Source organism: Azoarcus indigens (assembly GCF_004361735.1).
Lineage (GTDB): Bacteria > Pseudomonadota > Gammaproteobacteria > Burkholderiales > Rhodocyclaceae > Azoarcus > Azoarcus indigens.
In genome coordinates this window covers 53,894-109,065 of record NZ_SNVV01000012.1, presented here as the reverse complement: position 1 = coordinate 109,065, position 55,172 = coordinate 53,894, and the positions used below count along the sequence as shown (strand labels likewise).

The following is a 55,172-nucleotide window of genomic DNA, read 5'->3' as shown; positions in this document are numbered from 1 at the left end:
GGCCCTCACTTACCTTGCCGAACACGCAATAGCCCCAGCCTTGCAGGTCGGGCGAACGGAAGTTGAGGAAGTCGTTGTCGGCTACGTTGATGAAGAACTGGGCGGAGGCGGAGTGCGGTGCCTGGGTGCGGGCCATGGCGATGGTGCCGCGGTCATTCTTCAGGCCGTTGTCGGCTTCGTTCTTGATCGGATCGCGGGTCGGCTTCTGCTTCATGCCGGGCTCGAAGCCACCGCCCTGGATCATGAAGCCGTCGATGACGCGGTGGAACACGGTGTTGTCGTAATGGCCGGCTTCCACGTAGGCGAGGAAGTTCTCGACGGTGACCGGGGCCTTCTCGGCGTCCAGTTCCAGGGTGATGACGCCGTGGTTGGTGTGAAGTTTGACTGCCATGATGGGGCTCCTAATGCGTGAGTTGTTCGGAAAAGGGCGGCGTCCGCCGCTTTTCAGGGTTTGCTTGCCGCTGCAGGGGGCAGGGCGTCGAGGACGCGGGCGCCGCGGATGACGACCGGGGTGGCCGGTACGTTTTGATGCATGCCGAGGTTGCGGGTGGGCACCCGGGTGATGCCGGTGACGACATCCATGCCGCGTACCACCTTGCCAAACACGGCGTAACCCCAGCCGTCGGAGGACGGGTAGTCCAGGAAGCGGTTGGCTGCAACGTTGATGAAGAATTGCGCAGCGGCGGAGTGCGGCGCGGGCGTTCTGGCCATGGCGATGGTGCCGACCTCGTTCTTGAGACCGTTGCGGGCTTCGTTCTCGATCGGCGGCCGGGTGGATTTCTCCCGCATGCTGGCGTCGAAGCCGCCGCCCTGGACCATGAAGCCGGGGATTACGCGGTGGAAGATGGTGCCGGCGTAGTGACCGTCGCGCACATACTGGAGGAAGTTTTCCACCGTCTTTGGCGCCTTGTCCGGGTAGAGCTCAAGGACGATGTTGCCCTGGTCGGTCTCGAGCTCCACGTAGGGATTGGCTGCATGGGCAGCGTCGAATACGGAGAGGAGGGCGATGAGGGAGAGGATGCGGGCAAAAAGGCGTTTCATTGTCGCTCCGGTTCGGTGAGGAGGGCGGGCGCTCAGGCGGCGCCTTCGAAGACAATCTTCCAGCGGGCGCCTTCGCGTTTCCAGTACTGCCGCTTGCGCATCTTGTCGGTGTGCTTGTCGGTGCGGAATTCCTGCTCGAAGGTCACGACGACCATCTCGTCCTTACCCGGGTTGCGGAACATGCTGAGCTTGTCCACCGTGATCTTCGCCGGCCCCCGGTTTGCGGCGACCCGGCGCTTCTGTGCCATCCAGCTGGCGTGATCCAGCTTGTCGCCGCGGAAGTCCTCCGAGTAATGAGAGAGATAGCGCTCGACGTCGTTCCCTTCCCAGTCGCTGCGCCAGGTTTCTATCGCCTGGTTGAGACTGCTGCGTTGCGCCTGCCAGTCGTCCAGCGACAGCCATTCGATTTCGTTGCTGATGATGACGGGGGTGAGGCCGGGCTCGATGTAGTTGGCCAGGGTGGAGAGATCCTGGTTGGCCAGCACCACGCAGCCTTCCGAGGCCTTGGGCGGCCGGGCGTAGGTGTCGCTGGGCGTGCCGTGCAGCCAGATGCCGTGGCCGGTGCGGCCCAGGCGTTTGTCCCAGTCATTCGGGTAATTGATCGGGAAGGCGCCGCTGCCGTAGAAATCCGGTAGCCGCGCGGGCGAGATGAAGGAGGTGACGTGGTAGACGCCCAGCGGCGTGCGGTTGTCGCCTTCCTTGACCTTCTCCGCGCCAGCCTTGCCGTGGCTGGCGTAGAAGTCGGCGACAAAGCGCGGCTTGCCGTTGTCGTTGCGATAGACGTAGAGCCGGGCGCGCTTGGTGTCGACCACGACCGCATAGCGCTGGTCGCGCTCCATCTGCAGCAGATAGCGCGGGACGTAATCCTGGCGCGGGCGCTCCTGGTAGGCACGCAGGCGGGCGGCAGCTTCCTCGCGCAGGCCTTCGAGCTGCGGGTCGGCGCCGTCGGCATTGCCGAAGGCGGAGAGCGGCCGGGCGCGGGCGAGCAGTAGGTCACCCTTGATCAGATGCGCCAGGCGGAAGTTGGGATAGGCCTGGAGCAGGGCTTCCGTGCGGTCGAAGGCGGCGTCCAGGCGGTTGGTCTCGATCTCATCGAAGATGACCTGGAGCGCGGCTTCAGGACCGGCGTCCGAGATCCTGCGGTCAGACGGGGCGGCGTGGCTGGCTGGCACCAGCAGGCTTGCCATCAGCAAGGCGGCGAGCAGGGAAGGGCGCAGGGTGCAGGCTCTCATGGTCAGTTCCCAACGCTTTCGCGCAGGATGCGCCACTGTTCGCCCCGGCGGACGAACTCCAATGTCTTGTTGGTGGAGCCGTTGAAGCCGCTGGAGCGGTAATGCTGGCGGAAGCGCAGCGTGGCGCGGTCACCGTTCAGGCTGATGCGCGCATTCTCGATTTCCACCGAGATCGCCCCCGGGCGGGCGATACGCTGCTCGCGCTCGCGTTCCCATTCCTGGCGCGGCCGGTTGTTCGGCACTTGGAAGTCGCGGTCGTAGTGGCTCAGATAGCCCTTCACGTCCTGGGTGGACCAGGCTTTGGCCCAAGCTTCCGCGGCTTTCAATACGGCGGCCTCCTGCTGCTTGGTCGGGTTTGCCGCCGGCGTGGCGGGTGGCTCCGCCGGCTTGGGCGGTGCCGGGCGTTCAGGCGCTGGCTGCGACGGCTGGGGGGCGGCAGGGCGGGGCGTTTCGACGGTAGGTGTTTTCGGCGGAGCGGGAGGCACTGAAGGCGCCGGAGCCGGTTTCGGTTCCACCTTGACCTCCGGTGCAGGCTTCTCCGCCGCCACCTTCTCGGGCGGCTTCTCGGCCACTACGGGCGCGGGCGGAGCGGCGGCCAGTTGCTGCAGCGGTGCGGAAGCAGCCGGCGTCATCTCCGCCAGCAGCGCAAGCCGGGTGGATTGGTCCGCGCTCTTGGTGCTGTCCATCTGCAGCGCCTTGCCATAAGCCTGAGTGGCGAGCTGGGCATAGAGGTCTCCCAGATTCTGGTGCGCAGTGGCGTAGCTGGGATGCGTGCGCAATGCCCGTTCCAGTGTCGTCCGCGCCTTGTCGTACTCCTTTTGCTGCGCATAGAGCACGGCGAGGTTGTTGTACGGCTCGGGCAGGGCGGGAAAGTCCTGGGTCAGCTGCTGGAAGACGGCGATGGCCTCCTCACGCTTGCCCAGTTCGGCCAGCGCGACACCCTTCAGGAAGCGCGGCTGGGGATCGCGAGGGCTGGCGGCGATCAGCTTGTCCGCCCGGGAAAGGGCTTCGGCGGGCTTGCCTGCACGAATGAGGGATTGCATCTCCTTGACGCCGTCGGCTGCCTGGACAGGCGCCATACCGACGAGCAAGGCCACGCTCAACGCGCCCGAGGCGAGGGAGGGGCGGATTCTCATTGTGCTATACTGCTTTGATATTCAGAGAATATGCGGAGAACGGAACGGGGCATTTTATCAATACCCCTACACTCCCACAATCAAGAGCCTTCCTCGCGGGGGCTGGAGCAGGGCGGGTCCGGTCGGGCCCGCTTTTTTTCGCGGGTTTCATCCGCCTTGTTGTCCTTATCTGTTTGGTCCGACGGCATGCTTTCGATCTACAACACCCTCTCTCGCAGCAAGGAAGTTTTCCAACCCATCGAGCCCGGCAAGGTGCGGATGTACGTCTGCGGGATGACTGTGTACGACTACTGCCATCTGGGCCATGCCCGGGTGATGGTCGCTTTCGACATGGTGGCGCGCTGGCTGCGCGCCAGCAACTACGCGGTGACCTATGTGCGCAACATCACCGACATCGACGACAAGATCATCCGCCGTGCGGGTGAAAAGGGCGAGAGTCTGCGCGCGTTGACGGACCGTTTCATTGCCGCGATGCATGAAGATGCCGACGCCCTCGGCGTGCTGCGGCCGGATCACGAGCCCCGGGCCACCGACTACATCGCCAGCATGACCACGCTGATCGAGCGTCTGCAGCAGAAGGGCCTGGCCTATGTGGCGGCGAACCAGGACGTCTGCTACGCGGTGCGCAAGTTCCCCGGCTACGGCAAGCTTTCCGGCAAGTCGCTTGATGAACTGCGCGCCGGAGAGCGGGTGGATGTGGCGGGCGACAAGCACGATCCGCTGGACTTCGTGCTGTGGAAGCATGCCAAGGCGGAGGAGCCGGTGGACGCCAAGTGGGCCTCGCCCTGGGGCGAGGGGCGGCCGGGCTGGCATATTGAGTGCTCGGCGATGAGCTCCGATCTGCTGGGCGAGCATTTCGACATCCACGGCGGCGGGCAGGATCTGCAGTTCCCCCACCATGAGAACGAGATCGCCCAATCCGAAGGCGCGCATGATCACGCCTTCGTCAATTACTGGATGCACAACGGTTTCGTGCGGGTGGACGACGAGAAAATGTCGAAGTCGCTCGGCAACTTCTTCACCATCCGCGACGTGTTGAAGAAGTACGACGCCGAGGTGGTCCGCTTTTTCATCCTGCGCGCCCATTACCGCAGCCCGCTGAACTACTCCGACGCTCACCTGGAGGATGCTCGCAGCGCGCTGACACGTCTCTATACTGCCTTGAAGAATGCGCAGGCGGCTGATGTGGCGGTGGACTGGGAGGAGGCCCACGCCCAGCGTTTCCGCGCCGCGATGGACGACGACTTCAATACCGCCGAGGCGGTCGCGGTGTTGTTCGATCTCGCCAACGAGGTGAATCGCGGTGGCTCCCCGGTGCTGGCCGGGCAATTGCGTGCGCTGGGCGCCGTGCTGGGATTGCTGGAGCGCGAGCCGCTCGCCTTCCTGCAAGCGGAGGTCGGGGAGGCGGATGGCATGGATGCTGCAGCCATCGAGAAGGCGATTGCCGAGCGGGTGGCGGCCAAGAAGGCGAAGGACTATGCCGCCGCGGACCGCATCCGCGCCGAACTCCTGGCTGCAGGCGTGATATTGGAGGATTCGGCCGCCGGGACGACCTGGCGGAGGGCCTGAGCGCCGCTGTTGGCGACGGCGCTCCAGGGGCTTTCGCGCCTACGGGCATTGATGGGGCAGGGCAGTCAATCTGCGCCCGGCATGGCAGGCAGAGATGAAAAAAGGGGAGGCAGTTCGCCTCCCCTTTTTCGCGCCCTGCAGCTGTCCGGCGTTCAGGTGGCGAAGAAGTCGCGCACCTTGTCCATCCAGGACTTCGCCTTGGGGTTGTGACGTTCGGCGTCGCCGCTGGAAACGTCCTCGAATTCCCGCAGCAGTTCCTTCTGGCGGTCGGTGAGGTTTACCGGGGTTTCCACCACCACATGGCACATCAGGTCGCCAGGCGCCTGGCTGCGCACATTGCGGATGCCCTTGCCGCGCAGGCGGAAGACCTTGCCGCTCTGGGTCTCGGCCGGGATCTTCAGGCGAGCCATGCCGTCCAGCGTGGGAATCTCGATCTCGCCGCCCAGGGCCGCGGTGGTGAAGCTGATCGGCATCTCGCAATGCAGGTCGTCGCGGTCGCGCTGGAAAACCGCATGCTGGCGGATGTGGATCTCGACGTAGAGGTCGCCCGGAGGGCCGCCGTTCACGCCGGGTTCGCCGTGGCCGGCGTGGCGCAGGCGCATGCCTTCGTCGATGCCGGCGGGAATCTTCACTTCCAGCGTCTTCTGCTTCTTCACCCGGCCGGCGCCGTTACAGTCGCGGCAGGGGTCGGGAATGATACGGCCGCTGCCGTGGCACTTCGGGCAGGTCTGCTGGATGGAGAAGAAGCCCTGCTGGATGCGCACCTGGCCGGCCCCGCCGCACGTGGGGCAGCTCTTGGCCTGGGTGCCCGGCTTGGCGCCGCTGCCATGGCAGGTCTCGCATTCCTCCACGGTGGGGATGCGGATGGTCTTCTCCGCGCCCCGCGCCGCTTCCTCCAGGGTGATCTCGAGGTTGTAGCGCAGGTCGGCGCCGCGATACACATTGGAGCGGCCACGTCCGCCGCTGCCTCCGCCGCCGAAGATGTCGCCGAAGATGTCGGAAAAAGCGTCGGCGAAACCGTCGAAGCCCTGCTGGCCGCCGCCCATGGAGGGATCGACGCCGGCATGGCCGTAGCGGTCGTAGGCGGCTTTCTTCTGGGGGTCGGAAAGCATCTCGTAGGCCTCCTTGGCCTCCTTGAATTTTTCCTCGGCTTCCTTGTTGTCCGGATTGCGGTCCGGGTGGAACTTCATGGCCAGCTTGCGGTAGGCCTTCTTGATCTCGTCGTCGCCGGCATCGCGATTGACGCCGAGGACTTCGTAGTAATCCCTTTTCGACATGGTTTCTCGCTCAGGCTACGTCATGCAAAGGCCGAGCGAGCACCGGAGAGGCTCCGGCGCAAGCTCGGCCAGGGGTACTGCCCGGCGGGGCCTTATTTCTTGTCCTTCACCTCGGTGAACTCCGCGTCCACCACGTCGGCGTCGTCAGCCTTGCTGCTGGCACCACCAGCCGCCGCGCCCGGCTGGGCGCCACCTTCCGCCTGAGCCTGGGCATACATCTGCTCGCCCAGCTTCTGGCTGGCCATGGCCAGCGCCTGGCTCTTGGCTTCGATGGTGTCCTTGTCGTTGCTCTTCAGCGCTTCTTCGGCCTCGGCCAGGGCGGTCTCGATCTTGGCCTTCTCGTCGGCCGCAACCTTGTCACCGTGTTCGGCCAGCGCCTTCTTCACCGAGTGCACCAGCGCGTCGCACTGGTTTCGGGTATCCACCAGCTCGTGCGCCTTCTTGTCTTCCTCGGCATGCGCGGCGGCGTCCTGCACCATGCGCTGGATCTCGTCCTCGGACAAGCCGGAGTTGGCCTTGATCGTGATCTTGTTCTCCTTGCCGGTGGCCTTGTCCTTGGCCGAGACGTGCAGGATGCCGTTGGCGTCGATGTCGAAGATGACTTCGATCTGCGGCGTGCCACGCGGCGCCGGCGGGATACCTTCTAGGTTGAACTGGCCCAGGCTCTTGTTGCCGGAGGCCATCTCGCGCTCGCCCTGCAGCACATGGATGGTCACCGCGCTCTGGTTGTCGTCGGCGGTGGAGAACACCTGGCTGGCCTTGGTCGGCACGGTGGTGTTCTTCTGGATCAGCTTGGTCATGACGCCGCCCAGGGTTTCGATGCCCAGCGACAGCGGGGTCACGTCCAGCAGCAGCACGTCCTTCACCTCGCCCTGCAGCACGCCGCCCTGGATGGAGGCGCCTACGGCCACGGCTTCGTCCGGGTTCACGTCGCGGCGCGGATCCTTGCCGAAGAACTCCTTCACCTTCTCCATCACCTTGGGCATGCGGGTCTGGCCGCCGACCAGAATGACGTCGTCGATGTCCGAGACCTTCACGCCGGCGTCCTTCAGCGCGACGCGGCAGGGCTCGATGGAGCGTTCGATCAGGTCTTCCACCAGGGATTCGAACTTGGCGCGGGTGATCTTCAGCGCCAGGTGCTTCGGGCCGGTGGCGTCAGCGGTGATGTAGGGCAGGTTGATCTCGGTCTGGGCGCTGGAGGACAGCTCGATCTTGGCCTTTTCGGCCGCTTCCTTCAGGCGCTGCAGCGCGAGCACGTCCTTCTTCAGGTCCACCCCCTGTTCCTTCTGGAACTCGGTGACGATGTAATCGATGATGCGCTGGTCGAAGTCCTCGCCGCCGAGGAAGGTGTCGCCGTTGGTGGCCAGCACTTCGAACTGGTGCTCGCCGTCGAGGTCGGCGATCTCGATGATGGAGATGTCGAAGGTGCCGCCGCCCAGGTCATACACCGCGATCTTGGAGTCGCCCGGCTTCTTGTCCATGCCGAAGGCGAGCGCGGCTGCGGTCGGCTCGTTGATGATGCGCTTCACTTCCAGGCCGGCAATGCGGCCGGCGTCCTTGGTGGCCTGGCGCTGGCTGTCGTTGAAGTAGGCGGGCACGGTGATGACCGCCTCGGTCACTTCCTCGCCGAGGTAGTCTTCGGCGGTCTTCTTCATCTTGCGCAGCACTTCGGCCGAAACCTGCGGCGGGGCGATCTTCTTGCCGCGCACTTCCACCCAGGCATCGCCGTTGTCGGCCTTGACGATGCTGTAGGGCATCAGGTCGATGTCCTTCTGCACCTCTTTCTCTTCGAAGCGGCGGCCGATCAGGCGCTTGACCGCGAACAGGGTGTTCTTGGCGTTGGTGACCGCTTGGCGCTTGGCCGGCGCGCCGGTCAGGATCTCGCCGTCTTCGGCGTAGGCGACGACGGACGGCGTGGTGCGTGCGCCTTCGGAGTTCTCGATGACCTTGGGTTTGCCGCCTTCCATCACGGAAACGCAGCTGTTGGTGGTGCCGAGGTCGATGCCGATGATCTTGCCCATGATTGTTTTCCTTTCAGATTTCCGGATTCATTGAGGATCGGCCTGTGCCGTCCGACTTGATTCGAATATGGGGTGCCGACGGGCGCTTTCAAGCCGCCGTCGTTCAGCCCTTTGCCTTGGAAACGACCACCAGGGCCGGGCGGATCACGCGCTCATGCAGCAGATAACCCTTCTGCAGCACGTTGATGACGGTGTTGGGCTCGCCCTCGGCCTCGATCGCGCTGATGGCCTGGTGCTTGTTGGGGTCGAACTTCTGGCCCAGCGGGTTTTCCTCGCTGAGGCCAGCGCCTTCGAAGGCGGAAACCAGCTGCTTGAGGGTGAGTTCGACACCTTCGCGCATCTTCTCGACGGTCTGGTTCTCCACCGCCAGCGCGGCTTCCAGGCTGTCCTTCACCGGCACCATGGCGCCAGCGAACTTCTCGGCGGCGAATTTGGAGGCCTTGGCGATGTCTTCCTGGGCCCGGCGGCGGATGTTCTCGCCTTCGGCCTTGGCGCGCAGCCAGGCATCGTAATGCTCGGCCGCCTTCAGCTCCGCCTGGCGCAGACTTTCTTCCAGGCTGGGCATGACTTCCGCCTGATTCGTTTCCTCGCTGGCAGGAGCCTCGACGGGCGCCGCCTGTTGCTCGAGTTCCGCTGTCGCCTTGGGGGTCTGATTCGGATCCTGCATGTCTGCTCCCTAATTTACGTCTTCAACGGGCGGGTACGTGGGGGCGCGAAAAGTGTTTTCAAGAGCTTGATGGGAACTTTTTTCGTCGTGCTAGATTTGCGGCTCTTCCTTCCTGCAGCAGACTCCGCCTCTTCTACCGCGATGCCATCTTCATCCCCCCGCGCGCTGGTTCCCGATGTCCTGGGGCCGCCAGCCGGATTACTTGTTTGGCCTTTGCGCACTCTGGCCGAAGCCGAGGCGCTGGTGGCGGCCGTGCAGTCCGCCCTCGAGGGGAGTGCCCTGTCCCTGCGGCCGCCGCCGCCGGTGCCGACGACATGCTGCGGTCGTGGCTGTAATGGCTGCGTGTGGGAGGGCTATTACCGCGCCCTGCAGTTCTGGCGCGAGGACGCGGTGGCGCTGCTGTCGGGCTGAGGAGGTCGTTGAACGGTCCCGAGGCCTGGCTCTGGCGGGCCGGCCGGTCGGCAGGTGACGCCGCGTGTTAAGATCGCACGCTTTTGGTTCACGCGGGTTCCACCGCCTTCGAGCATGACACAGTTCGCCAAGGAAACGCTGCCGATCAGCCTCGAGGAAGAGATGCGTCACTCCTACCTGGATTACGCGATGAGCGTGATCGTGGGGCGGGCGCTTCCCGATGCCCGGGATGGCCTCAAGCCAGTACATCGACGCGTTCTCTACGCGATGCACGAGCTGTCCAACGACTGGAACCGGGCCTACAAGAAGTCGGCCCGTATCGTCGGCGACGTCATCGGTAAATATCACCCGCACGGCGATTCCGCGGTCTACGACACCATAGTCCGTATGGCGCAGGATTTCTCCCTGCGCTACATGCTGGTCGATGGTCAGGGCAATTTCGGCTCGGTTGATGGCGACAACGCCGCGGCGATGCGTTACACCGAAATCCGCATGGCCCGCATCGGCCATGAGCTGCTGGCGGACATCGACAAGGAAACCGTCGATTTCGGCCCGAACTACGACGGTTCCGAGAAAGAGCCGCTGATCCTGCCGGCCCGCATCCCCAACCTGCTGATCAACGGCTCGTCCGGCATCGCGGTGGGCATGGCGACCAACATTCCGCCGCACAACCTGGGCGAAGTGGTGGACGCCTGCCTGAGGCTGTTGGCCGAGCCGGAAACCGACATCGAAGCGCTGATCCAGATCGTCAAGGCGCCGGACTTCCCCACTGCCGGCCTGATCTACGGCTTGCACGGGGTGCACGAGGGTTATCGCACCGGTCGCGGCCGGGTGGTGATGCGCGCCCGCACCCATTTCGAGGACATCGGCAAGAACAGCGACCGCCAGGCGATCATCGTCGACGAGCTGCCCTACCAGGTGAACAAGCGCACCCTGCTGGAGCGTATCGCCGAGCTGGTGAATGAGAAGAAGGTGGAGGGCATCAGCGAGATCCGCGACGAGTCGGACAAGTCCGGCATGCGCGTGGTGATCGAGCTCAAGCGCAACGAGATGCCAGAGGTGGTGCTGAACAACCTGTTCAAGCACACCCAGCTGCAGGACACCTTCGGCATGAACATGGTGGCGCTGGTAGATGGCAAGCCGCGCCTGCTGAACCTCAAGCAGATGCTGGTGTGTTTCCTGGAGCACCGCCGGGAGGTCGTCACCCGTCGCACCATCTTCGAACTGCGCAAGGCGCGCGACCGCGGCCATATCCTGGAAGGCCTGGCGGTGGCGCTGTCCAACGTGGACGAGATCATCGCCCTGATCAAGGCGGCGCCGACGCCGGCCGACGCCAAGCGCGGGCTGATGGAGCGCACATGGCGCTCGCCGCTGGTGGAAGAGATGCTGGCCCGCGGCCTGGCCGACAGCTACCGGCCGGAGGGGCTGGACCCGGTGTTCGGCCTCTCCGCCCAGGGCTACCGCCTGTCCGACGTACAGGCCCAGGCCATCCTGGAACTGCGCCTGCAGCGCCTGACCGGGCTGGAGCAGGACAAGATCGTTGCCGAGTACCGCGAGGTGATGGACATCATCACCGACCTGCTGGACATCCTGGCGCGGCCGGAGCGCATCACCGCGATCATCGTCGAGGAGCTGGAAGCCATCCGCACCCAGTTTGGCGATCCGCGCCGCTCCGAATTGGTGATGAGCACCTCCGAGATCAACATCGAGGATCTCATCACGCCGGAAGACATGGTGGTCACGCTGTCCCACACCGGCTACTTCAAGCGCCAGCCGCTGGCCGACTACCGCGCCCAGCGCCGCGGCGGCCGCGGCAAGCAGGCAACCTCGATGAAGGATGAGGATTTCATCGACCACCTCTTCGTCGCCAACACCCACGATACCGTGCTGTGCTTCTCCAGCCGCGGTCGCGCCTACTGGCTGAAGGTATACGAGGTGCCGGAAGGCGCCCGCAACTCCCGCGGCAAGCCCATCGTCAACCTGTTCCCGCTGGTTGATGGGGAAAAGATCACCGCGGTGCTGCCGGTGCAGGCCTTCGACGAGGAGCACTTCGTCTTCATGGCCACCTCCGAAGGCACGGTGAAGAAGACCGCGCTGACCGCCTTCGCCAACCCGCGCAAGGCCGGCATCATCGCGGTGGACCTGGACGACGGCGACCACCTGATCGGCGTCGCCATCACCGATGGCCAGTGCGACGTGATGCTGTTTTCCGACGCCGGCAAGGCGGTGCGCTTTGCCGAGAGCGACGTGCGGCCGATGGGTCGCGGTGCGCGCGGCGTACGCGGCATGACGCTGGAGGACGGCCAGAAGGTCATCGCCATGCTGGTCGCCAAGGGCGAAACCCAGTCTGTGCTCACCGCCACCGAGAACGGTTACGGCAAGCGCACGCCCGTGGCCGAGTACACCCGCCACGGCCGTGGCACCAAGGGCATGATCGCCATCCAGACCTCCGACCGTAACGGTCGCCTGGTCGGCGCGGTGCTGGTGGACCCGACCGACGAAGTCATGTTGATCTCTACCGGTGCGGTGCTGATCCGCACCAAGGTGCAGGACATCCGCGAACTCGGCCGCGCTACCCAGGGCGTGACGCTGATCAATCTGGACGAAGGCACTTACCTCGCCGGCATCGAGAAGGTCGCGGAGTCCGAGGCCGATGAGCTGGAAGACGGCGAACTTGGCGGCGAAGAAGGCGAAGGCCAGGAGGGCGCGGCGCCCGAGGCTGGCGACGAAGGGAGCGAAGCATGAGCCGCGTGTGGAATTTCAGCGCTGGACCGGCCGCACTGCCGGAAGAAGTGCTGCGCCAGGCTGCCGAGGAAATGCTGGACTGGCATGGCGCCGGCATGGGCGTCATGGAGATGAGTCACCGCGGCAAGGAGTTCGTCTCCATCGCCGAGGCTGCCGAGGCCGATCTGCGCGAGCTGATGGCGGTGCCGGACAACTACAAGGTGCTGTTCATGCAGGGGGGGGCGATCGGCGAGAACGCCATCATTCCGCTCAACCTGATGGGCAGCAAGGGTAGGGCGGACTATGTGCTGACCGGCTCCTGGTCGGTGAAGTCGCGCAAGGAGGCCCTGCGTTACGGTGACGTGCACGTGGCCGCCACCTCCGAAGCCAGCGGCTACACCACCGTGCCGCCGATGGAAAGCTGGCAGCTGTCGCCCGATCCGGCCTATCTCTTCACCTGCACCAACGAGACCATAGGCGGGCTGGAATACCCCTTCGAGGTGGATCTCGCCCGCATCGGCCGTGCGGAAGTGCCCGTGGTGGCGGATGTCTCGTCCCACATCCTGTCGCGGCCGGTGGACGTCTCCAAGTACGGCCTGCTGTTCGGCGGCGCGCAGAAGAACATCGGCCCGGCCGGCCTCACCATCGTCGTCGTGCGTGACGACCTGCTGGGCCAGGCGGCACCCCATTGCCCCAGCGCCTTCGACTACAAGACGGTGGCCGAGGCCGGCTCGATGTACAACACGCCGCCGACCTACGCCATCTACATCGCTGGCCTGGTGTTCCAGTGGCTCAAACGCCAGGGCGGCGTCGCCGGCATCGAGCGGCGCAACATCGCCAAGGCGGAGCTGCTGTACGGCTTCCTGGATGGCTGCGAGTTCTACGAAACCCGAGTGGACGCCAGCTGCCGCTCGCGCATGAACGTGACCTTCTTCCTGCGCGACGAATCGCTCAACGATGCTTTCCTGGCCGCGGCCAAGGAAGCCGGGCTGGCCCAGCTCAAGGGCCACAAGTCGGTTGGCGGCATGCGCGCCTCCATCTACAACGCCATGCCGCTGGAAGGTGTGCAGGCGCTGGTGGATTTCATGCGCGACTTCGCCGCGCGCAAGGGCTGAGGGCGAGAGGGGGCGGCATGAGCGACGAACTGCTGAATCTGCGCAAGCGCATCGACCAGCTGGATGGCGAGATTCTGGCTCGCCTGTCGGAGCGCGCCAGATGCGCGCAACGCATCGGCGAGGTCAAGCAAGGCAACCTTTACCGGCCTGAGCGGGAAGCGCAGGTGCTGCGCCGGCTGGGCGACGCCAACCCCGGCCCGCTGCCGGACAAGGCGGTGCAGAAGATCTTCCGCGAAATCATGTCCGCCTGCCTGGGGCTGGAGAAGCCGCTGCGGGTGGCTTATCTCGGCCCCGCCGGCACCTTCTCGGAGAGTGCCAGCCGCAAGCACTTCGGCAGTGCGCCGGACTTCCTGCCGCTGGCCTCGATCGAGGACGTGTTCCGCGCGGTCGAGGCCGGTCACGCCGATTATGCGGTGGTGCCGGTGGAGAACTCCACAGAGGGGGCGGTGAATGTCACCCTGGATCTGCTGCTGGCGAATCCGCTGAAGATCTGCGGCGAACTCAAGCTGCGCATCCACCAGCACCTGCTGTCGCGCGCGGCTGATCTGGGGGCGGTGAAGCGCCTGTACTCCCATTCCCAGTCGCTGGCGCAGTGCCACGAATGGCTCAACCGCAACCTCGGTGGCGTGCTGAGGGTGCCGGTGGCGAGCAATGCCGAGGCGGCCCGCCTGGCTTCTGAGGACCCCGAGTCCTGCGCCGTTGCCGGCGAGGCGGCGGGCGAGTTGTATGGCTTGAACAAGCTGGCGGCCAACATCGAGGATGCGCCGGACAACACCACCCGTTTCCTGGTGATCGCCACCCATGATGCAGGCCCCTCCGGAGAGGACAAGACCTCCTTCGTCTTCTCCGCCCGCAATCGTCCCGGTGCCATGCACACTTTGCTGGAGCCGCTGGCCCGGCATGGGGTGGACATGACCAAGCTGGAGTCCCGGCCGGCCGGCGGTGGCTTGTGGGAATACGTGTTCTACGCTGATGTGAAGGGACACCGCGAGGAGCCGGCGGTGGCCGCCGCCCTGAATGAACTGGACGAGCGCGCGGCCTTCGTGAAGGTGTTGGGCTCCTACCCCGTCGCCGCGATCTGAACCCCGAGGACAGGAGTTGCGCATGAGCGTCGCCAGCCGCGCCCCGGAATACATCCGTGCCATTCGGCCCTACCAGCCGGGCAAGCCGATCTCCGAGCTTGCGCGGGAAATGGGCATGCCGGAGTCCGGCATCGTCAAGCTTGCTTCCAACGAGAATCCGCTGGGCATGAGCCCGGCCGCCCGACAGGCCATCGTCGATGCGCTGGCCGAGGTGGCGCGCTACCCCGATGGCAATGGTTTCGCGCTGAAGGCGGTTTTGTCCGCCCGCTACGGCGTGAAGCCGGAGCAGATCGTGCTCGGCAACGGCTCGAACGACATCCTCGAACTGGTCGCCTCCAGCTTCCTGCGGCTGGGCGACGCGGCAGTGTTTTCCCAGCACGCCTTTGCCGTCTATCCGCTGGCGACCAACGCTGCCGGCGCGCGCTGTGTGGAAGTGCCGGCCGTGGCCTACGGGCATGACCTGGATGCGATGGCCGCTGCCATCGATGGTGACACCCGCGTCGTCTTCGTCGCCAATCCCAACAACCCCACCGGTACCTTCCTGCCGGGCGAGGCGCTGGAAGCCTTTCTGCGAAAAGTGCCGGCGGACGTGCTGGTCGTGCTGGACGAGGCTTACACCGAATACTTGGCGCCGGAGCAGTGCTACGACGCGATCGCATGGCTGACGCATTTTCCCAATCTGCTGATTTCCCGCACTTTCTCCAAGGCCTACGGCTTGGCTGGACTGCGCGTGGGCTATGCCTTCGCCCATCCGGACGTCGCCGACCTGATGAACCGGGTGCGCCAGCCCTTCAATGTCTCCAGCCTGGCGCTGGTGGCGGCCGAGGCGGCCTTGGGCGACCAGGAATTCATTGCCCGCAGCGCCGATCTCAATCGCCGCGGCATGGCGCAGATCAGCGTGGCACTGGACGAATTGGGCCTGGAGTGGATTCCCTCCGCTGGCAACTTCCTTACCTTCCGCGCCGGCAAGGCTGCTGCGGTGGATGCGGCCTTGCTGCGCCAGGGCGTGATCGTGCGCCCCATCGCTGGCTACGGCATGCCCGAGTGGCTGCGGGTGACCATAGGTCTGCCGGAGGAGAACCTGCGCTTCATCGATGCGCTGCGGGCGGCGCTCGCCGAAACCAGGGCAGGCTGACGTACATGGCTTTGCTCGGCAAACTGGTTGTCTGTGGGGTCGGCCTGATCGGCGGCTCGGTTGCGCTGGCGCTCAAGCGTGCTGGCGCGGTGGAGCGCGTGGTGGGCGTCGGCCGCAGCCCGGCTGCACTGGAGCATGCGCTCGCGCTGGGCGTGGTCGACGAGATTGCGCAGGACTGGGCCGGCGCGCTTCAGAACGCCGATATGGTCCTGCTGGCGGCGCCGGTAGGGCAGACCGACGCCATCATGGAGGCGATGGCGCCGCATCTCGGCCCGAATACGCTGATTACCGACGCGGGCAGCACCAAGCGGGACGTCATCGAGGCGGTGTATCGCCGCCTGGATGCGCATCTCGCCCGCGTTGTGCCGGCACACCCCATTGCCGGTGCCGAAAAGAGCGGAGTGGACGCGGCCTTCCCCGACCTCTATGTCGGGCGGCGGGTGGTGCTGACGCCGTTGTCGGAAAACGACCCCGCCGCGGTCGAGCGGGTTCGGGCCATGTGGCAGGCCTGCGGCGCGACCGTGGTGGACATGGCGCCCCAAGAGCATGACCGGGTGTTCGCCGCCGTCAGCCACCTGCCGCATCTGCTCGCCTTTGGCCTGGTCCATGACCTCGCCGGCCGCGCCAACGCTGAGTTGCTGTTCTCCCACGCTGCCAGCGGGTTCCGCGATTTCACCCGTATCGCCGGCAGCCATCCCGAAATGTGGCGCGACATCTGCATGGCGAACCGGCAGGCGCTGCTGGCCGAGCTGGACCAATACCTGGCCGAACTGGCCTACCTGCGCGCGCTGTTGCTGGGCGGCGAGGCCGATCGCCTGGAAAAACTGTTCGAAGAGGCCCGTTGTGCACGCAACGCCTGGGCCGAGCGCAACGCGCCGCCGCCGATTACCGCGGAGTAAATGACATGGAGTTTCTCGATCTTCCCCCGCTGCTGGGGGCGCGCGGCTGCGTGCGCCTGCCGGGGTCCAAGAGCATTTCCAACCGCGTTCTGCTGCTGGCGGCGCTGGCACAGGGCGAGACCGAAATCCGCGATCTGCTCGCTTCGGACGATGTGGATCGAATGCTGGACGCCCTGCAGCAACTGGGCGTGGCCTGGCGGCGCGAGGAGGATGGCCGCTACCGGGTGAGTGGCACCGGCGGCACGCTGCCGGTCAAGCAGGCGGACCTGTTCCTCGGTAATGCTGGCACCGCTTTCCGTCCGCTGACCGCGGTGCTTGCTCTCGCGGGGGGCGACTATCGGCTCTCCGGCGTGCCCCGGATGCACGAGCGGCCCATCGGCGACTTGGTCGATGGGCTGCGGCAACTTGGCGCCGAGATCCACTACGAAGGACAGGAGGGTTTTCCGCCCCTGCGCGTGAAGCCGGCGGAGATACGCGCCGGCCGTGTGGTTCAGGTTCGTGGCGACGTATCCAGCCAGTTCCTGACCGCCCTGCTGATGGCGCTGCCACTGACCGGCGAGGAGACGGTGGTCGAAGTGGTAGGCGAATTGATCTCCAAGCCCTACATCGCGATTACCTTGGCCCTGATGCAGCGCTTCGGCGTCACCGTCGAGCGTGAGGAATGGCAGCGCTTCATCGTGCCGGGCAAGGCGGTCTATACCAGCCCTGGCAGCATCTACGTGGAAGGCGACGCTTCGTCCGCTTCCTATTTCCTTGCCGCCGGTGCCATCGGCGGTGGGCCGGTGCGCGTTGAGGGCGTGGGGCGTAACAGCATCCAGGGCGATGTTCGTTTCGCCGAAGCGCTGGCCGAGCTGGGCGCGACCGTGAGCATGGGCGACAACTGGATAGAAGCCAGCGCGCCGGCGAACGGCCGCTTGCGCGCCTTCGATCTCGACCTGAATCACATCCCCGACGCAGCGATGACGCTGGCGGTTGCCGCACTTTTCGCCGACGGTCCCTGCACCCTGCGCAACATCGCCAGCTGGCGGGTCAAGGAAACCGACCGCATCGCCGCGATGGCCACCGAGCTGCGCAAGCTGGGGGCGGAAGTGGACGAGCGGCCGGACAGCCTGCGCATCGTCGCGCCGGCGGTGCTGCAGCCTGCGGCGATAGACACCTACGACGATCACCGCATGGCGATGTGCTTCTCGCTGGCCGCATTGGGCGACTGCGACGTCCGCATCAACGATCCGCGTTGTGTGAACAAGACCTTCCCGGGCTATTTCGATGCCTACGCTGAGATCACCACGCCGGTGCCGGTGGTGGCGATCGACGGCCCGTCCGCCTCTGGCAAGGGTACGGTCGCTGCGCGCGTTGCCGAAGTGCTCGCCTACAACTACCTGGACAGCGGTTCGCTGTACCGCCTCGTCGCGCTCGCCGCGATGCGCGCCGGCGTGGCGCTGGATGAGGAGCCGCGCCTGGCCGCGTTGGCCGCGACACTGCCGGCGCGTTTCGAGGGGGGACGGGTGTGGTTCGACGCCGATGACGTCACGGATGAGATCCGCACCGAGGCCTGCTCTGCAGGCGCATCCAAGGTGGCCGTGCTGGGCGCGGTACGGGCTGCCCTGCTGGGCCGCCAACGCCATTACCGGCGCGCTCCCGGTCTGGTGGCCGAGGGGCGGGACATGGGCTCGGTGGTATTCCCTGACGCGGCTCACAAGGTCTTCCTGACGGCCTCGGTGGAGTCCCGCGCCGAACGGCGCTATAAGCAGTTGATGGAAAAGGGCTTGCCTGCTACTATGGAAAGTCTTTTACAGGACCTCCGGGACAGGGATGCGCGCGATGCGGCCCGCTCGGTAGCGCCCCTGTTGAAGTTGCCGGACGCGGTTCTCCTCGATACGACTTCCAAAGGCGTTGAGGAGGCTGTGGCTTTCGTCGTTGATTTCGTCAGGAATCCTGCGCCCGAAGCCGCTGGCTGAAAACGTGGTGCGCAGCCGGCTGCGAGCCGGCCGCATCGGTGTTCAATTCACATACATCGCTGCCCGCAAGGGTAGTTTTGGGTTCTTTTCCTTATGTCCACTGCCACTCCTGTTTCCTCCCAGGAAAGTTTTGCCGCCCTCTTCGAAGAAAGCCTTGCACTGCAGGAAATGCGTGCCGGTGAAGTCATCACCGCCGAAGTCGTGCGCATCGACCAGAATTTCGTGGTCGTCAATGCCGGGCTGAAGTCCGAAAGCTATGTGCCCATCGACGAGTTCCGCAACGATCGCGGCGAACTCGAAGTCAATCCGGGCGATTTCATCCACGTCGCCATCGAGGCGCTGGAAGACGGCTACGGCGAGACCCGCCTGTCCCGCGACAAGGCCAAGCGCATTGCTGCCTGGAACGATCTCGAGAAGGCGCTGAACGAGGGCACCCTGGTGAAGGGCGTGATCACCGGTCGCGTCAAGGGTGGTCTGACCGTCATGACCAACAGCATCCGCGCCTTCCTGCCGGGTTCGCTGGTGGACATGCGTCCGGTCAAGGACACCTCCCCGTACGAGGGCAAGGAATACGAGTTCAAGGTCATCAAGCTCGACCGCAAGCGCAACAACGTGGTCGTCTCCCGCCGCGCGGTGCTCGAAGAGTCCATGGGCGAAGAGCGCCAGAAGCTGCTTGAAAACCTGAAGGAAGGCACCGTCGTCAAGGGTATCGTCAAGAACATCACCGACTACGGTGCGTTCGTTGATCTCGGCGGTATCGACGGCCTGCTGCACATCACGGACCTGGCCTGGCGCCGTGTGCGTCACCCGTCGGAAGTGCTCAACGTCGGTGACGAAATCGAGGCCAAGGTGCTCAAGTTCGACCAGGAGAAGAACCGTGTCTCCCTGGGTCTGAAGCAACTGGGCGAAGATCCGTGGGTCGGCATCTCCCGCCGCTACCCGCAGGGCACCCGCCTGTTCGGCAAGGTCACCAACATCACCGACTACGGCGCGTTCGTTGAAGTCGAGCAAGGTATCGAAGGTCTGGTGCACGTGTCTGAAATGGACTGGACCAACAAGAACATTCACCCGACCAAGGTCGTCCAGCTGGGCGACGAAGTCGAAGTGATGATTCTCGAGATCGACGAAGACCGTCGCCGTATTTCCCTGGGCATGAAGCAGTGCATGTCCAACCCGTGGGACGATTTCGCCATCAACCACAAGAAGGGCGACAAGGTCCGCGGCCAGATCAAATCCATCACCGACTTCGGCGTGTTCATCGGCCTGGAAGGCGGCATCGACGGTCTGGTGCACCTGTCCGACCTTTCCTGGAGCGAAACCGGCGAAGAGGCTGTGCGCAAGTTCAAGAAGGGCGACGAGGTCGAGGCCGTGGTGCTGGCGATCGACGTCGAGCGCGAGCGCATCTCCCTGGGCATCAAGCAGCTGGAAGGCGATCCGTACACCAACTTCATCGCCACTCACGAGAAGAACAGCCTTGTTCGCGGCACCGTGAAGTCGGTCGAAGCCCGTGGCGCTGTGATCTCCCTGGGTGACGAGGTGGAAGGCTACCTGCGTGCTTCTGAAGCGGCCGCCCATCGCGTGGATGACCTCACCACCGTGCTGAAGGAAGGTGACGAGGTCGAGGCCCTGATCATCAACGTGGATCGCAAGACCCGTTCGATCAACCTCTCCATCCGTGCCAAGGATCAGGTCGAGCAGTCCGAAGCGATGAACAAGCTTGCGTCGGAAAGCTCTGCTGCCAGCGGCACTACCAACCTGGGTGCCCTGCTCAAGGCCAAGCTGAACGAACAAAAGCAGTAACTCGACCGGATCATGACCAAATCGGAGCTGATCGCCCAGCTGGCGGCGCGTTTTCCCCAGCTGGTCGCAAAAGATGCCGATTACGCGGTCAAGATGATTCTCGATGCGATGACCGACGCGCTCGCGCGTGGTGATCGCATCGAGATCCGCGGGTTCGGGAGTTTTGCGCTGAACTATCGTCCGCCTCGCGTCGGTCGTAATCCCAAGTCGGGGGAGAAGGTGCATGTGCCGGAAAAGCACGTGCCCCATTTCAAGGCCGGCAAGGAATTGCGCGAGCGGGTTGACGGCAGCGAGTGACCGCGCGGCAATCGGTTGTGAGAAGTGTCAGGGAAGGCGGCTATGGCCGCCTTCTTTTTTGTCATCTGCTCGGAGATAATGCCGACCCATGCGCCTCGTAATGTGGATCCTTCGACTGCTGCTGTTCTTCCTCTTGTTCGGTTTCGCGATCAAGAACGATCAGCTCGCCAGTCTGCGCTTCTTCTTTGGCGGCGAATGGCAGTTGCCGGTTGTCTTTGTCATCCTGGTGAGTTTTTCAGCCGGCGCCCTCCTTGGCGTCACCGCCACCTTCGCTTCCTTGCTGCGCCAGCGCCGGGAGATCTCCCGCCTGAAGCGCCAGTTGGATCGGGCCGAGCGTAGCCGTCCCGAGCCGAATGTTCCTGTGGCCGAGGCCCAGGCGCCCGAGACGCTCTGAGATAAATGGAAATCGAATTCTGGTGGCTGCTTGCGCTGCCGCTGTTCTTTGCCCTTGGCTGGCTGGCGGCGCGTATTGATATCAAGCAGGTCGTCAAGGAGTCGCGGGCACTGCCGCGCTCCTATTTCGCTGGTCTTAATTTTCTGCTGAATGAACAGCAGGACAAGGCCATCGATGCCTTCATCGAAGCGGTGCGAATCGACCCACAGACCATTGAGTTGCACTTCGCACTGGGCAGCCTGTTCCGGCGTCGGGGCGAGACTGACAGGGCGATCCGCATGCATCAGATCCTGGTGGATCGAGAGGATCTGAACGAGGATCAGCGCCTGCAGGCGCTCGCCGAACTTGGGCAGGATTTCCTCAAGGCAGGCTTGCTGGACCGTGCCGAGGCGGTTTTCCTGAAACTGCGCGATACGCGCGAGAAAGACATGGCGCTGCGTTACCTGTTGGAGATCTACCAGCAGGAGAAGGACTGGGCCAAGGCCATTGAGGTTGCGGGTGCCCTGCCGGATCACGAGGGTTTGATGTGGCGTCGGGAAGTGGCCAACTTTCATTGTGAGCTGGCCGCTTCCGCCCTGGCGGATTCACGGTATGACGAAGTCCGGCGTCAGGTGGAGGAGGCGTTCTCAATCAACCGTCGTTGCGTGCGGGCCAGCTTGCTATTGGGCGACGTGCTGGCGGCGGAAGGACGGGATGAAGAGGCCCTGGAGACCTGGAAGAGGATCGAGAGCCAGGATCCGGTCTATCTCGCGCTGGCGGCAGAACGCATCATGGATGCCTACGGCCGCCTGGGGCGGGTCGAGCAGGGGCATCAGTTGCTCAAAGCCTGGCTGGAGCGTCATGCATCCCTGGATCTGCTGGACGAGCTCTTCCATTGGGAACTGGAGAAGCAGGGGCCGAAGGCTGCCTACGACCTGGTGCGGGAAGAACTGAAACGTAATCCCACCTTGCTCGGGCTGGACAAGCTGCTGGAGGCCGCACTCTTGGCTGCACCGGCCGAGCAGCGTAGCGATATCGAACTGGTCAAGCAGCTCATCCACGGTCATACCCGCAAGGTCGCGCGCTATCGCTGCGACGCTTGCGGCTTCAAGGCGCGGCAGTTTCATTGGCGCTGCCCGGCATGCGGTGGATGGGAGACCTATCCGCCCAGGCGTACCGAAGAGTTCGATCTCACGCCCTGATTGGCCGTATTTCGGCCATGCCTGTCCGATTTATCTCTGAACCTCGGGAGTGCTCATGAAGATCACTGTGGTGGGAACCGGTTATGTTGGGCTGGTGAGTGGCGCTTGCCTGGCCGATGTAGGCAACGACGTGCTGTGCCTGGATGTGGACGCTGGCAAGATCCGCATCCTTGAGGAAGGCGGAATCCCCATCCACGAGCCTGGCTTGCTGGAGATCGTGCGCCGTAACGTGGCCGCTGGCCGCTTGAGCTTCACCACCGATATCGAGCGCGCGGTGGCGCATGGCGCGGTGCAGTTCATCGCGGTGGGCACTCCCCCGGACGAGGACGGCTCGGCGGATCTGCAGTACGTGCTGGCAGCCGCGCGCAACATCGGCCGTTACATGGACGGTTATCGGGTCATTGTCGATAAATCCACCGTGCCGGTGGGTACCGGCGACAAGGTCAAGGCTGCGATTGCCGAAGAGCTTTCCAAGCGCAGTGCCGATCTTCCGTTCTCGGTGGTCTCCAACCCGGAGTTCCTGAAGGAAGGGGCGGCGGTGGAGGACTTCATGCGGCCGGATCGCATCGTCGTCGGTGCCGAGGATGAGCGGGCGATCGAGTCCATGCGCCAACTGTATGCCCCTTTCCAGCGTAACCACGACAAGCTGGTGTTCATGGACGTGCGTTCGGCCGAACTGACCAAGTACGCCGCGAATGCGATGCTCGCCACCCGTATCAGCTTCATGAACGAGTTGGCCAACCTGGCCGAGACGCTGGGCGCGGACATCGAGTTGGTGCGGCAGGGAATAGGCTCGGATCCCCGCATCGGCTGGCATTTCCTCTATGCAGGCTGCGGCTACGGTGGCTCCTGCTTCCCCAAGGATGTGAAGGCGCTGATCAAGACTGCGGACGAGCACGGTCACAAGCTGAAGGTGCTGGGCGCGGTGGAAGACGCCAATGAGGCGCAGAAGCATGTGCTGATAGACAAGATCGTCGCCCGCTTTGGCGATGACCTTTCCGGGCGTCGTTTTGCCCTGTGGGGCCTGGCCTTCAAGCCGAATACCGACGATATGCGCGAGGCGCCCAGCCGGGTCATCATCGCCGAGTTGTTCAGGCGCGGGGCAACCGTGGCGGCCTACGATCCGGTGGCGATGGACGAGACGCGCCGCATCTTCGGTGACGAGGCTCGCCTGAGCTATGTCGACCGCCCGATGAAGGCGCTGGAGGAGGCGGATGCGCTGGTGATCGTCACCGAGTGGAAGGAGTTCCGCAGCCCGGACTTCGATAGGATCCGCGGCCTGTTGCGCCAGCCGGTGCTGTTCGATGGCCGCAACATGTATGACCCGGCGGTGATGCGCGAGAGCGGGCTGGAGTACCACGGTATCGGCCGGCGTTGAGGCGCTGGTGGCGCGCGGCGGGTGTGCGACAAGCGGGGCTGGCTTGTCGGATTCCCGCAGCGTGTCGAGGCTCCCGGGCCGCAAGGCTTGCGCGCCCATGATGGCGTGATGCTTGCGTGAGCCTGTTCCGGCTGGGGCGGTTTTGCCGCCGCTCCGCGCGGTATTAACATGAGATCCCCAACCGGAAGCGCAAGAAAATGGAATTCAAGACTCTCGAGGATTATGTCGGCGATACACCGCTGGTGCGCTTGAAGCGGATTAGTGCGGGCCGGAATAACGTGATCCTCGCCAAACTGGAAGGCAACAACCCGGCGGGATCGGTCAAGGATCGCCCGGCCTTGTCGATGATCGTCCGCGCCGAGGCCCGGGACGATATCCGCCCCGGCGACACCCTGATCGAGGCAACCAGCGGGAATACCGGCATTGCGCTCGCCATGGCGGCGGCGATCCGGGGTTACAAGATGATCCTGGTGATGCCGGAGAACCAGAGCGTGGAACGCCGCCAGACCATGCGCGCCTTCGGCGCCGAACTGGTGCTCACGCCCAAGGAAGGCGGCATGGAGATGGCGCGGGATGTGGCCGAGCGTATGCGCGACGAAGGTAAGGGCATCATCCTCGACCAGTTCGCCAACGCGGATAATCCGCTGGCCCACTATGAAGGCACCGGGCCGGAATTGTGGTCGCAAACCGGCGGCACGATCACTCATTTCATCAGTTCGATGGGCACCACCGGCACCATCATGGGGACTTCCCGCTACCTCAAGGAGAAGAATCCGGCGATCCAGATCATCGGCTGCCAGCCGGAAGAAGGCTCCCAGATTCCCGGCATCCGCAAGTGGCCAGAAGCCTATCTGCCCAGGATCTACGAAAAGCCTCGGGTGGACAGCCTGGAGTACGTCAGCCAGGCTGATGCGGAGGAGATGACGCGCCGGCTTGCCCGTGAGGAAGGCATCTTCGCTGGCATCTCCTCCGGCGGCGCGATGCATGTGGCGCTGCGGCTGGCGGCCGAGCTGGAGAACGCCGTCATCGTTTCCATCGTCTGCGATCGCGGTGATCGCTATCTGTCTACGGGTGTTTTCCCCGCCTGAACGGCGCTGCGGAGCGCGGCCTTGGGGGGCTGCGCTTGCCTTCGCACTGGTGCTCGTCTGGCCCTCCGGCTGGGCGATGGTGCCTGCAGCCGACTCCTTCAGTTTGTCGTTGGGCGAGTTTTCGCGCCCTGGCCTGGGCTTGGCTGGGCTGGAGCTGGCCTACGATGTCCGCAACGGGCGACTTGTCGCCAGGGCCGGGCATCTCGAGATCGCTGGGCAGCAGTGGCGCGACGTGCGTCTGCAGTGCGCGGCAGCCTCGCTGCAGGGGACGCAGCTGAAATGTTCGCGCGGCGAATTGAGTTTTGCTGAAGGCAAGGCAGCGCTGGCATTTTCCTTCTCCCTCGATCTGGAGCGCCAGGCGGGCGATATCGAAATCGCCCTGGAGGATGGCGGGCACTTGAAGGCCGCCATGTCGTCTGGGGGCGAACTGCGGTTTCTCCTCGACAACCTTTCCCTCTCCAAGGTGAGCCGGTGGTGGCCAGCGCTCGCGGCTTGGGCGCCCACGGGTAGCATGAGCGCCAAGGGGGTATATCGCAACGGCGCCCTGAAGGCCCAAGGGAGCCTGCGCGAGGCGGGCTTCTCCAGCCAGACCGGGCTGCAGGCGGCAGAAGACCTGGAATTGACCTTTTCCTTGGAGGCGCGGCCGGAGCGGCAAGGTTGGGGCTGGACCGCGGATTTGTCCTGGATGGCAGGCCAGGCTTATCTCGACCCTTTCTTTATCCAGGCCCTGCCGTGGAGCATGAATGCCCATGGTTGGTTGGGCGCCGATCGCCTGGAGCTCACCGAGGCGGTGCTCCAGATGCCCGGAGTGGCGCAGCTGGCGGTTTCGGCGGTTTTCTCCTTGGGCGGCCAGCGCCTGGAGCGCTTCTCCTTCTCGCTAGCCGGGGGCGAATTGGCGGTGCTGGGGCCGACCTGGATCGCTCCATTGGTGGCACCGGCGAATCGGGAGGCAGTCAATTTCGGTGGACGTCTGGCTGCCGGGCTGGAATGGGCGGATGGCGAGTTGCTCGCTGCTGATTTCGTCCTCGAAGAGGCGAGCTTTGGCATGGAGGCCGGCGCAGGCGGCGAAGGGTTCGCCTTCGGACCCGTGAACGGTTATCTGCCCTGGCGCATGGCGGGCGAGGCCAGCGGCGAATTGTCGGTGGGGGAAGGGCGTTGGGAGCGCCTGTCGTTGGGGCGGTTTTCCATGCCGGTCGAGGCCAGGGATGGAACGCTACGACTGGGGCGCACCGCCATCCCGCTGCTGGATGGCGCTGTCGTATTCGATGACGTGCATGTCCGGCGGCAAGCAGGGCAGTGGCTGGGGGCGGGGTCGGTTGTGATAGAGCCGCTGTCCGTCCGCCTGCTAACCGAGGCGCTTGGATTGCCGCTGATGAACGGGGTACTGGCCGCCTCGGTGCCGGGGCTTGGCTTTCGTCCGGGCGAGATTACGCTGGATGGAGCGCTGGTCGTGTCCGTCTTCGATGGTTACCTGCAGGCGACCGGGCTGCGGATACTGGAGCCCCTTGGAGCAAGCTCGCGCTTGCAGGCCGATGTGGAACTGAGGCATATCGACCTCGCCCAGCTCACGGAGACTTTCAGTTTCGGCAGTGTTGCCGGCTTCGTGGATGCGGATATCACTGGTCTGGAATTGAGCCGATGGCGTCCGGTGGCCTTCGACGCGCGGCTCTACAGCAGCCCGGGCAACTATCCCCGGCGGATCAGTCAGCGCGCGGTGGAGGATCTCGCCGCGCTTGGTGGTGGAGGGGCTGTGGCGGCCATCCAGCGCGGCTTGCTCGGGCTCTTCCGCGACTTTGGTTACCGCGATCTGGCCCTGGGTTGCGTGCTGAAGGAGGGCGTCTGCAGCATGAGCGGTCTATCTTCGAGGGGCGATGGTAGCTTCCTGATCGTGCAGGGCGGTGGCCTGCCTGCCCTGGATGTCATCGGCTACAATCCGCGCGTTGACTGGGACGAACTCGTCAGCCGGTTGCAGCGGGTGATTGCAGAGGGAGCATCTGTGGTCACCGATTGAATCCGGGCTCACGCCCATGCGGCCAGCGGCCGCCAATCAAGACGCGAGGAGTTCCTTCATGCCCCTTCTTGTGCGCACGGGGCTGGCGATCGCCGTGATGTCAGGCGTTGCCGCTTGCGTGACCATCAATATCTATTTTCCCGCCGCAGCAGCCGAGAAGGCCGCCGACAAAATCATCGACGAGGTCTGGCAGGCATCGCCCCCGGAGAAGAAGGAGGCTGTGCCGGATCGAGGAGGGGAGAAATGAAAGCTCTGAAATGGCTGTCGGTGGTATTGCTGCTGGGGGCTTCACTGGTGCTTGCCCAAGGCAACCTCGACGTTTCATCGCCGGCGATCAGCGCATTGAAACGCTCCATGCAGGAGCGGCATGCGCAGCTGGCGCCGCTGTACGACAGCGGCGCGCTTGGTCAGACGACAGACGGCGGCGTGGCGGTGCGGGACGCGAGCGCGGTCCCGCTGGCACAACGGGCGCAGGCCACTGCGCTGGTCGCTGCTGAAAATGCCGACCGCAGCGCGCTCTACCGGGAGATCGCTCGCGCCAACGGCCATCCCGAGTGGGAGGCCGACGTCCGCAGGACCTTCGCTGGACGCTGGGCCGAGCGCGCGCGGGCGGGATGGTGGATACAGCAAGATGGAAACTGGGTGCGGAAGTAATGCCGGTACTGGTCTTCGATATTGAAACGATCCCGGATGTCGCCGGTATCCGTGCGCTGAACGATCTGCCAGCGGAACTCACCGATTACGAGGTTGCCGAGTTCGCCTTTCAGCAGCGCAGGGCGTCGAATGGGACGGATTTCCTGCAGCATCACCTGCAGCGCGTCGTCACCATCTCTTGCGCTTTCCGGGATGCCAGCCAGTTTCGCGTGTTTTCGCTGGCCGAGCCCGACTGCAATGAGGGCGAGATCATTCAGCGTTTTTTCGACGGCGTCGAGCGCTTTACCCCCCAGATCGTGTCCTGGAATGGGGGAGGGTTCGATCTGCCGGTGCTGCACTACCGCGGCCTGATGCACGGCGTGTCCGCGCCACGTTATTGGGACCAGGGAGAGGGTGATTACAATGACTCGCGCGATTTCAAGTGGAACAACTATATTGGTCGTTACCACTCCCGCCATCTCGATTTGATGGACTTGTTGGCGCTCTATCAGCCGCGGGCGAATGCCCCCCTGGACGAGTTGGCGAAGCTCATGGGCTTTCCGGGAAAGCTGGGCATGGATGGCTCCGCTGTGTGGCAGGCGTGGCAGGAGGGGCGTGCAGCGGAAATCCGGGATTACTGTGAAACGGACGTGGTGAACACTTACCTCGTCTATCTTGGCTTCCAGCGCATGAGGGGCGTGCTCGACCAAGCCGCCTGGGCGCAGGAGCTTGCGGTAGTCAGAGATCTGCTGGAGCGGCAGGAAGCGCCTCATTGGAAAGCTTTTCTCGCCGCCTGGCCCAGAGTAGAGGGGTAGGGAAGATGTCTGTCATCGGCACGATTCTGATTGGCCTGATCGTGGGGTTGATTGCACGCCTGCTACATCCCGGGCGGGATCGCCTGGGGTTGTTCATGACGACGTTGCTGGGGATAGCGGGCGCCATGGTGGCGACCTATGGCGGGCAATTCCTGGGGGTTTACCGTGTGGGCGAGACAGCGGGCTTCGTTGGCGCGGTGGTTGGGGCCGTTATCCTCCTCTTCGTCTTTACCAAGATGAAAAATTAAAAAGAGTTTGACATCGTTGGCGACTTCTCTATAATTCACCGCTCTTAGCAGGCGCGTAGCTCAGCTGGTTAGAGCACCACCTTGACATGGTGGGGGTCGTTGGTTCGAGTCCAATCGCGCCTACCAACATTTGGGATTCGATCGCAATGTTCCGAACTTGCTTTATTGCCGGAAACTAAAAAAGATCGGGTTCCGCTGTCTGCTTAAAAAAGTGCGGTTCCGACCGCACTTTTTTTTCGTCCACTCGCCGCGTGGCCCAGTTTTGATTCTTCGCCGCAAAGAATACGCAGAGGCCTAAATCTCATGCCGAACATTACGCTTCCTGATGGATCCATCCGCAGCTTCGATCATCCTGTGACCGTGGGCGAGGTTGCCGCCTCCATTGGGGCGGGCTTGGCGAAGGCCTCGCTGGCTGGCCGGGTCGATGGAAAGTTGGTGGACCTGTCGCATCGTATCGACGCGGATGCCCAGTTGGCTATCGTGACCGACAGGGGCGAAGAGGGTGTCGATATCATCCGCCATTCGACGGCTCACCTGCTGGCGCATGCGGTCAAGGAGTTGTTCCCTGAGGCTCAGGTCACGATCGGGCCAGTGATCGAGAGTGGCTTCTACTACGACTTCGCCTATAAGCGGCCATTCACGCCTGAGGATCTGGAGGCGATCGAGCGTCGCATGGCCGAGATCGTCCAGCGCGCGATCCCCGTGGTTCGCGAGGTTAGGCCGCGTGACGAAGCCGTGGCCTTCTTCAAGTCCATTGGCGAGAACTACAAGGCGGAGATCATCGCGTCCATCCCTGAGGGCGAGGACGTTTCCCTGTATCGCCAGGGCGATTTCGTCGACTTGTGCCGTGGGCCGCATGTGCCTTCCACGGCCAGGCTGAAGGTCTTCAAGCTGACCAAGGTTGCTGGCGCCTATTGGCGTGGCGACTCCAGGAACGAGATGCTGCAGCGTATATACGGTACCGCCTGGGCGAAGAAGGAAGAGCTGGAAGCCTACCTCCACATGCTGGAGGAGGCGGAGAAGCGCGATCACCGCAAGCTCGGCCGGCAACTCGATCTCTTCCACATTCAGGAAGAGGCGCCGGGCATGGTGTTCTGGCACGCCAAGGGTTGGACGCTGTGGCAGCAGGTCGAGCAATACCTGCGGAAGACCATCTATGAGCACGGCTATCAAGAAGTGAAGACGCCGCAGATCGTCGATCGCTCCCTGTGGGAAAAGTCTGGCCACTGGGGAATGTACTCCGACCTGATGTTCACCACGCAGTCCGAAAAGCGGGATTACGCGGTGAAGCCGATGAATTGCCCGTGCCACATCCAGATCTTCAACCAGGGCCTGAAGAGCTACCGCGATCTGCCGCTACGCATGGCCGAGTTCGGTTCCTGTCATCGCAACGAGCCGTCCGGCTCGCTGCACGGCATCATGCGCGTGCGCAACTTCGTCCAGGACGACGCGCATATCTTTTGCGCCGAAGAGCAGGTGCAGGACGAGGCTGCCGAGTTCATCCGCCTGCTGCAGAAGGTGTATGCGGACTTCGGCTTTACCGACGTTCAGGTCAAGCTGTCCACCAGGCCAGAAAAGCGGGTGGGCACCGATGAGCAGTGGGACGAGGCCGAGGCGGCGCTGGCTTCTGCGCTTGATGCCCAGGGCCTTGCCTACGATTTGCAGCCGGGTGAGGGGGCGTTCTACGGCCCCAAGATCGAGTTCTCGCTGAAGGATTGCCTGGGGCGGGTGTGGCAGTGTGGCACGCTGCAGCTCGACTTCAATCTGCCAGTGCGCCTGGGGGCGGAATACGTAGCCGAGGACAATGCCAAGCGCTATCCGGTCATGCTCCATCGCGCCATTCTGGGTTCGCTGGAGCGCTTCATCGGGATTCTCATCGAGAATTACGCTGGTGCGCTGCCGTTGTGGCTGAGCCCGGTGCATGGCGTGGTGATGAACATCTCGGAAGGCCAGGCCGCCTATGCGAAAGACGTGGTGAATCGCTTGAAGGTCGCGGGTTTCCGCGTAGAGGCGGATTTGCGCAACGAAAAGATAAACTATAAAATCCGCGAACATAGCGTGCACAAGCTGCCATATCAGATCGTCGTAGGCGAAAAAGAAAAGGCAGCTGGCGTCGTCGCAGTGCGCGCCCGAGGCGGCCAGGATCTTGGCCAAATGTCCCTCGATTCGCTGATCGAGCGCTGGCATCGCGAAATTGACGCGAAGTCCGCTGCGGTCTGATATTGGTTTTCGTGGAGAACTGAACCATCGCTCAAGAGAAGAAGCAGCGCGTCAACGGGGAAATCAACGCGCCCGAAGTCCGGCTGGTCGGTGATGACGGCGAGCAGCTCGGCATTGTTTCCCTGAATGCAGCCCTGAGTGTGGCCGAAGAGGCCGGCTTGGATCTCGTTGAGATCGCGCCGATGGCAAAGCCGCCGGTCTGTCGTGTGATGGACTACGGCAAGTTCAAGTATCAGGAACAGAAAAAGGCCCATGAGGCCCGACTCAAGCAGAAGCAGGTGCAAGTCAAGGAGGTCAAGCTCCGGCCGGGTACCGACGAGAATGACTACCAGATCAAGTTGCGCAATCTGAAGCGTTTCCTGGAAGAGGGCGACAAGTGCAAGGTGACCTTGCGTTTCCGTGGGCGCGAGATGGCGCATCAGGAATTCGGCTTGCGGCAGCTTGAGCGCATCAAAGTTGATTTGGAGGAGTTGGGCCAGGTCGAGCAGATGCCGAAGATGGAAGGGCGCCAGATGATCATGATCATTGCGCCGAAAAAGAATCGCTGAAAGGCGGTAGCAGCAATCCCCGGCAGTATCGGGTGATACCGAGGCCGAAAAGGTCTTGGAAAACAAGTGGTGTCAGGTATTAAAAAGTGCTGAGGTTGAGCGCTACCTGGCGGCATTCATAAACACGGAGTCTTAGCAATGCCCAAGATGAAGACCAAGAGCGGGGCCGCCAAGCGGTTCAAGGTCCGCTCCAGCGGTGGGATCAAGCGGTCCCAAGCGTTCAAGCGCCACATCCTCACCAAGAAAACCACCAAGAGCAAGCGCCAGCTGCGCGGCATGACTGAAGTTCACGCCGCCGATGAGAAGCTGATCCGCGCCATGCTGCCTTACGCCTGATAGGAGACCACCATGCCCAGAGTCAAACGTGGTGTAGTCGCCCGCGCCCGCCACAAGAAGGTGCTGGACCAGGCCAAGGGTTATCGCGGCCGTCGCAAGAACGTATATCGCATCGCCAAGCAGGCGGTGATGAAGGCCGGTCAGTACGCCTACCGTGACCGTCGTCAGCGCAAGCGTCAGTTCCGCACCCTGTGGATCGCGCGTATCAACGCGGCTGCCCGTGAGTTGGGCCTGACCTACAGCACCTTCATGAACGGCCTGAAGAAAGCGGCGGTTGAAGTGGACCGTAAAGTGCTGGCCGATCTGGCTGTGTTCGATAAGCCGGCTTTTGCCGCGCTCGCCGAGCAAGCCAAGGCCAAACTGGCTGCGTAAGCTGACGCAGCGCCAAAAAAGGAGGCCTAGCCTCCTTTTTTTTTCTGATTTCCGCATGGCAGTGAAATGGACAACCTGGATCAACTGATTCAACAGGCCGAGAGCGAGTTTGCCGCGGCGGCGGACAGTGCCCAGCTGGAGCAGGCCAAGGCGCGTTACCTGGGCAAGAGCGGTTCCCTGACCGAGCGCCTGAAAGGTTTGGGAAAGCTGGACCCCGAGGCTAGGCGAGAGGCCGGCGCTGCAATCAACCGGGTCAAGGAAGCGATAGAGCGGGCGCTGGAGGCGAGGCGCCAAGCGCTGCGAGAAGCGGCGCTGCTGGCTCAGCTTGCTGCAGAAGCGCTGGACGTGACGCTTCCAGGCAGGGGCGCGGCACCGGGTGGGCTGCATCCGGTCAGCCGGACGCTGGAGCGGATCGAGCGCCTGTTTGGCTCCATCGGTTTCGTGGCAGTCGACGGGCCGGAGATCGAGACCGACTGGCACAATTTCACTGCGCTGAATACTCCCGAGAATCACCCTGCGAGGTCGATGCACGACACCTTCTATCTCGAGGGCCAGGACGAAGTCCTGCTGCGCACCCACACCAGCCCCGTTCAGGTCCGTGCCATGCAGGCGCATGTGGCGCGCTTCGGCCACCTCGACTCCATGCCGGAACTGCGCATTATTGCGCCGGGCCGCGTTTATCGGGTGGACTCGGATGCGACGCATTCGCCCATGTTCCACCAGGTGGAAGGGTTGTGGATCGGCGAGAAGGTCAGCTTCGCTGATCTGAAGGGGGTTATTGCCGACTTCCTGCGCAAGTTCTTTGAGTCCGAAGACCTGCAGGTCCGCTTCCGTCCCTCGTTTTTCCCCTTTACCGAGCCGTCTGCCGAGATCGACGTCGCCTTCATGAGTGGCGCTCTCGAAGGCCGCTGGTTGGAGATTGCCGGCTGCGGCATGGTCCATCCGAACGTGCTGCGGTTTGGCGGTATCGATCCGGAGCGCTATACCGGCTTTGCATTCGGCATGGGGCCGGATCGTTTGACGATGCTGCGCTACGGCGTGACCGATCTTCGCCTCTTCTTCGAGGGCGATCTGCGTTTCCTGGGTCAATTCAGGTAATAGAACCATGCAATTCTCCGAATACTGGCTGCGGTCCTTCGTTGATCCGCAGCTCGACAGCGAATCGCTGGGCCATCTCCTCACTATGGCCGGGTTGGAAGTGGAGGAGGCGGCTCCGGCTGCGCCGAAGTTCTCCGGCGTGGTTGTTGCGCGTATCGTCGAGGCCGAGAAGCACCCGAACGCGGACAAGCTCAAGGTCTGCAAGGTGGATGTGGGCGCGGGCGAGTTGCTGCAGATCGTCTGCGGGGCGCCGAATGCCGCCGTGGGCTTGACTGTTCCGTGCGCGACGGTTGGCGCCTTGTTGCCGGGCAATTTCTCCATCGAGGCCGCTAAGCTCCGCGGCGTCGAGTCTTCGGGGATGCTGTGCTCCGGCCGCGAGTTGGGTTTTTCCGACGATCATTCCGGTCTCCTGGTCCTACCGGTAGACGCGAAGGTCGGGGCGGATCTGCGCGACTATCTCGGCCTCGACGACACGCTCTATACGATCAAACTGACGCCCAACCGGGCGGATTGCTTGAGCCTCGCCGGGGTGGCCCGCGAAGTGGCGGCGATTACAGGTAATCCGCTATCGCTGCCGGCGGTGGAGCCGGTGACGCCCGTCAGCGACGTGCGACGTGGCGTCCTGCTGGAGGCGCCCGACGCCTGCCCCCGCTATTGCGGCCGGGTGTTGAGGGGTGTCAATGCAAAAGCTGCGACACCTGAATGGATGAAGCAGCGGCTCGCCCGTAGCGGTGTCCGTTCCATCAGTGCCTTGGTGGACGTTACTAACTACGTCATGCTGGAACTGGGTCAGCCGTTGCATGTGTTCGATGACGCCAAGCTCAGCGGCCCGATACATGTCCGTTATCCGCACGCTGGCGAGGAACTGTTGCTGCTGAATGGGCAGACCATCATGCCGGACGCCGATGTGCTGGTCATTGCGGATGACAGCAAGCCGCTTGCGCTGGCCGGCATCATGGGTGGAGAGGAAAGCGGAGTAACGCTGGATTCCACCGAGATCTTCCTGGAGAGCGCTTTCTTCGCTCCGGTAGCGATTGCCGGGCGGGCGCGCCGCTACGGGTTCGGCTCGGATGCGTCCCACCGCTTCGAGCGCGGCGTGGACTTCGAACTGCCGCGGTTGGCGATGGAGCGTGCCACCCGCCTCATCCTCGACATCTGTGGCGGCGAAGCGGGTCCCGTGGAGGAGGCGCTGGATGAGGCTCATCTGCCGACACGCCCGGCGGTTGTGCTCAGGCCGGCGCGGGTGCGTCGCCTGCTCGGTGTCCAGCTGAGCGATGCGCAGATGAAGGCCTTGCTGGAGCGCGTGCATCTGGGGGTGCAGGAGCAAGGCGATTGCCTTCTCGTTTCGCCGCCGTCCTTCCGCTTCGACATCTCTATCGAGGAGGACCTGGTGGAGGAACTGGCCCGCCTGCATGGATATGACAATATCCCTGCCGTTCCGCCCCAGGGTTCTCTGATGATGCTGGAGCAGAGCGAGAGCAAACGTTCGACTTGGGATGTGTGCCACCTTCTCGCTGCACGTGGCTATCAGGAAGTAGTGAACTTCTCCTTTGTGGACGAGGCTTGGGAGCGCGATTTCTGCGCAAATCCCGATCCCATCCGCCTCGCGAACCCGATCGCCAGTCAAATGGGCGTGATGCGTACCAGCCTGATTCCCGGTCTGGCTTTGGTTCTCGCCACCAACCGCAAGCGGCAGCAGGCGCGCGTTCGTGTTTTCGAGATCGGACGCTGCTTCGAGCGCAAGGCGGATGGCGAACCCGTTCAGGGTTTCCATCAGCCCGTGCGGGTTGCCGCCTTGGCTGCCGGTGGAGCTTTGCCGGAGCAATGGGGGGCCGCAGACAGGGGTGTCGACTTCTATGACATCAAGGGCGATCTCGAGGCCTTGTTCGCTCCCGGCGTGCTGACCTTCGAACGTCTTTCAGATCCAGCCTTGCATCCTGGGCGCGCAGCATCGGTTCTGTTCAATGGCAGACATGTCGGCGTGATCGGTGAAGTTCATCCGATCTGGGTGCAGACATATGAACTCGGGAGCGCTCCCATCGTGTTCGAGATTGAACTGGATGCGCTTCTGGCTGCGCAGTTGCCTGTCAGTACCGAGATATCCCGTATGCCTGCAGTAGCGAGGGATCTGGCGCTCGTTGTCAGCCAGGAGGTGAGCGCTGCGCGGGTGCTGGAGGCGCTGCGCGAAGTGGCTGCTCCCATAGTGCGCGAGATTGCGCTGTTCGATGTCTATCATGGCAAAGGCATTGACCCTGACAAGAAGAGCCTTGCTTTCAGGATGTTGATGCAAGATACTCAGCGAACCCTTGAAGACGCCGAGGTTGAGGCTGCGATTGCAGCTCTCGTCCAACACGCCGAAGGCACTCTGGGTGCGCGCTTGCGTGGATCTGGAGAATGAAGGTGACCCTGACTAAGGCGGAACTGGCCGATTTGTTGTTTGAGCGCGTCGGGTTGAATAAGCGGGAAGCCAAGGACATGGTAGAGGGCTTCTTCGAGGAAATCCGTACCGCGCTGGAGCGTGGCGACAGCGTCAAACTGTCTGGCTTCGGCAACTTCCAGCTGCGTGACAAGCCTCAACGGCCGGGACGCAATCCCAAGACTGGTGAGGAAATTCCGATCACTGCGCGTCGGGTCGTCACCTTTCACGCCAGCCAGAAACTGAAAGCCGCTGTGGAGCAGCTCAGCGATGCAAGCAGGCAGCCTTGACGAGTTACCGGCGGCTTTGCCGCCTATCCCCGCAAAGCGCTATTTCACGATTGGTGAAGTGAGTGAGCTGTGCGGTGTCAAGCCGCACGTCCTGAGGTATTGGGAGCAGGAGTTCACTCAGCTAAAGCCTGTGAAGCGGCGGGGTAACCGGCGTTATTACCAGCACCATGAAGTGCTGTTGGTGCGCCGGATTCGCCAGTTGCTTTACGAGGAAGGGTTCACCATTTCCGGAGCCCGCAACCGTTTAGGGGAAACTGCCATTCGGGAGCAGGAGGACGCGAGCGAAGTCGAGCAGTTTCGGGCCCTCATACTCGAGGTGCGAGGCGAGATGCAGGCCTTGCTGACGGCGCTAAGAAGTTGATTCTTCCTCTGGCAAAGCGTTCAGAAGTTGCTATAATGGCGGCTTGTGTCGGGGCGTAGCGCAGCCTGGTAGCGCACTTGCATGGGGTGCAAGGGGTCGCGAGTTCGAATCCCGCCGCCCCGACCAATTGAACACGACAGAACCGGCCCAGTGCCGGTTTTTGTTTTTCCGCCCCGGCGGTTTGATTTCTACCGCTATGCTAAGATTTCAGCCCTCTCGGCTGCGGTGGATCGTCTTGCCGCGGCGGCGCTCCGTTCGGATTCCAAATGCGTATTCTGGTTAGTAACGACGACGGCTATTTCGCCCCTGGTATCGCGGCGCTCGCCGAGGCGCTTGCTACCGTTGGTGAGGTAACTGTTGTCGCGCCAGAGCGTGATCGCAGTGGGGCCAGCAATTCCCTTACGCTCGACCGCCCCCTGTCCCTGCGCAAGGCCGCGAACGGTTTTCACTTCGTGAATGGTACGCCGACCGATTGCGTCCACCTAGCTGTGACGGGGATGCTGGATTATCTGCCTGATATGGTGGTTTCTGGCGTGAATCACGGCGCGAACATGGGCGATGACACGATTTATTCCGGCACGGTCGCGGCCGCGACCGAGGGCTTCTTGCTCGGCGTCCCATCCATCGCGGTTTCCCTTGTCAGCAAGGCTGCGACGGATTTCTCGGCTGCGGCGCAAGTGGCGAAGGAGTTGGCGGAGCGCTTCCTGCGCTCGCCTTTCAAGCGGCCCGTTCTCCTCAACGTCAATGTGCCCGATGTTCCTTACCCGCAATTGCGGGGGACCAGGGTGACGCGTCTGGGCAAGCGTCACAAGGCTGAGCCCGTGATCAAGAGCCTCACCCCGCGGAACGAGACCGTATATTGGGTCGGGGCTGCGGGCGGTGCCGCGGATGCAGGGGAGGGCACGGATTTCAATGCGGTTGCTAACGGCTATGTTTCCGTCACGCCCTTGCAGATCGACCTGACGCACACGGGGCTCATCGGGCCGGTAGCAGAATGGCTGGCTTGACGAGCATGCGCAGGGCAGACAGCACTCAAGCTGCCCGCGCGCGGGCGAGAATGGTAGAGCGCCTGCGGACGCAAGGAATTCGCGATGAGCGGGTGCTGGCTGCAATGCAGAGCATTCCCCGCCATCTCTTCGTCGAGGAAGGGCTGGCCTACAGTGCTTACGACGACACTGCATTACCAATCGGCTTTCAGCAGACCATCTCCCAGCCTTATGTCGTGGCCAGGATGATAGAAACGCTCCGGGCGGGCAGGGAGTTGGGCCGCACGCTGGAGATTGGCGCAGGGTGTGGTTATCAGGCTGCGGTTTTGTCTTTGCTGGCCGCGGATGTCTATACAGTCGAACGAATCCGTCCGCTTTTGGACAGGGCTCGGGAGAACCTTAGGCCGCTACGCTTGCCCAATGTGCGGCTCAAATGCGCGGATGGTGCGCTTGGGCTCGCCGAAGCCGCGCCGTTCGATACGATCATCGTAGCGGCGGCTGCACTTGGGGTACCCCAGGCCTTGAAGGATCAACTGGCACCGGGAGGGCGCCTGATGATACCGGTCGGGGGGAACGATCAACGCTTGTTGCTCATCGAGCGGCAAGGTCAAGTCTTCAGGGAAAGCTGGTGCGAACCTGTGCGTTTCGTACCGCTCCTGATTGGTACGGAATGAACGACTCAGTGCTGAAATACAAGAAAATTTCCCTTGTCGGGCTGCTGCTTGTGCTTGGCGTGCTTTCTGGTTGTGCTTCGCGGGTGTCTGCTCCAGTTCGTGACGGAAACGGCGTGACTCCGCCACCGGCCGTCACCCAGGTGGAACGGCAAGGGATCCACGTGGTTAAGCAAGGGGAAACGTTGCTGGGAATTTCCCGTCAGTATGGCCAGAGCGTTCGCGATCTGGTGGCCTGGAACAGCCTCGCCAATCCGAACCAGATTCATGTGGGGCAGGAGTTGCGTGTTTCCCCCTCGATGGAGCCCGCGGGCGGCGCTGTTGCAACGGCCATTCCTGTTTCTCCTGAACCGGTGATCGTGAGCCCGGTTACCTCGCCGGGAGGGGATGTGGGTGGCATGGCGATCAAGCAGGCACCGCTTGGCGGCAAGCAGCCGTATTCGGAGGAAGCATGGAGCAAGACCCAGCCCAAGCCTGCCGCGCCGGTCGAGGCGCCTGCGCCGACCCAGTCTGCGACCGACGGCGGCAAGGACGCCGCCGGTGACGGGGACTGGCTGTGGCCGGCGAAGGGCAAGGTTCTGGCCGGCTTCAGCGAGGCAACGAACAAGGGGCTGGATATTGCCGGAAATCCTGGAGACCCAGTGATCGCTTCCGGCGCCGGTAAGGTCGTCTACTCCGGGAGTGGCTTGCGTGGCTATGGAAAACTAGTCATCATCAAACACGACGCGAACTACCTCACGGCATATGCCCACAACCAGCAACTGCTGGTGAAGGAAGGGGATTCCGTCACCAAGGGACAGAAGATCGCTGAACTGGGCAGTACCGATACAGACCGACCCAAGCTGCACTTCGAAATCCGTAAGCAGGGCCGGCCAGTCGATCCGATGAAGTACCTGCCCCCCCGCTGACGAGAGGAGGCCTATGGAAGAGCCGGTTAGCCCTGACGATCTCGACAGTCATGAACCGGACCTTCCGCTGGAGGTGGAAGTCTTCGCCGAACAGCAGGCCCAGGTTGTCGAGAACGACTTCCTTAGTGACGTCACCCAGATCTACCTGAACGAAATCGGCGCCAACCCCTTGCTGTCAGCGGAGGAAGAGGCGTCTCTGGCGAGGAAGGTCAGGGCAGGAGATTTCGATGCCCGCCAGACGATGATAGAGCGCAACTTGCGCCTCGTCGTCAATATCGCCAAGCATTACCTCAATCGGGGAATTCCCTTGCTCGACCTCGTTGAAGAGGGGAATCTTGGCCTTATGCACGCGCTGGAGAAGTTTGATCCGGAGCGCGGCTTCCGTTTCTCCACCTACGCGACGTGGTGGATCCGGCAGAACATCGAGCGGGCGATCATGAACCAGTCACGGACCATCCGGCTGCCGGTTCATGTGGTGAAGGAACTCAATCAGGTCCTCAGGGCGCAGCGCAATCTCGAAGCGAGCTCCAATGGCGAGTGCAGCCTGGAGGAGATTGCAAGCAGGCTGGAGAAGCCGATCGAGGATGTGCGTGCCATCCTGGCCTTGAGCGAACATACCGCGTCGCTGGATGCGCCGCTGGATATCGACCCCAGTCTCTCAATCGGGGAGTCCTTGGCCGACGACAGGGCTGAAACCCCCGAGACTCAGATCCACACGGCCGAGATCGAAGGGTTGATCCATGCATGGATCGACATGCTGAACGACAAGCAGCGCTTGGTTATCCGCCATCGGTACGGCATTGACGAATGCGAGCTGATGACGCTGGAGGAACTGGCCGCAAGGCTGGAGCTGACGCGGGAGCGGGTGCGTCAGATCCAGCTAGAGGCGCTTGGGCAGTTGCGGCGCATCCTGAAGCGGCGGGGTATCTCCAAGGATGTCCTGCTGTAGCAGGACGATTCAGTCCGCCCGCGCTGAGCTCAACGTGGTCGTGCTCCTGCGGTTGCGCAAAGCTTCCGCGAGTTGGAAGACCGACATCGCATAAAAGCTGCTCTTGTTGTAGCGGGTGATTACATAGAAGTTGCGGTAGCCCAGCCAGTATTCGGTGGCCGCGCCCGGTGTTTCCAGGTCTACCAGGGTCGCTGGCGCGGGTATCGATCGATTGCCGGAGACGCTTACGCCCGCCTGGACCAGGGTTGCGGGCGTCAAGCTAGGCTCTATGCCGGCCGCAACCAAGGAGGCTGCATCCGTCTGGGCTGAAAGCTTGGCGCGGCTGGCGATTTCCGCGCCGGCTTCCCAGCCATGTACCTGCAGGTAGTGCGCCACGCTGCCAATGGCGTCAGCGGGAGTGCTGTCGAAGTCGATGTGGCCGTCGCCGTCGAAATCCACTGCGTAGTTCCGTATGCTGCTCGGCAGAAACTGCGGGTAGCCCAGCGCGCCCGCATAGGAGCCGTAATAGCTGTCCGCGCTGCGCCCCTGTTCCCGCGCCAGGAGGAAGAGTTGCTCGAGCTCCCGCCTGAAGAGTTGCGCGCGCGGCGGGTAGCCGAACGCCAAGGTGGCAAGGGCGGAGACCGCCTCGAAATTCCCTGTATGGCGGCCATATACGGTCTCCACCCCGATGATCGCGACGATCACTTCGGCGGGCACGCCGTAACGCGTGACGGCCCGTTCCAGTGCTTCTTCGTTGTCTCGCCAGAAGGCAAGCCCTCCCTCGATGCGTACCGGCTCAATGAAGCGGCTGCGATAGCGCTGCCAGGAGCGCACACCCGGTTTGGTGGGCGGCAGGATGAGCTTGATCACTTGCGGATCCATGACGGCGCGGCCGAGCACGGTTTCGACCTCGTTGCGGTCGAAACCGTGCTTCTCCACCATTTCAGCGACGAAACGTTGGGCGTCCTCGTTGGCGGAGAAATCGGCTTGCGCGGCGAACGGGGAGAGGGCGAGCAGGCTGGCGGCGAGGAATCGTTGCAAGGTCATGTGAGCTTCAGCTTGGTGATGCGTTGTTGCAGGCTCCGGATGTCTTCACTGGACGCTCCGGAACCGTAGCGGATACGGGCGTACTCGGTGCAGATGTCGCGTAGTTCTTTGGCTTGGGCAGGCCGGGCGAAAGCGAGTCGCTTCCCATAATCGGCAGGCCCTTCCCACGGGTGGCGGGTCAAGCCATGGCGTGCCAGTGTGCGGCAAAAGGAATCCCAACTCTTCTGCAAGGGGCTGCGCGCTTGGCGCTGGCGCTGCGCCCACAGGAGCAGCAAGCCCATCAGTACGCTCGCGGCGATGCTCATGGCGGTAGCCAGCGTTCCCCAGTCCGGCTTCCGCAGGCCGAGGCGCGCGAGCAGGTCGCGTTGCCGTTCCGGATTGTAGCCAAGAATCCACTGGTTCCAGGCGTTGTTCGCTGCTTCCCAGCGGTAGCGCAGGCTGCGCAGCCAGTCCGGCATGGCCAGTAGGCGGGCTTCGGTGGCAGGCAAGCCGGCGCTCAGGCCGCTGTCTATCCGGCCCGGTGCGGCGAGTGCGGTAGGGTCGGCCCGTTCCCAGCCCCGCCCGTCTATCCACACTTCGGCCCAGGCATGCGCGTCGGACTGACGGACCACCAGGGTGCCGTCGATGGGGTTGATCTCCCCACCTTGGTAGCCGGTAACCACTCGGGCGGGCACCCCCGCAGCACGCATGAGGAAAACGAATGTGGCGGAGAAGTGCTCGCAGAAGCCGCGGCGGCTGTCGAAGAGGAACTCATCTATTGCTTGCTGCCCCAGCAGCGGAGGTTCCAGGGTGTAGGTGAGCTTGGCTTCCCGGAGGTGATGCTGGACTCGCTCCAGGATGGCACGCGGGTTACTTCCGGCTTCAGCCGCCAGTTGTTGGGCGAGTGCATGGGTGCGAGGGTTGGAACCAGCTGGCAGCCGTCTGGCCGCGGCGAGGACGTCCGGGGTTTCCTCCAGCCCCACTCCGGTTTCTGGGTAGGCAGCAAGGTTGAAACGGCTACGGTGACGGACGGGGGTGTCGGCGAGGGCACGGAAGTCGCTGCTGTAGCGGACGCCCTGTAGGCCCGCTGCGGGAAAGTCCAGCGCTAGCAACCAGTTACGGTTATGGGGCTCCAACGTGAGGCGATAGTCCATTCGGGGGCCGCTGGTTTGGTAGGAGGGCTCTGCAGCAATGGTGGAGGTGGCTGGTCGCCAAGTAGTGCCATCGAATTCGCTGAGCACTGGGCCGCGCCAGTAGCGCTGCCCAGGCGGCGGGGGCAGGCCGTCGAACTCGGCCCGGAAGGCGATTTCCTCCGAGAGCCCCAACTGGCTGATGGAGCCGGGTTGCATGCTCTCGGCGAGGCCGCTGCGGGCGCTGAACGCGTCTGCCGGGAGTCCCCACAAGGGGCCCTGCACCCGGGGAAAGAGAACGAAGAGGACCAGCATGAAAGGCAGGCCCTGCGCCGCCAGCAAGGCCGAAGTGCGGAGTCTGGCTTTGGTGCTGGCGTTTGCGTCGACAAGGGCTAGCAGAGAGGCCAGCGCCAGCAGGGTGGCACAGAGCGCAAGCGCCGCGACCGGTAGGCTCTGATTCTCGAAGAAGATGCTCAGTTGCAGGAAGAATGCGAGGAGTACCGCGACACGTATATCACGGGCGACCTTCGTTTCCAGCAGCTTGAGGCAGAGCAGGATGGCGAGTAGTGATACGCCGGGATCCTTGCCGAAGAATTGGCCGAAGCCGACGCGGATACCGAGGCATGCACCAATGGTTGCCAGCATGATCAGCAAGCGATGGGGCGGCAATTGGCCGCGCCACAGGCGCAGGGCTCTCCACCCCAGTAGCGCCATGCATAGCGCCGTTACCCAGGCGGGCAGGTAGGGCGTGTGGGGGACAAGGGTGAGGACGGCCGTTGCCAGCAGCCAACAGGCCTGGTTGCGGGTCAGAGAGGTGGCGGGCTGTGCGCCGGCCCCGGGCGTTGCCAGGGCCTTAGCCATGAGGAACGTCCCGGCCCCCATGCAGGGCGAGGGCCCGCAGGCAGGCGTGCATGTGCTTTATGCCTCGTCCCACTGGCAGGGTGATTCCTGGAAGGACGAGCGCGAAGGCAACTCCCGCCCGTTCGGCAGCGATCACCCAGGCTGTCAGGCGGGAGATGCGGGCTTCTTCGTCCAGATGCGAGGGCAGATCGTGCCAGTTGAGCAGCACGTCTCCGCCCTGCACGCCAGAGAATTCCTTGGTGAGCAGGGGGCCGCCGCGGGCCAAGACCTTCCAGGCGACGTGCCGGGGAGAGTCGGACTCGCGATGTTGTCGCAGCCCTGCAAAATCATCGTCGCCGCTACCGCCGGAGCGCAGGCCGTGACGTTGGCCGGCGGCTGCCCCAGGTAGCGGTGGAGGAGAGGCCTCCGGGAAGGGAAAGACCAGGCAGTCCAGCTCCGGCACGAACACGCTCCAGGCACGTATCAGGCCGAGAGGCCATCGTGTTTCGAGTACGGTGCGGCCTATGGGCAGCGGGCCGCGCCGGCGGGTCGTACACGGAATGGAGATAACTACCGTGTCCTCCGCCGGGAGTTCGAAACTCGTGGCACCGTCATGGACACGCAGCAGCAGTGCTGGACGCCGTTCGTCGCGCGGGTTCTGCAGCGTCAGGCGGAAGACCGCCGTTTCACCGCAAAAAACGGGTTCGGTGCGCCCGGGGCTGATGCTGAGGCCGAGCAGGTTGCGGAACGCGTGAACCATGCTGGCGATCCCGGCGCCGCCCAGCAGGAAGGTGAGGGCATAGCCCAGGCTGAGGTTGTAGTTGATCGACGCCAGCAGCATGACCAGCAATGCGACCGCGAACGCAATGCCGCTGCCGGTTGGAAGTACGAATATCCGTCGCTGCTTCAGGCGTATGGGGGCGATTTCGGCAGGGCCGATGCGGAACAGCCACCGATCCAGGTGCTGCCGCAGTGCTGCGATCTTCATGCGCCCAGCGCGACGGATTGCAGCACCCGGACCAGGGCGGCAGGCGGCGCCGGCCTGTCGTCGCCGGCGAGATGGAGCCGGTGACCGGCGACGTGGGGAAAGATGGCCTGAACATCTTCTGGCAGGACGTGGTCGCGTCCATCCAGCAGAGCCCAGGCGCGGGCGGCGGAGAGCAGGCCTAGCCCAGCTCTGGGGCTCAATCCTGCAGCGAATTCGGTGCTCAAGCGGGTGGCGCTGAGGAGCGCTTGCACATAGTCGATCAGCGGCTCCGCCACTGTGAGCTGGCGAGCGGCATCCTGCATGGCAAGGAGCTCGGCGGGAGAGATGACCGCCTGCTGGCGTTCCAGCAGGCTGCGGCGATCCTCGCCGCGTAGCAGCGCACGCTCGGCGTTGCGCGCCGGGTAGCCGAGTTGGATGCGCAGCAGGAAGCGGTCCAGTTGGCTTTCCGGCAAAGGAAAGGTGCCGATCTGGTTCACCGGATTCTGGGTGGCGATGACGAAGAAGGGGGTGGGCAGCGGCAGAGTACTGCCCTCGGTGGTGACTTGCCGTTCCTCCATCGCCTCTAGCAGAGCACTCTGCGTTTTGGGCGTCGCCCGGTTGATCTCGTCAGCCAGGATCAATTGCGAGAACACCGGGCCCGGTTTGAAACGGAAGGCCGCATTCTCACGGTCGAAGATGGTGACGCCCAGGATGTCGGCCGGCAGCAGATCGCTGGTGAACTGGATGCGCTGGAATTGCAGTCCGATAAGCCGGGCGAAAAGATGAGCAAGGGTGGTCTTGCCGACTCCGGGCACGTCTTCGATCAGCAGGTGGCCGCGCGCGATCAGGCAGGCGAGGGCGAGCCGCAGTTCCCTGTCCTTGCCGAGGATGATTTGGGAGGCGGCTTCCAGCAGCCGTTCGGCATGGCGATGGGGCATTGGGGGCGTACTGTGAAATTGATAGGGAAGCGGGGATAATAGACGACAAACATCGCGAGCCCGCACGCTGAAAGGTCAATGCATAGCGCTTTAGCATTAGCCAGGAAGCAGGCGACGGGCCGTACAGGCGCCCGGTTGGAATCGGGGACGGCGAATTAGTTCGCCGCCTAGGAGAAGAGGGGGGATATGACGACGGCGTTCATTACGCACCGCGACTGCTGGTTGCATGACATGGGGACTTTCCACCCGGAGTGTCCCGACCGGCTATCTGCGATCAACGATCGCCTGATCGCGGCTGGACTGGATCTTTACCTGTCCTTCTACGATGCGCCCGAGGCCACCGCCGAGCAGGTTGCGCGCGCGCATGCCCCCGGCTACCTGGAAGAGTTGCTCGCCAACGTTCCCGAGCACGGTATCCGTCACCTCGACCCGGACACCGCGATGAGCCCGGGCACCATGCGGGCGGCCCTGCGTTCGGCCGGCGCAGGCGTTCTCGCGACCGATCTGGTGATGAGCGGCGAGGTCGAGAATGCCTTTTGTGCTGTCAGGCCGCCGGGACACCACGCCGAGCGTGGCAAGGCGATGGGCTTCTGTTTCCTGAACAACATTGCGATCGCCGTCCGGCATGCGACGGAGGCGCATGGCCTGCAGCGGGTTGCGATCGTCGATTTCGATGTGCATCACGGTAATGGCACCGAGGACATCTTCCGCGACGACCCGCGGGTGATGATGGCCAGCATCTTCCAGCACCCGTTCTATCCATACAGCGGTGCCGACAATCCTCCGGCCCACATGTGCAACATCCCGGTTCCGGCCGGCACGCGAGGCGACGCCTTCCGCCAGATTGTCAGCGAGGTCTGGGTGCCGGCCTTGCGCAACCACAATCCACAGGCCATCTTCATTTCTGCCGGTTTCGACGCCCATTACGAGGACGACATGGGCTCGCTTGGCCTGGTGGAGTCTGACTACGTATGGGCGACGGAGCAGATCAAGGGCCTGGCGGCGGACTGCGGACACAAACGTATCGTCTCCATCCTTGAAGGAGGCTATGCGCTGTCTTCCCTGGCGCGTTCGGTCGTAGCGCACATCAAGTCGCTTGCTGACCTTTGAGCTGCAGGTCATTGTTTTAAAAGGTCAGCTGCGTCACGTGTCAATCTAGGAAGAAGGCAACAATACGGCTGCGTGGATCGCGCTGCCCGAGTTTCGGCGATCGGTTAGAATCAGGGTTTTATCGCTTTCATCTTCACATGATTACCGGATCGATCGTCGCCATCGTCACGCCCATGCACGCGGACGGCAGCCTTGATTTTCCCCGCCTGCGCAGCCTGATCGACTGGCACATCGCCGAAGGCACGGACGGCATCGTCATCGTCGGTACCACCGGCGAGTCGCCGACGGTTTCGGTAGACGAGCATTGCGAGCTGATCCGCGTGGCCGTCGAACACGCCGCCGGACGAGTGCCAGTGATCGCCGGCACCGGCGCGAACTCCACTGCGGAGGCCGTCGAACTTACCCGCTATGCCAAGCAGGCTGGTGCCAGCGCCCACCTCTCGGTGGTGCCTTACTACAATCGGCCCAGCCAGGAAGGCCTCTACCAGCACTTCCGTACCATCGCCGAGGCGGTGGACCTGCCGATGGTGCTCTACAACGTGCCCGGCCGCACTGTCGCCGACCTCTCGAACGACACCGCGCTCAAGTTGGCCGCGATCCCCAACATCATCGGCATCAAGGATGCGACCGGCAGCATCGATCGCGCTTGCGATCTGGTCGCTCGCGCGCCGGAGGGCTTTGCGCTCTACACCGGCGACGATATGACCGCCGCCGCCTTCATCCTGCTGGGCGGCCATGGCGTGATCTCGGTGACTGCAAACGTTGCTCCCCGTGCGATGCATGAACTCTGTGTGGCGGCGCTTGCCGGCGATGGCAAGCGGAGCCGCGAGATCAATGCCGGGCTGGTAGGGCTGCACCGTCACCTGTTCTGCGAAGCCAACCCGATCCCGGTCAAGTGGGCGGTGGCGCGCATGGGCAAGATTGAAGACGGTATCCGCCTGCCGCTCACCCCCCTCTCCGACTCCCTGCACGACCGCGTGCGCCAGGCCATGCTGCAGGCCGGCATTTCGCTCTGACCCGACCAATCCACCTCAGGAACCTCATGAATCGCTCCATGCGCACTTCCGTCTCCCTGCTCGCGTTTTCGTTGGCGTTGACGGGCTGCTCGGGTTCGCTGCTTGAATCCAAGCGTATCGATTACAAAAGCGCGAGCACCCGGCAGGTGCCGCAACTGGAGGTCCCGCCGGACCTGACCTCGCCTACCCGCGATGACCGCTACGCGGTGCCGGACGTCGCGCCCAAGGGCGTGGCCACCTATTCCGCCTATAGTGCCGACCGCGCTGGGCAGCCCTCGGTGCAGTCGAACAGCGACGTGCTTCCGGCCGCTGCAGCCGGCAACATGCATATCGAGCGCGCGGGTACCCAGCGCTGGCTGGTGGTGCAGGGCACGCCGGATACGCTGTGGCCGCAGATCAAGGACTTCTGGCTGGAACTGGGCTTCATCCTGAACGTGGATAGCCCCGAGATCGGTGTCATGGAAACCGATTGGGCTGAAGACCGGGCCAAGATCCCGCAGGACTTTGTCCGCTCCACCTTGGGCCGGGTCATCGATGGCCTGTTCTCCACGCCCGAGCGGGACAAGTTCCGTACCCGGATCGAAGCCGGCAAGGAAGCGGGCACGGTGGAGATCTACGTCAGCCATCGCGGCATGATGGAAATTTACCCGACCGAGGCGCGCGACCAGACCATCTGGCAGCCGCGTCCGGCCGATCCGGAGCTAGAAGCCGAGATGCTGCGCCGTCTGATGGTCCGGCTGGGTGCCGACGAGGCGCGTGCCCAGGCAGCCCTGGCGTCTGCGCCTGCGGCGGATCGGGCGAAAATTCTCGCCGGTACTGCCGGCCAGGTGAGGTTGAGTCTGGAAGAGCCGTTTGATCGCGCCTGGCGCCGCGTCGGTCTGGCGCTGGACCGGATCGGCTTCACCGTCGAGGACAGGGATCGCGCTCAAGGTCTGTACTTCGTGCGCTACGTCGATCCCGAAGTCGACAACCGCAGCAAGGAAGATTCCGGCTTCTTCTCCAAGCTCGCGTTCTGGCGCAGCAAGGACACGCCGGCGAAGAGCGGTGGCGAATACCGGCTGCGCGTCCAGGAGCGCGGTGACGTCTCCGAGGTCACCGTACTGACGCGCGAAGGCGGGCAGGATACTTCCGAGACCGCCAAGCGCATCCTCGGGCTGCTGCATCAGGAATTGCGCTGAAACATATTCGGCGGGCCCCCGGTCCGCCGACTCCTCCGGAAGCTTCCAGCCACTCCGGAAATGAAAAAGCCGGCAGAGCCGGCTTTTTTGCTTCAGGGGCGCCAGAGTATTACTTGGCGGCGTCCTTGGCAGCGTCAGCGTTTTCCTGGGCGGCGTCCTTGGCGGCTTCGGCGGACTCGGCAGCGCCAGCAGCTTCGGCGGCGCCTTCCTTGGCGGCGTCAGCAGCTTCCTTGGCAGCGTCGGCGGCGCCCTGAGCGGCGTCGGCAGGCGCGGCGGGAGCCGGAGCGGCTTGTTCAGCCGGAGCGGGGGCGGGAGCGGGAGCCGGCTCTTCCTTCTTGCCGCAAGCGGAAACGGCGAGGGCGACCAGGGCGGCGATGAGAAGAGATTGCTTCATGTTCTTTTTTCCTTGTCGATGGGGTGAAGACAGCAGACGTCCGAGAAATAGCCAAGAAACCTTAGCACCGGACGAGTGCGGATCGTAGCATGGCGGGTTTGACCCAGCCACCGAATTGGTGCATCGCAATGATACCGGCTGGGCTCATCAAAGCCCAAGCGGGGTACCGGTTGGCCCAGGTTGGGAACGCATCCAAATTGTTTCAAATTGTGCAATGTGCCGTGCCGGTGCATTGCGCGCATCGAGTTCGCACCGTCCGCGTGCCATGTCTTCCTGAAAGCGCAGGAGCAGCCGTTTTCCGTCAGCGATCATGAAGGCTTGCTCTGGCAGGGGCTCGGCCGGAGCAAGCTTGACGAGGATCCTGTGGCCATAGGTTGCGACGAGGTTCACCAGACGAGGCTGTTCGCGTTCCAGAGGCCCGGCGTCTTTCAACAGGATACGGACGGCGTCGTGCCGGCTGCTGCGCAGGGCAAGGTCTTGCAGTGCCCGAACGCCTGCGAGGCTGGACAGCCCGGTGGCGCTCAGATCCGGATCGTAGATGCACAGGCTGCTCTCCACGGAGGCGAGCAGTTGGAGGACGGCTGCGCGGTAGTCGGCCCAGTTGTCGAAACTGAATGCCTCGTCTGTAGTGGCCATGCCATCCTCCAGGCCGAATTAGCCGCGGGGTGCGCCGAAGCCGTCGCAGTACCAGTCGTACAGCACATGCAGCAAGGCGACGGGGTAGTTGCCTGGCTCCAGTTGGCGGTGATGTGCCAGGACCTTCAGTTCCGCAGGCTCCTCGCCGGCTTCATGCAGTTTCTCGCCGTTCAGGTAGAAGCCGGTTTCAGACCACAGCAGCAGGGTGCGGGCATTCAGCCGGTAGCCCTTGCTCTGCACCGCTTGGTCGAAGCGCTTTCTGCTAAGCGGAGCTTCAGGCGGATCGAAGAAGATCTGGGGCTTGGGTTCGGTCAGGTAGTGGCCGATGAAATCGGCCACGTCCTGCCGGCTCCAGCGGATGCGCTCCAGCATGGTGGCGATGCGGTCCACCATGGTGGTCGAGATCTCCGCGGAGTTCTCGTGCAACTGCAGGTCGGGATCCTGATAGATGCCCTCCAGCGTCAACCTGTCCTGCATCCAGCCGAGGAATTCAGCACCTAGCTCGGAGGCGGTGGGAGAGCGGAAGCCAATGGAGTAGGTGGTGCATTCGCCGATGGCGATGCCGTTGTGGGCCCAGTGGGGCGGCAGGTAGAGCATGTCGCCCGGCTCCAGCACCCAGTCTTGCGCGGGCTGGAAGTTCTTGAGGATGCGCAGTGGTGCGCCCTCGACCAGGCTGCGATCCTCCTGATCGGCGATCTGCCAGCGGCGCTGGCCGCAGCCCTGCAGCAGGAAGACGTCGTAGTTGTCGAAATGGGGGCCGACGCCGCCGCCGTCTACCGCATAGCTCACCATCAGGTCGTCCAGGCGCGCCTGGGGGATGAAATCGAAGCGGTGCAGCAGTTCGTCGCCGGCCGGCAGCCACAGGTTCAGGCCCTGGACGAGGACTGTCCACGGGGTGCGCTTGCCGCGCAGGCGGCTGCGGCGCTGCGGTCCATGTTCCACTGTCCATTCGACATTGTCGTGGCGGATGTAGCGGGACTCGACGTCTGGGTTGCAGGCGAGGTCGAAGAGGGCGTCGTGCGCCAGCAGGCCGGTGAAACCGGGAATGGCCTGGCGGACGAGCAGCGGTTTCTTTTGCCAGTATTCCTCTAGAAACTGGCGGGGCGAGAGGCCCCCGAGCAGGGTCGTGATCATGGCTGCGGATTATAAAGGCGGGTGCCTGCACGGACCCGTCGGCAGCAGGGTTTGACGCTAAAATCGCGCCTTTTCCCGAAGGACTGCCCCATGCCGACCGCCCTCATCGAATCGCTGGATCACGAGGGCCGCGGCGTCGCCCATGCGGATGGCAAGGTGCTGTTCATCGAGGGCGCGCTGCCGGGCGAGGAGGTCGAATACGCGGTGCTCAAGAGCCGGCCGAACTACGCGCAGGCGGAAGCCGTCCGCATTCTCAGGGCGAGCGCGCAGCGGGTGGCGCCACCCTGTCCGCACTTCGGCGTCTGCGGCGGCTGCGCGATGCAGCACCTGGACCCGCTGGCACAGACCGCGGCCAAGCAGCGGGTGCTGGAGGACGCTTTCTGGCACGTCGGCCGGGTGAAGCCCGAGACTGTGCTGCCGCCCATCCACGGCATGCCCTGGGCCTACCGCCAGCGGGCGCGCCTGGGGGTGCGGCGGGTGCCGAGCAAGGGCGGCGTGCTGATCGGCTTTCATGAGCGGCGTTCCAGCTACATCGCCGATCTGCTGTCCTGCAAGGTAATGCCACCGCAACTGTCGGCGATGCTGCCGGCGCTGCATGCGCTGGTCGAGCGGCTGTCGATTCCGGATCGCTTGCCGCAGATCGAGATCGCGGTGGGCGACGAGGCGACGGTGCTGGTCTTCCGCAACCTATTGCGTTTCACCGAGGCGGATCACCGCCAGTTCGCTGCGTTCGCGGAGGCCCACGGCGTACAGGTGTGGGAGCAGCCCGGCGGCCCGGAAACGGCAGCCTTGCTGTATCCGTCGGGCGCGCCCGGCCTCAGTTATTCACTGCCGGAATTCGGTGTGACGCTGGACTTTCGACCTACCGACTTCACCCAGGTGAACGCCCATACCAACCGCCTGCTGATCCGCCGCGCCCTGCAACTGCTGACGCCGCAGCCCGGTGAGCGCATTGCCGACCTGTTCTGCGGCATAGGCAACTTCAGTCTGCCGATTGCGCGCAGTGGTGCCCATGTGATTGGCGTCGAGGGCAGCGATGCACTGGTTGAGCGGGCCTGCGCCAATGCGCGCCGCAATGGGCTGGAGGACCGCAGCGAGTTCCACGCCGCAAACCTGTTCGAGGCGACGGAGGACAGCCTCGCGGCCCTCGGCAGGCTGGACAAGATGCTGATCGATCCGCCGCGCGAAGGCGCGGTGGCTGTGGTGAAGGGCTTGGGCGAGCAGCAACTGCCGCGGCGCATCGTCTATGTCTCCTGTAACCCGGCCACGCTGGCGCGTGACGCCGCCATCCTGGTGCGGGAGAAAGGGTACGCGCTGCGCTCGGCCGGTATCGCCAACATGTTTCCGCAGACCGCGCACGTCGAATCGGTGGCGCTGTTCGAGCTCGCCTGAGCAGGGCCGGGCGAGGAAAGGCGGGAGCGGCAGTGTTATACTGCGCGCCTTCCCGGAAGTGGAATCATCTCCGCGGTCCTGACCGATTCCAGGGGGTTTGGGTGAGCGGTTTAAACCAGCAGTCTTGAAAACTGCCGAGGCTTTGCGGCCTCCGTGAGTTCGAATCTCACAGCCCCCGCCAAATTACGGCATTCCTAAAATGCCTACGCCGACCTTAAAGCCTTGCGGCGGCTGCATTTACCTAGGCGACCCTACCTTTCTTCTGTCCAGCTAAGGCTGGTTTGGGCGGGTTTGAGTGCCCCAAATCTGCCCCAAATTCCGAGTAGTCGCCCCTCAGGACGATTCCATCCGGCTGCTTGATGTACCTGCCGTAGTGGCGGCGGACCATCTCGACGGTGGTGTGCCCCAGCAGCTTCGCGACCAGAAGTTCAGCCTCGCCGGTCATCAAGAGCCGGCTCGCGAAGGTGTGACGTGTCTGGTACGGATTTCTGTACCGAATCCCAGCCTTGCGCAGGATGATCGTCCATCTGTCTCTGATGACCCGCTCATTGCTCCACCGCTGGCCGGTGCGCGGATTCAGGAAGACATAGCCGCCCGTCTTCGCGGAAAGCAATTCGCTCGCCGGACGCATGGCATCCAAGGCGGCTTTGGCTGCCGGTAGAATTGGGATGTCGCGCTCGGTGTCGGTTTTCGTCGTCTTCTCGACAGTGCCGTACTCCCCGGACACAACGTTGTCCTGGACGTGCAAGGTATTGGTGGCCCATGAGACGTGCTGCCATTTGAATGCGATGAGCTCGCCGGTTCGCATCCCGGCCCCAAACGCGAATTGGAAGAAGGCTCGCTCTTCGACGGTCGGGCAGGCATCGAGAATCGCGGCTATCTCAAGATCGGAGAATGGGTCGATCTTCTCCTCTTGGGCCGCCTTGCGCTTCCGTGGCAGCAGGGTGCGCAGTTTGATCGGCGCGAGCGGATTGCTTGCGATTATCCCGTCGGTGGCGGCTTGCGAGAGAACGACTGAGAGCACGCTGACACAACTGCGCACGCTCTTGGGGGCCAACTCGGAAGCGAGGTCGAGGATCCATGCGCGAAGCTCGGGGGGCGTGATCTCGTCTGCAATCCGATCCCCGAACTTCGGCTTGATCCTGGCTTTCGTCCAGCGAGCGTAGCTGCCGATGGACGATGGGGAGAGGGCATCTGCGCGACGCACCGCTGCCAGGTGTTCATCCATCAGCTCGCCGACCGTCAACTTCGGGCGTACCGCATGTACACCGGCAAGGCGGGCGTGCTTCGATCCGGGGAAGGCCTTCGCATAATCGAAGGTACCGCGCTCGATTGCGTTCAGCACTTCGCCACGCAGGCGATTGGCGTACTTGATGTTTGCGGGCGTGACCGGGATGTCGAGAGTCTCCCGACGGCGTGCGCCTTGGTAGTAGAAGGTTATGCGAATCCGCTTCCCGCGCGCGCCTTCCCTGATTTCAACGCCTTCACCGGCACTGACACTTCCACGTGGGGACTGTTTTCGATCCATTCATCTGCCGCCGAGAGATTGATCCAGAGGGTGCGCTGGCCAGTGCGCTTGTAGTGTTTGCCGGCCGCCCAGATCCCCTCGCGGATGCGCTCGTAGATGGTGTTCATGGGCTCGCCGGATATCTCGGAGTATTTCTCTGCGCGAATCCAGGTAATAGGTAGCGCGTGCATTTTATGCCTCTCGCTTGTTTGCGGTCCGTTGCTCAATAGTTCTTGCCTCCCGCTGTTTCCGCCGAACATCCTGCAGCTTTAGATGAGCGCGACGATGGTAGGAACAGTGGCCGGGCGCGGCCGGCGGCCGGCGGGTGGAGCTCTGCGGGCGGCCTTGGCTGCGGCGCGACGCTCGGCGCGCGAGGGCTGGCCCGGTTGAGCGGGGGAAGGGCTACGCATTGTCAATCCTCCGGAACTCAACAACCCAGACCCAGGGGTTTGTATCCCAGCTGCCGGGGCCGTTGATTTCCTCCCACAGAGCTTTGTATGCCGCGCGAGCTGTCGGCCAGAGCACGCACTCTCCGTCGTCCTGCTTGTGAGTGTATCCATCGCACACAGGGAAACCGTCATCCGGTACGAACGGATAGCAGTTGATCCCCTCTTTCAGCGAATCCGCGTCGCCGATGTCCTGCAGGCGCTCGACGCGCACGGCGATGATCTCCAGCGTGATGCGGCTCAGGTTGCGCGGCATGTGGATGCTGGGCTTCCAACCCTCGCCCGGCCGCGACTCGGGGAAGTCTGCGCGGTAAGCCGTGTGCGCGGGCCGGCACGGGATGCTGACGCCGGCTTCCCAGCAGTAGTCGGCCGGCTGGTGCATGAACGCCTCGCGCACCCACAGCCGGTCGCCTGCCTCGCCGTATGGGCAATCTCGCATCAGCCATCCGTGGTTGCCGGGGTCAAGCACGTATTCGTCGGACCACGATCCATCCAGCAGGCTCGGGTCCCTCCCCGGCTTGGCTACACGGCGGGTCTGCGTCTTCCGCCCGGACAGGATGGCGCGCACCATCGGCCCGCTGAACAGGATTGGGCGCTCTTTCATGCCACACCTCCCGCCAACGCAAACACCGTCACGTCATGCCGCCCCACGCGCCGGACGCCGACCTTCGCTACGCGCCCACGGCTCACCAGCGAGACGAGCGCGCCGCTGATTTCGTCGCCCGAGTAGTGCTTCAGGCGCCCGACCAGATCGGCCCGCGTCGCCGGGCCTTCAGCCAGCGCGGCGAGGATGCGAGCTGCGAGCGTGATGCGCTCTTCGGGGAGGCCGTCGAGGGTCTCGTCTTCGGCCGCCTGGTGCTCGAACGTGACGAGGCGCGCGGCGCCCGCCGGCGGCAGGAATGGCCGGGCGTGGCCGAGGAGCATTGCGATGTTGGGGGTCATGCGGCACCTCCCTGCTTGGCGACAGGTGCGTCTGCGTAGTACCTAATTTGGCTGTTCCGAGAAACTTTTGGCTGCATGGAGCTCGGAGGGCTTACCTTGAATACTGTCCCTCCAATCTCAACAACCTGGGCTCCTCGAAGAAACGCCGTGACGTCGACATCGGTTCCGTTTCGCATCCGGCGCCTGTGAGATTCGACCAAGTGCAGGATCGGACGCTTTCGCCCGGTCGAGGTCATGGGCAGGCTTCGCGCATACAGGAGCGATTTGATCTCTTCCTGCATGCATCCAAGATGGGCGCGGGCTTCTTTTTCTTGTGCTGTAATTGTCCAGCAATGGCGCCTGTCTGCCAGAAGAACGAGTCCGCAAAATCCATGACACATTTGCATTTTCCAAGACGCGACTTGACCATCTGCTGAAACTCGCCATTCAGGGTGGCGCCAAGAGCAGGTAAATAATTCACCATCTTTCGCAACTGAGAAATAATTCTTATCGCCAGATACTCCATTATCATCTGCGCTCATCACGGTGAGCTCATATAGCTGTCCGGCACCCTCCCTTTCCCAGTGCCGCGGAAGTCGTGTAACTTTTCGCAGTAGGTGAATTAGGAAGTACCCGTTGTAGACACTCGGATCATTGCTGCCTTGTTGTGGGTTCTTGCCGGCAATGGCGCCAAATTCTGGAAGTGGATCGTTTTCTACATCGAATGCCAGCTTCTGCGACGATGCAGGAAGAATTACTCGAGAATTCGACGGAATATAAGGGCCAATTTTCTTCACAAACTGAAGTTCAGATTCCGTTATGGCAAGCCATTTAGGCAAGTTCCTTTGCTTGCGGATCTTCGATTCAAAGCATGCAATCAGGGCTGCAGCAACCGTGTCCTCGAAGTCTTCTTCATTCCAGAAGTCGTCCGGGGCACTCATTTCGCCTCCCTCCATTCCGCGCCGCGGCGAGCCTCGCCAACCGGGATCAGCGCAAATACCTGCGCCCGCTGCGCGCCGCTGCGAATAGCCGCCATCGCCGCCTCGCGCGCCCTCTCCGGATTGTTAATCCGGCGCGGCTTGTGTTTGCTCGCGGCCAGGATGTAGCCCGCCGCGGCTTCCATCACATCGACCGCCTCCTCGGCCGGCTCCTCTCGCTGCGACTGCGCCAGCTGTGCGAGCCGCTGCACGCGCTCTACGACATGGCCAACCGGAATCCCCGCGTCCATGCAGGTGCGGTGGATCTCGCTGATGGCTTGCTCGTAGCTGTCGTGGCGCTCCTTAAGAACGGC

At 63.5% G+C, this 55,172-nt stretch carries 55 protein-coding genes and 3 tRNA genes (2 of these 58 running past the window's edge); 38 read left to right on the top strand and 20 right to left on the bottom strand.

The window, feature by feature from the left end; all coding sequences use genetic code 11:
• The 4 genes in view from C7389_RS14750 to C7389_RS14735 are tightly spaced (at most 53 nt apart) and all read right to left on the bottom strand, a layout consistent with a single transcriptional unit that may run on beyond the window.
• On the bottom strand, positions 1-391 hold the 5' portion of the coding sequence (locus tag C7389_RS14750) for a peptidylprolyl isomerase (RefSeq protein ID WP_133592792.1). It extends 104 nt beyond the left edge of the window; only the first 391 of its 495 coding nucleotides appear in the window; its start codon is at positions 389-391; its stop codon lies beyond the left edge, outside the window.
• A gap of 53 nt (positions 392-444) precedes the next feature.
• Positions 445-1,041, bottom strand: coding sequence for a peptidylprolyl isomerase (locus C7389_RS14745; protein WP_133592790.1), 597 nt, complete (start codon positions 1,039-1,041; stop codon positions 445-447).
• 32 nt (positions 1,042-1,073) lie between these two features.
• The gene (locus C7389_RS14740) at positions 1,074-2,273 is read right to left on the bottom strand and encodes a L,D-transpeptidase Cds6 family protein (RefSeq protein WP_133592788.1); all 1,200 of its coding nucleotides are present in this window, start codon (positions 2,271-2,273) and stop codon (positions 1,074-1,076) included.
• A 2-nt stretch (positions 2,274-2,275) separates the two neighbouring features.
• A complete protein-coding gene (locus C7389_RS14735) occupies positions 2,276-3,409 on the bottom strand; it encodes a L,D-transpeptidase Cds6 family protein (RefSeq protein WP_133592786.1) in 1,134 nt (377 codons plus the stop codon).
• Between the two features lie 186 nt (positions 3,410-3,595).
• Between C7389_RS14735 and cysS the strand changes: the two genes are divergently transcribed.
• On the top strand, positions 3,596-4,978 hold the full coding sequence (gene cysS / locus C7389_RS14730; protein ID WP_133592784.1) for a cysteine--tRNA ligase: 1,383 nt from the start codon (positions 3,596-3,598) through the stop codon (positions 4,976-4,978).
• A gap of 152 nt (positions 4,979-5,130) precedes the next feature.
• Here the strand turns inward: cysS and dnaJ are convergent, their stop codons facing one another.
• The 3 genes from dnaJ to grpE all read right to left on the bottom strand — a co-directional run bounded on the left by dnaJ (position 5,131) and on the right by grpE (position 8,943).
• Positions 5,131-6,255: a molecular chaperone DnaJ gene (gene dnaJ / locus C7389_RS14725; protein ID WP_133592782.1), complete on the bottom strand. Its 1,125-nt coding sequence runs from the start codon at positions 6,253-6,255 to the stop codon at positions 5,131-5,133.
• Between the two features lie 92 nt (positions 6,256-6,347).
• Entirely contained in the window at positions 6,348-8,276 is a 1,929-nt protein-coding gene (gene dnaK, locus C7389_RS14720) for a molecular chaperone DnaK (protein WP_133592780.1), read from the bottom strand.
• A 103-nt stretch (positions 8,277-8,379) separates the two neighbouring features.
• Positions 8,380-8,943 (bottom strand): nucleotide exchange factor GrpE, encoded by a 564-nt coding sequence (gene grpE / locus C7389_RS14715; RefSeq protein ID WP_133592778.1) that lies wholly within the window; start codon positions 8,941-8,943, stop codon positions 8,380-8,382.
• Positions 8,944-9,156: 213 nt separating this feature from the next.
• Between grpE and C7389_RS14710 the strand changes: the two genes are divergently transcribed.
• From C7389_RS14710 to rpoS, 32 genes are all read left to right on the top strand, one after another.
• Positions 9,157-9,354 carry an oxidoreductase-like domain-containing protein gene (locus C7389_RS14710; protein WP_246034775.1) on the top strand — a complete coding sequence of 66 codons (198 nt, stop codon included), beginning with the start codon at positions 9,157-9,159 and terminating at the stop codon, positions 9,352-9,354.
• A gap of 114 nt (positions 9,355-9,468) precedes the next feature.
• Entirely contained in the window at positions 9,469-12,099 is a 2,631-nt protein-coding gene (gene gyrA, locus C7389_RS14705) for a DNA gyrase subunit A (protein ID WP_133592774.1), read from the top strand.
• Complete coding sequence (gene serC / locus C7389_RS14700; RefSeq protein ID WP_133592772.1) at positions 12,096-13,193, top strand: 3-phosphoserine/phosphohydroxythreonine transaminase; 1,098 nt, start codon at positions 12,096-12,098, stop codon at positions 13,191-13,193. Before gyrA ends, serC begins: the two co-directional genes overlap by 4 nt.
• A gap of 17 nt (positions 13,194-13,210) precedes the next feature.
• Positions 13,211-14,275, top strand: a complete 1,065-nt coding sequence (gene pheA, locus C7389_RS14695) for a prephenate dehydratase (protein ID WP_133592769.1) — start codon at positions 13,211-13,213, stop codon at positions 14,273-14,275.
• A 22-nt stretch (positions 14,276-14,297) separates the two neighbouring features.
• Positions 14,298-15,410 (top strand): histidinol-phosphate transaminase, encoded by a 1,113-nt coding sequence (gene hisC, locus C7389_RS14690; RefSeq protein WP_133592767.1) that lies wholly within the window; start codon positions 14,298-14,300, stop codon positions 15,408-15,410.
• Positions 15,411-15,415: 5 nt separating this feature from the next.
• Positions 15,416-16,309, top strand: a complete 894-nt coding sequence (locus C7389_RS14685) for a prephenate dehydrogenase (protein WP_133592765.1) — start codon at positions 15,416-15,418, stop codon at positions 16,307-16,309.
• 5 nt (positions 16,310-16,314) lie between these two features.
• The gene (locus tag C7389_RS14680) at positions 16,315-18,267 is read left to right on the top strand and encodes a bifunctional 3-phosphoshikimate 1-carboxyvinyltransferase/cytidylate kinase (RefSeq protein ID WP_133592762.1); all 1,953 of its coding nucleotides are present in this window, start codon (positions 16,315-16,317) and stop codon (positions 18,265-18,267) included.
• Positions 18,268-18,360: 93 nt separating this feature from the next.
• Positions 18,361-20,067: a 30S ribosomal protein S1 gene (gene rpsA / locus C7389_RS14675; RefSeq protein WP_133592760.1), complete on the top strand. Its 1,707-nt coding sequence runs from the start codon at positions 18,361-18,363 to the stop codon at positions 20,065-20,067.
• 12 nt (positions 20,068-20,079) lie between these two features.
• Complete coding sequence (locus C7389_RS14670; RefSeq protein ID WP_133592758.1) at positions 20,080-20,364, top strand: integration host factor subunit beta; 285 nt, start codon at positions 20,080-20,082, stop codon at positions 20,362-20,364.
• 88 nt (positions 20,365-20,452) lie between these two features.
• Positions 20,453-20,758: a LapA family protein gene (locus C7389_RS14665; protein WP_133592756.1), complete on the top strand. Its 306-nt coding sequence runs from the start codon at positions 20,453-20,455 to the stop codon at positions 20,756-20,758.
• A 5-nt stretch (positions 20,759-20,763) separates the two neighbouring features.
• Positions 20,764-21,939 (top strand): lipopolysaccharide assembly protein LapB, encoded by a 1,176-nt coding sequence (gene lapB, locus C7389_RS14660; RefSeq protein WP_133592754.1) that lies wholly within the window; start codon positions 20,764-20,766, stop codon positions 21,937-21,939.
• 55 nt (positions 21,940-21,994) lie between these two features.
• Positions 21,995-23,317, top strand: a complete 1,323-nt coding sequence (locus tag C7389_RS14655; protein ID WP_133592753.1) for a UDP-glucose dehydrogenase family protein — start codon at positions 21,995-21,997, stop codon at positions 23,315-23,317.
• Positions 23,318-23,514: 197 nt separating this feature from the next.
• A complete protein-coding gene (gene cysM, locus C7389_RS14650; RefSeq protein WP_133592751.1) occupies positions 23,515-24,405 on the top strand; it encodes a cysteine synthase CysM in 891 nt (296 codons plus the stop codon).
• A gap of 76 nt (positions 24,406-24,481) precedes the next feature.
• Entirely contained in the window at positions 24,482-26,416 is a 1,935-nt protein-coding gene (locus tag C7389_RS14645; protein WP_133592748.1) for a hypothetical protein, read from the top strand.
• Between the two features lie 58 nt (positions 26,417-26,474).
• Positions 26,475-26,663, top strand: coding sequence for a hypothetical protein (locus tag C7389_RS14640; protein ID WP_133592746.1), 189 nt, complete (start codon positions 26,475-26,477; stop codon positions 26,661-26,663).
• Positions 26,660-27,070, top strand: coding sequence for a YdbL family probable chaperone protein (locus tag C7389_RS14635; RefSeq protein WP_133592744.1), 411 nt, complete (start codon positions 26,660-26,662; stop codon positions 27,068-27,070). The genes C7389_RS14640 and C7389_RS14635 overlap by 4 nt, the downstream gene beginning before the upstream one ends.
• A complete protein-coding gene (locus C7389_RS14630; protein WP_133592742.1) occupies positions 27,070-27,864 on the top strand; it encodes a 3'-5' exonuclease in 795 nt (264 codons plus the stop codon). The genes C7389_RS14635 and C7389_RS14630 overlap by 1 nt, the downstream gene beginning before the upstream one ends.
• A 5-nt stretch (positions 27,865-27,869) precedes the next feature.
• A complete protein-coding gene (locus C7389_RS14625; protein ID WP_133592740.1) occupies positions 27,870-28,112 on the top strand; it encodes a GlsB/YeaQ/YmgE family stress response membrane protein in 243 nt (80 codons plus the stop codon).
• 49 nt (positions 28,113-28,161) lie between these two features.
• Positions 28,162-28,238 (top strand) — tRNA-Val (locus C7389_RS14620).
• Positions 28,239-28,415: 177 nt separating this feature from the next.
• On the top strand, positions 28,416-30,332 hold the full coding sequence (thrS, locus tag C7389_RS14615; protein WP_133592738.1) for a threonine--tRNA ligase: 1,917 nt from the start codon (positions 28,416-28,418) through the stop codon (positions 30,330-30,332).
• 26 nt (positions 30,333-30,358) lie between these two features.
• Positions 30,359-30,880 carry a translation initiation factor IF-3 gene (infC, locus tag C7389_RS14610; protein WP_133592736.1) on the top strand — a complete coding sequence of 174 codons (522 nt, stop codon included), beginning with the start codon at positions 30,359-30,361 and terminating at the stop codon, positions 30,878-30,880.
• A gap of 138 nt (positions 30,881-31,018) precedes the next feature.
• Positions 31,019-31,216, top strand: a complete 198-nt coding sequence (gene rpmI / locus C7389_RS14605) for a 50S ribosomal protein L35 (RefSeq protein ID WP_076602261.1) — start codon at positions 31,019-31,021, stop codon at positions 31,214-31,216.
• 12 nt (positions 31,217-31,228) lie between these two features.
• Positions 31,229-31,588 carry a 50S ribosomal protein L20 gene (gene rplT / locus C7389_RS14600; protein ID WP_133592734.1) on the top strand — a complete coding sequence of 120 codons (360 nt, stop codon included), beginning with the start codon at positions 31,229-31,231 and terminating at the stop codon, positions 31,586-31,588.
• Positions 31,589-31,654: 66 nt separating this feature from the next.
• Positions 31,655-32,686: a phenylalanine--tRNA ligase subunit alpha gene (gene pheS, locus C7389_RS14595; RefSeq protein ID WP_133592731.1), complete on the top strand. Its 1,032-nt coding sequence runs from the start codon at positions 31,655-31,657 to the stop codon at positions 32,684-32,686.
• Positions 32,687-32,693: 7 nt separating this feature from the next.
• Positions 32,694-35,084: a phenylalanine--tRNA ligase subunit beta gene (pheT, locus tag C7389_RS14590; RefSeq protein ID WP_133592729.1), complete on the top strand. Its 2,391-nt coding sequence runs from the start codon at positions 32,694-32,696 to the stop codon at positions 35,082-35,084.
• A complete protein-coding gene (locus C7389_RS14585; protein ID WP_133592727.1) occupies positions 35,081-35,392 on the top strand; it encodes an integration host factor subunit alpha in 312 nt (103 codons plus the stop codon). Before pheT ends, C7389_RS14585 begins: the two co-directional genes overlap by 4 nt.
• Positions 35,373-35,753, top strand: a complete 381-nt coding sequence (locus C7389_RS14580; protein ID WP_133592725.1) for a MerR family transcriptional regulator — start codon at positions 35,373-35,375, stop codon at positions 35,751-35,753. Before C7389_RS14585 ends, C7389_RS14580 begins: the two co-directional genes overlap by 20 nt.
• Before the next feature lie 49 nt (positions 35,754-35,802).
• Positions 35,803-35,879: transfer RNA gene (locus tag C7389_RS14575), tRNA-Pro, on the top strand.
• A 140-nt stretch (positions 35,880-36,019) separates the two neighbouring features.
• Positions 36,020-36,760, top strand: coding sequence for a 5'/3'-nucleotidase SurE (gene surE, locus C7389_RS14570; protein ID WP_133592723.1), 741 nt, complete (start codon positions 36,020-36,022; stop codon positions 36,758-36,760).
• Positions 36,761-36,765: 5 nt separating this feature from the next.
• Positions 36,766-37,413, top strand: a complete 648-nt coding sequence (locus C7389_RS14565) for a protein-L-isoaspartate(D-aspartate) O-methyltransferase (RefSeq protein ID WP_133592908.1) — start codon at positions 36,766-36,768, stop codon at positions 37,411-37,413.
• The gene (locus C7389_RS14560; RefSeq protein ID WP_133592721.1) at positions 37,410-38,318 is read left to right on the top strand and encodes a peptidoglycan DD-metalloendopeptidase family protein; all 909 of its coding nucleotides are present in this window, start codon (positions 37,410-37,412) and stop codon (positions 38,316-38,318) included. The genes C7389_RS14565 and C7389_RS14560 overlap by 4 nt, the downstream gene beginning before the upstream one ends.
• Positions 38,319-38,331: 13 nt before the next feature.
• On the top strand, positions 38,332-39,267 hold the full coding sequence (rpoS, locus tag C7389_RS14555; RefSeq protein ID WP_133592719.1) for an RNA polymerase sigma factor RpoS: 936 nt from the start codon (positions 38,332-38,334) through the stop codon (positions 39,265-39,267).
• Positions 39,268-39,276: 9 nt separating this feature from the next.
• Here rpoS and mltB read toward each other — a convergent pair whose 3' ends face one another.
• Genes mltB through C7389_RS14535 form a run of 4 tightly spaced genes read right to left on the bottom strand, consistent with a single transcriptional unit; the run spans position 39,277 to position 44,147 of the window.
• Positions 39,277-40,293: a lytic murein transglycosylase B gene (mltB, locus tag C7389_RS14550; RefSeq protein WP_133592717.1), complete on the bottom strand. Its 1,017-nt coding sequence runs from the start codon at positions 40,291-40,293 to the stop codon at positions 39,277-39,279.
• Positions 40,290-42,263, bottom strand: coding sequence for a transglutaminase TgpA family protein (locus C7389_RS14545; protein WP_133592715.1), 1,974 nt, complete (start codon positions 42,261-42,263; stop codon positions 40,290-40,292). The genes mltB and C7389_RS14545 overlap by 4 nt, the downstream gene beginning before the upstream one ends.
• A complete protein-coding gene (locus tag C7389_RS14540) occupies positions 42,256-43,230 on the bottom strand; it encodes a DUF58 domain-containing protein (protein WP_133592713.1) in 975 nt (324 codons plus the stop codon). The genes C7389_RS14545 and C7389_RS14540 overlap by 8 nt, the downstream gene beginning before the upstream one ends.
• Positions 43,227-44,147 carry an AAA family ATPase gene (locus C7389_RS14535; protein WP_133592711.1) on the bottom strand — a complete coding sequence of 307 codons (921 nt, stop codon included), beginning with the start codon at positions 44,145-44,147 and terminating at the stop codon, positions 43,227-43,229. Before C7389_RS14535 ends, C7389_RS14540 begins: the two co-directional genes overlap by 4 nt.
• A gap of 186 nt (positions 44,148-44,333) precedes the next feature.
• Between C7389_RS14535 and C7389_RS14530 the strand changes: the two genes are divergently transcribed.
• The 3 genes from C7389_RS14530 (at position 44,334) to bamC (ending at position 47,451) form a co-directional block, all read left to right on the top strand.
• Positions 44,334-45,257, top strand: coding sequence for a histone deacetylase family protein (locus tag C7389_RS14530; RefSeq protein WP_133592709.1), 924 nt, complete (start codon positions 44,334-44,336; stop codon positions 45,255-45,257).
• Between the two features lie 137 nt (positions 45,258-45,394).
• Complete coding sequence (dapA, locus tag C7389_RS14525; protein WP_133592707.1) at positions 45,395-46,273, top strand: 4-hydroxy-tetrahydrodipicolinate synthase; 879 nt, start codon at positions 45,395-45,397, stop codon at positions 46,271-46,273.
• Between the two features lie 26 nt (positions 46,274-46,299).
• Complete coding sequence (gene bamC, locus C7389_RS14520; protein ID WP_133592705.1) at positions 46,300-47,451, top strand: outer membrane protein assembly factor BamC; 1,152 nt, start codon at positions 46,300-46,302, stop codon at positions 47,449-47,451.
• Positions 47,452-47,560: 109 nt separating this feature from the next.
• Here bamC and C7389_RS14515 read toward each other — a convergent pair whose 3' ends face one another.
• The 3 genes from C7389_RS14515 to C7389_RS14505 all read right to left on the bottom strand — a co-directional run bounded on the left by C7389_RS14515 (position 47,561) and on the right by C7389_RS14505 (position 49,615).
• Complete coding sequence (locus C7389_RS14515; protein ID WP_133592703.1) at positions 47,561-47,845, bottom strand: hypothetical protein; 285 nt, start codon at positions 47,843-47,845, stop codon at positions 47,561-47,563.
• A gap of 147 nt (positions 47,846-47,992) precedes the next feature.
• Entirely contained in the window at positions 47,993-48,481 is a 489-nt protein-coding gene (locus C7389_RS14510; RefSeq protein ID WP_133592701.1) for a DUF7931 domain-containing protein, read from the bottom strand.
• An 18-nt stretch (positions 48,482-48,499) separates the two neighbouring features.
• Positions 48,500-49,615, bottom strand: coding sequence for a cupin domain-containing protein (locus C7389_RS14505; protein WP_133592699.1), 1,116 nt, complete (start codon positions 49,613-49,615; stop codon positions 48,500-48,502).
• A 90-nt stretch (positions 49,616-49,705) separates the two neighbouring features.
• On the opposite strand from C7389_RS14505, the gene rlmD reads away from it, so the two are divergent.
• Both rlmD and C7389_RS14495 read left to right on the top strand, forming a co-directional pair.
• A complete protein-coding gene (rlmD, locus tag C7389_RS14500) occupies positions 49,706-51,007 on the top strand; it encodes a 23S rRNA (uracil(1939)-C(5))-methyltransferase RlmD (RefSeq protein WP_133592696.1) in 1,302 nt (433 codons plus the stop codon).
• 91 nt (positions 51,008-51,098) lie between these two features.
• Positions 51,099-51,188 (top strand) — tRNA-Ser (locus C7389_RS14495).
• A gap of 60 nt (positions 51,189-51,248) precedes the next feature.
• Here the strand turns inward: C7389_RS14495 and C7389_RS14490 are convergent.
• The 6 genes from C7389_RS14490 to C7389_RS14465 all read right to left on the bottom strand — a co-directional run.
• On the bottom strand, positions 51,249-52,535 hold the full coding sequence (locus tag C7389_RS14490) for a site-specific integrase (protein WP_133592694.1): 1,287 nt from the start codon (positions 52,533-52,535) through the stop codon (positions 51,249-51,251).
• On the bottom strand, positions 52,445-52,642 hold the full coding sequence (locus tag C7389_RS14485) for a hypothetical protein (protein ID WP_133592692.1): 198 nt from the start codon (positions 52,640-52,642) through the stop codon (positions 52,445-52,447). Before C7389_RS14485 ends, C7389_RS14490 begins: the two co-directional genes overlap by 91 nt.
• A 274-nt stretch (positions 52,643-52,916) precedes the next feature.
• Positions 52,917-53,564, bottom strand: a complete 648-nt coding sequence (locus C7389_RS14480) for an ASCH domain-containing protein (protein WP_133592690.1) — start codon at positions 53,562-53,564, stop codon at positions 52,917-52,919.
• Entirely contained in the window at positions 53,561-53,902 is a 342-nt protein-coding gene (locus C7389_RS14475; protein ID WP_133592687.1) for a hypothetical protein, read from the bottom strand. Before C7389_RS14475 ends, C7389_RS14480 begins: the two co-directional genes overlap by 4 nt.
• Positions 53,899-54,822: a hypothetical protein gene (locus tag C7389_RS14470; RefSeq protein WP_133592685.1), complete on the bottom strand. Its 924-nt coding sequence runs from the start codon at positions 54,820-54,822 to the stop codon at positions 53,899-53,901. Before C7389_RS14470 ends, C7389_RS14475 begins: the two co-directional genes overlap by 4 nt.
• Positions 54,819-55,172, bottom strand: partial view of a hypothetical protein gene (locus C7389_RS14465; RefSeq protein WP_133592683.1) — the end only. 696 nt of this gene lie beyond the right edge of the window; 354 of the gene's 1,050 nt are visible here — the last part of the coding sequence; its start codon lies beyond the right edge, outside the window; its stop codon occupies positions 54,819-54,821. The genes C7389_RS14470 and C7389_RS14465 overlap by 4 nt, the downstream gene beginning before the upstream one ends.

Coding starts and splice junctions, on each gene's coding strand:
- C7389_RS14745 (WP_133592790.1), bottom strand. CDS start 1,041: ATGAAACGCCTTTTTGCCCGCATCCTCTCCCTCATCGCCCTCCTCTCC.
- C7389_RS14740 (WP_133592788.1), bottom strand. CDS start 2,273: ATGAGAGCCTGCACCCTGCGCCCTTCCCTGCTCGCCGCCTTGCTGATG.
- C7389_RS14735 (WP_133592786.1), bottom strand. CDS start 3,409: ATGAGAATCCGCCCCTCCCTCGCCTCGGGCGCGTTGAGCGTGGCCTTG.
- cysS (WP_133592784.1), top strand. CDS start 3,596: ATGCTTTCGATCTACAACACCCTCTCTCGCAGCAAGGAAGTTTTCCAA.
- dnaJ (WP_133592782.1), bottom strand. CDS start 6,255: ATGTCGAAAAGGGATTACTACGAAGTCCTCGGCGTCAATCGCGATGCC.
- dnaK (WP_133592780.1), bottom strand. CDS start 8,276: ATGGGCAAGATCATCGGCATCGACCTCGGCACCACCAACAGCTGCGTT.
- grpE (WP_133592778.1), bottom strand. CDS start 8,943: ATGCAGGATCCGAATCAGACCCCCAAGGCGACAGCGGAACTCGAGCAA.
- gyrA (WP_133592774.1), top strand. CDS start 9,469: ATGACACAGTTCGCCAAGGAAACGCTGCCGATCAGCCTCGAGGAAGAG.
- serC (WP_133592772.1), top strand. CDS start 12,096: ATGAGCCGCGTGTGGAATTTCAGCGCTGGACCGGCCGCACTGCCGGAA.
- pheA (WP_133592769.1), top strand. CDS start 13,211: ATGAGCGACGAACTGCTGAATCTGCGCAAGCGCATCGACCAGCTGGAT.
- hisC (WP_133592767.1), top strand. CDS start 14,298: ATGAGCGTCGCCAGCCGCGCCCCGGAATACATCCGTGCCATTCGGCCC.
- C7389_RS14685 (WP_133592765.1), top strand. CDS start 15,416: ATGGCTTTGCTCGGCAAACTGGTTGTCTGTGGGGTCGGCCTGATCGGC.
- C7389_RS14680 (WP_133592762.1), top strand. CDS start 16,315: ATGGAGTTTCTCGATCTTCCCCCGCTGCTGGGGGCGCGCGGCTGCGTG.
- rpsA (WP_133592760.1), top strand. CDS start 18,361: ATGTCCACTGCCACTCCTGTTTCCTCCCAGGAAAGTTTTGCCGCCCTC.
- C7389_RS14670 (WP_133592758.1), top strand. CDS start 20,080: ATGACCAAATCGGAGCTGATCGCCCAGCTGGCGGCGCGTTTTCCCCAG.
- C7389_RS14665 (WP_133592756.1), top strand. CDS start 20,453: ATGCGCCTCGTAATGTGGATCCTTCGACTGCTGCTGTTCTTCCTCTTG.
- lapB (WP_133592754.1), top strand. CDS start 20,764: ATGGAAATCGAATTCTGGTGGCTGCTTGCGCTGCCGCTGTTCTTTGCC.
- C7389_RS14655 (WP_133592753.1), top strand. CDS start 21,995: ATGAAGATCACTGTGGTGGGAACCGGTTATGTTGGGCTGGTGAGTGGC.
- cysM (WP_133592751.1), top strand. CDS start 23,515: ATGGAATTCAAGACTCTCGAGGATTATGTCGGCGATACACCGCTGGTG.
- C7389_RS14645 (WP_133592748.1), top strand. CDS start 24,482: ATGGTGCCTGCAGCCGACTCCTTCAGTTTGTCGTTGGGCGAGTTTTCG.
- C7389_RS14640 (WP_133592746.1), top strand. CDS start 26,475: ATGCCCCTTCTTGTGCGCACGGGGCTGGCGATCGCCGTGATGTCAGGC.
- C7389_RS14635 (WP_133592744.1), top strand. CDS start 26,660: ATGAAAGCTCTGAAATGGCTGTCGGTGGTATTGCTGCTGGGGGCTTCA.
- C7389_RS14630 (WP_133592742.1), top strand. CDS start 27,070: ATGCCGGTACTGGTCTTCGATATTGAAACGATCCCGGATGTCGCCGGT.
- C7389_RS14625 (WP_133592740.1), top strand. CDS start 27,870: ATGTCTGTCATCGGCACGATTCTGATTGGCCTGATCGTGGGGTTGATT.
- thrS (WP_133592738.1), top strand. CDS start 28,416: ATGCCGAACATTACGCTTCCTGATGGATCCATCCGCAGCTTCGATCAT.
- rpmI (WP_076602261.1), top strand. CDS start 31,019: ATGCCCAAGATGAAGACCAAGAGCGGGGCCGCCAAGCGGTTCAAGGTC.
- rplT (WP_133592734.1), top strand. CDS start 31,229: ATGCCCAGAGTCAAACGTGGTGTAGTCGCCCGCGCCCGCCACAAGAAG.
- pheS (WP_133592731.1), top strand. CDS start 31,655: ATGGACAACCTGGATCAACTGATTCAACAGGCCGAGAGCGAGTTTGCC.
- pheT (WP_133592729.1), top strand. CDS start 32,694: ATGCAATTCTCCGAATACTGGCTGCGGTCCTTCGTTGATCCGCAGCTC.
- C7389_RS14585 (WP_133592727.1), top strand. CDS start 35,081: ATGAAGGTGACCCTGACTAAGGCGGAACTGGCCGATTTGTTGTTTGAG.
- C7389_RS14580 (WP_133592725.1), top strand. CDS start 35,373: ATGCAAGCAGGCAGCCTTGACGAGTTACCGGCGGCTTTGCCGCCTATC.
- surE (WP_133592723.1), top strand. CDS start 36,020: ATGCGTATTCTGGTTAGTAACGACGACGGCTATTTCGCCCCTGGTATC.
- C7389_RS14565 (WP_133592908.1), top strand. CDS start 36,766: ATGCGCAGGGCAGACAGCACTCAAGCTGCCCGCGCGCGGGCGAGAATG.
- C7389_RS14560 (WP_133592721.1), top strand. CDS start 37,410: ATGAACGACTCAGTGCTGAAATACAAGAAAATTTCCCTTGTCGGGCTG.
- rpoS (WP_133592719.1), top strand. CDS start 38,332: ATGGAAGAGCCGGTTAGCCCTGACGATCTCGACAGTCATGAACCGGAC.
- mltB (WP_133592717.1), bottom strand. CDS start 40,293: ATGACCTTGCAACGATTCCTCGCCGCCAGCCTGCTCGCCCTCTCCCCG.
- C7389_RS14545 (WP_133592715.1), bottom strand. CDS start 42,263: ATGGCTAAGGCCCTGGCAACGCCCGGGGCCGGCGCACAGCCCGCCACC.
- C7389_RS14540 (WP_133592713.1), bottom strand. CDS start 43,230: ATGAAGATCGCAGCACTGCGGCAGCACCTGGATCGGTGGCTGTTCCGC.
- C7389_RS14535 (WP_133592711.1), bottom strand. CDS start 44,147: ATGCCCCATCGCCATGCCGAACGGCTGCTGGAAGCCGCCTCCCAAATC.
- C7389_RS14530 (WP_133592709.1), top strand. CDS start 44,334: ATGACGACGGCGTTCATTACGCACCGCGACTGCTGGTTGCATGACATG.
- dapA (WP_133592707.1), top strand. CDS start 45,395: ATGATTACCGGATCGATCGTCGCCATCGTCACGCCCATGCACGCGGAC.
- bamC (WP_133592705.1), top strand. CDS start 46,300: ATGAATCGCTCCATGCGCACTTCCGTCTCCCTGCTCGCGTTTTCGTTG.
- C7389_RS14515 (WP_133592703.1), bottom strand. CDS start 47,845: ATGAAGCAATCTCTTCTCATCGCCGCCCTGGTCGCCCTCGCCGTTTCC.
- C7389_RS14510 (WP_133592701.1), bottom strand. CDS start 48,481: ATGGCCACTACAGACGAGGCATTCAGTTTCGACAACTGGGCCGACTAC.
- C7389_RS14505 (WP_133592699.1), bottom strand. CDS start 49,615: ATGATCACGACCCTGCTCGGGGGCCTCTCGCCCCGCCAGTTTCTAGAG.
- rlmD (WP_133592696.1), top strand. CDS start 49,706: ATGCCGACCGCCCTCATCGAATCGCTGGATCACGAGGGCCGCGGCGTC.
- C7389_RS14490 (WP_133592694.1), bottom strand. CDS start 52,535: ATGGATCGAAAACAGTCCCCACGTGGAAGTGTCAGTGCCGGTGAAGGC.
- C7389_RS14485 (WP_133592692.1), bottom strand. CDS start 52,642: ATGAACACCATCTACGAGCGCATCCGCGAGGGGATCTGGGCGGCCGGC.
- C7389_RS14480 (WP_133592690.1), bottom strand. CDS start 53,564: ATGAAAGAGCGCCCAATCCTGTTCAGCGGGCCGATGGTGCGCGCCATC.
- C7389_RS14475 (WP_133592687.1), bottom strand. CDS start 53,902: ATGACCCCCAACATCGCAATGCTCCTCGGCCACGCCCGGCCATTCCTG.
- C7389_RS14470 (WP_133592685.1), bottom strand. CDS start 54,822: ATGAGTGCCCCGGACGACTTCTGGAATGAAGAAGACTTCGAGGACACG.